General features: G+C 56.6%; 58 protein-coding genes and 1 pseudogene (2 of these 59 cut by a window edge). 45 read left to right on the forward strand and 14 right to left on the reverse strand.

From position 1 onward, the window contains the following. From pdxB to hisP, 14 genes are all read left to right on the forward strand, one after another. A protein-coding gene (gene pdxB / locus EBL_RS05880) for a 4-phosphoerythronate dehydrogenase PdxB (protein ID WP_002439703.1) crosses the window boundary here: on the forward strand, positions 1–658 show its 3' portion. The gene continues 479 nt to the left of window position 1, outside the view; only the last 658 of its 1,137 coding nucleotides appear in the window; the start codon falls outside the window, past its left edge; it ends in the stop codon at positions 656–658. 76 nt (positions 659–734) lie between these two features. Next, the gene (locus EBL_RS05885) at positions 735–1,748 is read left to right on the forward strand and encodes an aspartate-semialdehyde dehydrogenase (protein ID WP_002439705.1); all 1,014 of its coding nucleotides are present in this window, start codon (positions 735–737) and stop codon (positions 1,746–1,748) included. Then, entirely contained in the window at positions 1,748–2,557 is an 810-nt protein-coding gene (gene truA / locus EBL_RS05890) for a tRNA pseudouridine(38-40) synthase TruA (RefSeq protein WP_002439707.1), read from the forward strand. Before EBL_RS05885 ends, truA begins: the two co-directional genes overlap by 1 nt. A 16-nt stretch (positions 2,558–2,573) precedes the next feature. Beyond that, positions 2,574–3,233, forward strand: coding sequence for a DedA family protein (locus EBL_RS05895; protein ID WP_002439709.1), 660 nt, complete (start codon positions 2,574–2,576; stop codon positions 3,231–3,233). Positions 3,234–3,384: 151 nt separating this feature from the next. Next, a complete protein-coding gene (gene accD, locus EBL_RS05900; protein WP_002439710.1) occupies positions 3,385–4,308 on the forward strand; it encodes an acetyl-CoA carboxylase, carboxyltransferase subunit beta in 924 nt (307 codons plus the stop codon). A 93-nt stretch (positions 4,309–4,401) separates the two neighbouring features. Next, a complete protein-coding gene (folC, locus tag EBL_RS05905; RefSeq protein ID WP_002439712.1) occupies positions 4,402–5,670 on the forward strand; it encodes a bifunctional tetrahydrofolate synthase/dihydrofolate synthase in 1,269 nt (422 codons plus the stop codon). Continuing rightward, entirely contained in the window at positions 5,660–6,388 is a 729-nt protein-coding gene (dedD, locus tag EBL_RS05910) for a cell division protein DedD (protein WP_002439714.1), read from the forward strand. The genes folC and dedD overlap by 11 nt, the downstream gene beginning before the upstream one ends. A gap of 197 nt (positions 6,389–6,585) precedes the next feature. Beyond that, the gene (cvpA, locus tag EBL_RS05915; RefSeq protein WP_002439715.1) at positions 6,586–7,071 is read left to right on the forward strand and encodes a colicin V production protein; all 486 of its coding nucleotides are present in this window, start codon (positions 6,586–6,588) and stop codon (positions 7,069–7,071) included. Positions 7,072–7,104: 33 nt separating this feature from the next. After that, complete coding sequence (gene purF, locus EBL_RS05920) at positions 7,105–8,622, forward strand: amidophosphoribosyltransferase (RefSeq protein WP_002439717.1); 1,518 nt, start codon at positions 7,105–7,107, stop codon at positions 8,620–8,622. A gap of 345 nt (positions 8,623–8,967) precedes the next feature. Continuing rightward, positions 8,968–9,747 (forward strand): lysine/arginine/ornithine ABC transporter substrate-binding protein ArgT, encoded by a 780-nt coding sequence (gene argT / locus EBL_RS05925; protein WP_002439719.1) that lies wholly within the window; start codon positions 8,968–8,970, stop codon positions 9,745–9,747. A 315-nt stretch (positions 9,748–10,062) separates the two neighbouring features. After that, a complete protein-coding gene (gene hisJ, locus EBL_RS05930; protein ID WP_002439721.1) occupies positions 10,063–10,845 on the forward strand; it encodes a histidine ABC transporter substrate-binding protein HisJ in 783 nt (260 codons plus the stop codon). A gap of 67 nt (positions 10,846–10,912) precedes the next feature. Beyond that, a complete protein-coding gene (locus tag EBL_RS05935) occupies positions 10,913–11,599 on the forward strand; it encodes a histidine ABC transporter permease HisQ (RefSeq protein WP_002439723.1) in 687 nt (228 codons plus the stop codon). Further along, on the forward strand, positions 11,596–12,312 hold the full coding sequence (locus tag EBL_RS05940) for an ABC transporter permease (RefSeq protein ID WP_002439725.1): 717 nt from the start codon (positions 11,596–11,598) through the stop codon (positions 12,310–12,312). Before EBL_RS05935 ends, EBL_RS05940 begins: the two co-directional genes overlap by 4 nt. A gap of 10 nt (positions 12,313–12,322) precedes the next feature. Further along, positions 12,323–13,096, forward strand: a complete 774-nt coding sequence (gene hisP / locus EBL_RS05945; protein ID WP_002439726.1) for a histidine ABC transporter ATP-binding protein HisP — start codon at positions 12,323–12,325, stop codon at positions 13,094–13,096. 40 nt (positions 13,097–13,136) lie between these two features. Here hisP and EBL_RS05950 read toward each other — a convergent pair whose 3' ends face one another. From EBL_RS05950 to EBL_RS05960, 3 genes are all read right to left on the reverse strand, one after another. Continuing rightward, entirely contained in the window at positions 13,137–14,030 is an 894-nt protein-coding gene (locus tag EBL_RS05950; RefSeq protein WP_002439727.1) for a TIGR01777 family oxidoreductase, read from the reverse strand. A 20-nt stretch (positions 14,031–14,050) separates the two neighbouring features. Then, positions 14,051–14,416: a dihydroneopterin triphosphate 2'-epimerase gene (folX, locus tag EBL_RS05955; protein ID WP_002439730.1), complete on the reverse strand. Its 366-nt coding sequence runs from the start codon at positions 14,414–14,416 to the stop codon at positions 14,051–14,053. A gap of 77 nt (positions 14,417–14,493) precedes the next feature. Continuing rightward, positions 14,494–14,895, reverse strand: a complete 402-nt coding sequence (locus EBL_RS05960) for a lysozyme inhibitor LprI family protein (RefSeq protein WP_002439732.1) — start codon at positions 14,893–14,895, stop codon at positions 14,494–14,496. Between the two features lie 224 nt (positions 14,896–15,119). Here EBL_RS05960 and yfcE point away from each other — a divergent pair, with 224 nt between their 5' ends. Together yfcE and yfcD are read left to right on the forward strand one after the other, a co-directional pair. Further along, complete coding sequence (yfcE, locus tag EBL_RS05965) at positions 15,120–15,671, forward strand: phosphodiesterase (RefSeq protein WP_002439734.1); 552 nt, start codon at positions 15,120–15,122, stop codon at positions 15,669–15,671. Between the two features lie 51 nt (positions 15,672–15,722). Next, positions 15,723–16,283, forward strand: a complete 561-nt coding sequence (yfcD, locus tag EBL_RS05970) for an NUDIX hydrolase YfcD (protein WP_002439735.1) — start codon at positions 15,723–15,725, stop codon at positions 16,281–16,283. Here yfcD and EBL_RS05975 read toward each other — a convergent pair. Then, the gene (locus tag EBL_RS05975) at positions 16,280–17,299 is read right to left on the reverse strand and encodes a LacI family DNA-binding transcriptional regulator (protein ID WP_002439736.1); all 1,020 of its coding nucleotides are present in this window, start codon (positions 17,297–17,299) and stop codon (positions 16,280–16,282) included. The two genes, yfcD and EBL_RS05975, sit on opposite strands and share 4 nt — an antisense overlap. A 221-nt stretch (positions 17,300–17,520) precedes the next feature. On the opposite strand from EBL_RS05975, the gene EBL_RS05980 reads away from it, so the two are divergent. The 5 genes from EBL_RS05980 to EBL_RS06000 all read left to right on the forward strand — a co-directional run bounded on the left by EBL_RS05980 (position 17,521) and on the right by EBL_RS06000 (position 21,518). Further along, positions 17,521–17,964: a PTS sugar transporter subunit IIA gene (locus EBL_RS05980; RefSeq protein ID WP_002439738.1), complete on the forward strand. Its 444-nt coding sequence runs from the start codon at positions 17,521–17,523 to the stop codon at positions 17,962–17,964. 93 nt (positions 17,965–18,057) lie between these two features. Further along, positions 18,058–18,330, forward strand: a complete 273-nt coding sequence (locus EBL_RS05985) for a PTS sugar transporter subunit IIB (protein ID WP_002439739.1) — start codon at positions 18,058–18,060, stop codon at positions 18,328–18,330. Between the two features lie 44 nt (positions 18,331–18,374). After that, positions 18,375–19,745 carry a PTS ascorbate transporter subunit IIC gene (locus EBL_RS05990; protein ID WP_002439741.1) on the forward strand — a complete coding sequence of 457 codons (1,371 nt, stop codon included), beginning with the start codon at positions 18,375–18,377 and terminating at the stop codon, positions 19,743–19,745. After that, a complete protein-coding gene (locus EBL_RS05995) occupies positions 19,742–20,572 on the forward strand; it encodes a transketolase (protein ID WP_002439743.1) in 831 nt (276 codons plus the stop codon). The genes EBL_RS05990 and EBL_RS05995 overlap by 4 nt, the downstream gene beginning before the upstream one ends. Next, positions 20,565–21,518: a transketolase family protein gene (locus EBL_RS06000; protein ID WP_002439744.1), complete on the forward strand. Its 954-nt coding sequence runs from the start codon at positions 20,565–20,567 to the stop codon at positions 21,516–21,518. The genes EBL_RS05995 and EBL_RS06000 overlap by 8 nt, the downstream gene beginning before the upstream one ends. A 10-nt stretch (positions 21,519–21,528) precedes the next feature. Here the strand turns inward: EBL_RS06000 and EBL_RS06005 are convergent, their stop codons facing one another. Continuing rightward, on the reverse strand, positions 21,529–22,074 hold the full coding sequence (locus EBL_RS06005; protein WP_002439745.1) for a MarR family winged helix-turn-helix transcriptional regulator: 546 nt from the start codon (positions 22,072–22,074) through the stop codon (positions 21,529–21,531). A gap of 113 nt (positions 22,075–22,187) precedes the next feature. Here EBL_RS06005 and EBL_RS06010 point away from each other — a divergent pair, with 113 nt between their 5' ends. Beyond that, on the forward strand, positions 22,188–22,418 hold the full coding sequence (locus EBL_RS06010) for a thioredoxin domain-containing protein (RefSeq protein WP_002439746.1): 231 nt from the start codon (positions 22,188–22,190) through the stop codon (positions 22,416–22,418). An 83-nt stretch (positions 22,419–22,501) separates the two neighbouring features. On the opposite strand, the gene EBL_RS06015 is transcribed toward EBL_RS06010, so the two are convergent. From EBL_RS06015 to ackA, 5 genes are all read right to left on the reverse strand, one after another. Then, the gene (locus EBL_RS06015) at positions 22,502–23,614 is read right to left on the reverse strand and encodes a M20 family metallopeptidase (protein WP_002439747.1); all 1,113 of its coding nucleotides are present in this window, start codon (positions 23,612–23,614) and stop codon (positions 22,502–22,504) included. A 35-nt stretch (positions 23,615–23,649) separates the two neighbouring features. After that, positions 23,650–24,114 carry a YjiG family protein gene (locus EBL_RS06020; protein WP_002439750.1) on the reverse strand — a complete coding sequence of 155 codons (465 nt, stop codon included), beginning with the start codon at positions 24,112–24,114 and terminating at the stop codon, positions 23,650–23,652. Further along, positions 24,114–24,839 carry a nucleoside recognition domain-containing protein gene (locus EBL_RS06025; protein ID WP_002439751.1) on the reverse strand — a complete coding sequence of 242 codons (726 nt, stop codon included), beginning with the start codon at positions 24,837–24,839 and terminating at the stop codon, positions 24,114–24,116. Before EBL_RS06025 ends, EBL_RS06020 begins: the two co-directional genes overlap by 1 nt. Positions 24,840–25,097: 258 nt before the next feature. Next, positions 25,098–27,233, reverse strand: a complete 2,136-nt coding sequence (gene pta / locus EBL_RS06030; protein ID WP_002439752.1) for a phosphate acetyltransferase — start codon at positions 27,231–27,233, stop codon at positions 25,098–25,100. Positions 27,234–27,308: 75 nt separating this feature from the next. Further along, complete coding sequence (gene ackA, locus EBL_RS06035; RefSeq protein WP_002439755.1) at positions 27,309–28,511, reverse strand: acetate kinase; 1,203 nt, start codon at positions 28,509–28,511, stop codon at positions 27,309–27,311. Positions 28,512–28,846: 335 nt separating this feature from the next. On the opposite strand from ackA, the gene yfbV reads away from it, so the two are divergent. The 4 genes from yfbV to EBL_RS06055 all read left to right on the forward strand — a co-directional run bounded on the left by yfbV (position 28,847) and on the right by EBL_RS06055 (position 32,593). Further along, the gene (gene yfbV, locus EBL_RS06040; RefSeq protein WP_002439756.1) at positions 28,847–29,302 is read left to right on the forward strand and encodes a terminus macrodomain insulation protein YfbV; all 456 of its coding nucleotides are present in this window, start codon (positions 28,847–28,849) and stop codon (positions 29,300–29,302) included. Between the two features lie 134 nt (positions 29,303–29,436). Then, a complete protein-coding gene (locus EBL_RS06045) occupies positions 29,437–29,928 on the forward strand; it encodes a YfbU family protein (RefSeq protein WP_002439758.1) in 492 nt (163 codons plus the stop codon). Positions 29,929–29,941: 13 nt separating this feature from the next. Beyond that, complete coding sequence (locus EBL_RS06050; RefSeq protein ID WP_002439760.1) at positions 29,942–30,601, forward strand: sugar phosphatase; 660 nt, start codon at positions 29,942–29,944, stop codon at positions 30,599–30,601. A gap of 159 nt (positions 30,602–30,760) precedes the next feature. Beyond that, positions 30,761–32,593, forward strand: coding sequence for an SLC13 family permease (locus EBL_RS06055; protein ID WP_002439762.1), 1,833 nt, complete (start codon positions 30,761–30,763; stop codon positions 32,591–32,593). A gap of 39 nt (positions 32,594–32,632) precedes the next feature. On the opposite strand, the gene yfbR is transcribed toward EBL_RS06055, so the two are convergent. Both yfbR and EBL_RS06065 read right to left on the reverse strand, forming a co-directional pair. Next, entirely contained in the window at positions 32,633–33,232 is a 600-nt protein-coding gene (yfbR, locus tag EBL_RS06060) for a 5'-deoxynucleotidase (RefSeq protein ID WP_002439764.1), read from the reverse strand. Positions 33,233–33,319: 87 nt separating this feature from the next. Then, entirely contained in the window at positions 33,320–34,534 is a 1,215-nt protein-coding gene (locus EBL_RS06065; RefSeq protein ID WP_002439766.1) for a pyridoxal phosphate-dependent aminotransferase, read from the reverse strand. A 1,000-nt stretch (positions 34,535–35,534) separates the two neighbouring features. Here EBL_RS06065 and lrhA point away from each other — a divergent pair. From lrhA to EBL_RS06140, 16 genes are all read left to right on the forward strand, one after another. Continuing rightward, the gene (gene lrhA, locus EBL_RS06070; protein WP_002439768.1) at positions 35,535–36,467 is read left to right on the forward strand and encodes a transcriptional regulator LrhA; all 933 of its coding nucleotides are present in this window, start codon (positions 35,535–35,537) and stop codon (positions 36,465–36,467) included. Positions 36,468–37,084: 617 nt separating this feature from the next. After that, positions 37,085–37,531, forward strand: coding sequence for an NADH-quinone oxidoreductase subunit NuoA (gene nuoA, locus EBL_RS06075; RefSeq protein ID WP_002439770.1), 447 nt, complete (start codon positions 37,085–37,087; stop codon positions 37,529–37,531). Positions 37,532–37,552: 21 nt separating this feature from the next. Then, positions 37,553–38,227: a NuoB/complex I 20 kDa subunit family protein gene (locus EBL_RS06080; RefSeq protein ID WP_002439772.1), complete on the forward strand. Its 675-nt coding sequence runs from the start codon at positions 37,553–37,555 to the stop codon at positions 38,225–38,227. Positions 38,228–38,330: 103 nt separating this feature from the next. Next, positions 38,331–40,130, forward strand: a complete 1,800-nt coding sequence (gene nuoC, locus EBL_RS06085; protein WP_002439775.1) for an NADH-quinone oxidoreductase subunit C/D — start codon at positions 38,331–38,333, stop codon at positions 40,128–40,130. Positions 40,131–40,132: 2 nt separating this feature from the next. After that, complete coding sequence (nuoE, locus tag EBL_RS06090; protein WP_002439776.1) at positions 40,133–40,633, forward strand: NADH-quinone oxidoreductase subunit NuoE; 501 nt, start codon at positions 40,133–40,135, stop codon at positions 40,631–40,633. Further along, complete coding sequence (nuoF, locus tag EBL_RS06095) at positions 40,630–41,967, forward strand: NADH-quinone oxidoreductase subunit NuoF (protein ID WP_002439778.1); 1,338 nt, start codon at positions 40,630–40,632, stop codon at positions 41,965–41,967. The genes nuoE and nuoF overlap by 4 nt, the downstream gene beginning before the upstream one ends. 69 nt (positions 41,968–42,036) lie before the next feature. Beyond that, positions 42,037–44,763 carry an NADH-quinone oxidoreductase subunit NuoG gene (gene nuoG / locus EBL_RS06100; protein ID WP_002439781.1) on the forward strand — a complete coding sequence of 909 codons (2,727 nt, stop codon included), beginning with the start codon at positions 42,037–42,039 and terminating at the stop codon, positions 44,761–44,763. Next, the gene (nuoH, locus tag EBL_RS06105; RefSeq protein ID WP_002439782.1) at positions 44,760–45,737 is read left to right on the forward strand and encodes an NADH-quinone oxidoreductase subunit NuoH; all 978 of its coding nucleotides are present in this window, start codon (positions 44,760–44,762) and stop codon (positions 45,735–45,737) included. The genes nuoG and nuoH overlap by 4 nt, the downstream gene beginning before the upstream one ends. Before the next feature lie 12 nt (positions 45,738–45,749). Then, on the forward strand, positions 45,750–46,292 hold the full coding sequence (gene nuoI, locus EBL_RS06110) for an NADH-quinone oxidoreductase subunit NuoI (RefSeq protein WP_002439784.1): 543 nt from the start codon (positions 45,750–45,752) through the stop codon (positions 46,290–46,292). Positions 46,293–46,304: 12 nt separating this feature from the next. Further along, complete coding sequence (nuoJ, locus tag EBL_RS06115) at positions 46,305–46,856, forward strand: NADH-quinone oxidoreductase subunit J (RefSeq protein WP_002439785.1); 552 nt, start codon at positions 46,305–46,307, stop codon at positions 46,854–46,856. Beyond that, positions 46,853–47,155, forward strand: a complete 303-nt coding sequence (gene nuoK, locus EBL_RS06120) for an NADH-quinone oxidoreductase subunit NuoK (protein WP_002439786.1) — start codon at positions 46,853–46,855, stop codon at positions 47,153–47,155. The genes nuoJ and nuoK overlap by 4 nt, the downstream gene beginning before the upstream one ends. Beyond that, positions 47,152–48,996: an NADH-quinone oxidoreductase subunit L gene (gene nuoL / locus EBL_RS06125; protein ID WP_002439787.1), complete on the forward strand. Its 1,845-nt coding sequence runs from the start codon at positions 47,152–47,154 to the stop codon at positions 48,994–48,996. The genes nuoK and nuoL overlap by 4 nt, the downstream gene beginning before the upstream one ends. Positions 48,997–49,197: 201 nt before the next feature. Then, positions 49,198–50,727 carry an NADH-quinone oxidoreductase subunit M gene (gene nuoM, locus EBL_RS06130; protein ID WP_002439788.1) on the forward strand — a complete coding sequence of 510 codons (1,530 nt, stop codon included), beginning with the start codon at positions 49,198–49,200 and terminating at the stop codon, positions 50,725–50,727. Positions 50,728–50,734: 7 nt separating this feature from the next. After that, positions 50,735–52,192 (forward strand): NADH-quinone oxidoreductase subunit NuoN, encoded by a 1,458-nt coding sequence (gene nuoN / locus EBL_RS06135; protein WP_002439789.1) that lies wholly within the window; start codon positions 50,735–50,737, stop codon positions 52,190–52,192. 270 nt (positions 52,193–52,462) lie between these two features. Then, entirely contained in the window at positions 52,463–52,687 is a 225-nt protein-coding gene (locus tag EBL_RS20820; RefSeq protein ID WP_002439791.1) for a hypothetical protein, read from the forward strand. A 70-nt stretch (positions 52,688–52,757) separates the two neighbouring features. Continuing rightward, positions 52,758–53,315 carry a helix-turn-helix transcriptional regulator gene (locus EBL_RS06140; protein ID WP_002439792.1) on the forward strand — a complete coding sequence of 186 codons (558 nt, stop codon included), beginning with the start codon at positions 52,758–52,760 and terminating at the stop codon, positions 53,313–53,315. A gap of 66 nt (positions 53,316–53,381) precedes the next feature. Here EBL_RS06140 and EBL_RS19715 read toward each other — a convergent pair whose 3' ends face one another. After that, on the reverse strand, positions 53,382–53,930 hold the full coding sequence (locus EBL_RS19715) for an AAA family ATPase (RefSeq protein ID WP_002439794.1): 549 nt from the start codon (positions 53,928–53,930) through the stop codon (positions 53,382–53,384). 100 nt (positions 53,931–54,030) lie between these two features. On the opposite strand from EBL_RS19715, the pseudogene EBL_RS20825 reads away from it, so the two are divergent. Next, positions 54,031–54,180, forward strand: a pseudogene (locus tag EBL_RS20825) (GNAT family N-acetyltransferase); the annotation flags it as partial. A 66-nt stretch (positions 54,181–54,246) separates the two neighbouring features. On the opposite strand, the gene rnz reads toward EBL_RS20825, so the two are convergent. Further along, positions 54,247–55,161, reverse strand: coding sequence for a ribonuclease Z (gene rnz / locus EBL_RS06150; RefSeq protein WP_002439795.1), 915 nt, complete (start codon positions 55,159–55,161; stop codon positions 54,247–54,249). A gap of 75 nt (positions 55,162–55,236) precedes the next feature. Between rnz and EBL_RS06155 the strand changes: the two genes are divergently transcribed. Together EBL_RS06155 and menF are read left to right on the forward strand one after the other, a co-directional pair. Further along, on the forward strand, positions 55,237–55,686 hold the full coding sequence (locus tag EBL_RS06155) for a GNAT family N-acetyltransferase (RefSeq protein WP_002439797.1): 450 nt from the start codon (positions 55,237–55,239) through the stop codon (positions 55,684–55,686). Positions 55,687–55,838: 152 nt separating this feature from the next. Further along, positions 55,839–56,125: the beginning of an isochorismate synthase MenF gene (gene menF / locus EBL_RS06160; RefSeq protein ID WP_002439798.1), read on the forward strand. The gene runs 1,015 nt beyond the window's last position; 287 of the gene's 1,302 nt are visible here — the first part of the coding sequence; its start codon is at positions 55,839–55,841; its stop codon lies beyond the right edge, outside the window.

Raw genomic sequence — 56,125 nt, forward strand, 5'->3', positions numbered from 1 at the left:
CCTCCAGACCCTGGTGGAGCAGGCCGATATTCTGACATTCCACACCCCGTTATTTATGGACGGGCCCTACAAAACCTGGCACCTGGCAGACGAGACCCTGCTGCGCCAGTTAAAACCGGGCACCATTCTGATTAACGCCTGCCGTGGCCCGGTGGTGGACAATGCCGCCCTGCTGAGCTGCCTGAAGGCGGGCCAGGATCTGCATGTGATCCTTGATGTCTGGGAGCCGGAGCCGGCCCTGAATACCGATCTGCTGGATCGGGTGGAAATCGGCACGCCGCATATTGCCGGCTACACTCTGGAAGGGAAAGCACGCGGCACTACTCAGGTCTTTGAGGCATTCAGCCAGTTTACCGGCCAGCCGCAGCAGATTGCCCTGAGCAGCCTCCTGCCGGTGCCGGATATGGTGGCGGTGCGGGTACATGGCCCCGTCACTCAGCCGCTGCTAAAACGGCTCTCCCATCTGGTGTATGATGTGCGCCGCGATGATGCCCCCCTGCGCCGGGTCGCCGCCATTGCCGGTGAGTTCGACAAGCTGCGCAAGAACTATGTCGAACGCCGGGAGTGGTCCTCCCTGCGCGTTGAGTGTGATGATGCCGCCAGTGCCGAATTGCTGAATAAACTGGGTTTTACCGCCGTTTATCTGGCTGCACAGTAGTTTTGTTATCATCCCGCGTCCTGCCCGGCCACCGCCTGGCGGGACGTTTTCTGTTTTTATTCTGGAGTAAACCACCATGTCTGAAGGCTGGAATATTGCCGTACTGGGTGCCACGGGCGCCGTAGGTGAGGCCTTAATTGAACTGCTGGCTGAGCGCCAGTTCCCGGTGGGCGAATTATATCCGCTGGCCAGGGCAGACAGTGCCGGGGAGACTATCCGCTTTTCCGGGAAAACGCTGCGCGTAACCGATGCTGAGGAATTTGAATGGTCCCAGGCGCAGCTGGCATTTTTTGTTGCCGGTGCGCAAGCCAGCGCCCGCTACGTGGATGAAGCCACCAATGCCGGTTGCCTGGTGATTGATACCAGCGCGCTGTTTGCCCTGGAGCCGGATGTACCGCTGGTGGTGCCTGATGTTAACCCGTTTGTGCTGGCCGACTACCGCAACCGCAACCTGGTGGCGGTGGCCGACAGCCTGACCAGCCAGCTGCTGACGACCCTTAAACCGCTGGTCGATGCCGGTGGCCTGGCGCGTATTCAGGTCACCAGTCTGCTTTCTGCCTCGGCCCACGGTAAGGCGGCGGTAGATGCCCTGGCCGGGCAAAGTGCCCGCCTGCTGAACGGCATGCCTATCGAGGAGGACGATCACTTTGGCCGCCAGTTGGCTTTCAACATGCTGCCGTTACTTCCCGATCAGGAAGGCAGCGTGCGCGAAGAGCGCCAGATTGTTGATCAGGTGCGCAAAGTGCTGCAGGACGACGGGCTGCTGATCTCCGCCAGCTGTGTACAGTCGCCGGTGTTTTACGGCCATGCCCAGATGGTGAATTTTGAAGCCATGCGTCCGCTCTCCGCCCAGGAAGCACGCGACGCGCTGACGCGCTGTGAAGATATCAGCGTGTCTGAGGAGTCAGACTTCCCGACCCAGGTGGGGGATGCGTCCGGCAATGTGCAGCTGTCAGTGGGCTGTATCCATAACGACTACGGGATCCCGGAGCAGGTCCAGTTCTGGTCCGTGGCGGATAACGTGCGCTTTGGTGGCGCGCTGATGGCGGTGAAAACTGCGGAAAAACTGCTACAGGAGTACCTGTACTGATGTCTGCCAGGCCAGAGCCGCGCTATAAAATTGCCCTTGGCATTGAGTATGACGGCAGTAAATATTATGGCTGGCAGCGCCAGCAGGAAGTGCCCAGCGTGCAGGAGAAGCTGGAAAAAGCCCTGAGCCAGGTGGCGAACGAACCTGTTACCGTGTTTTGTGCCGGTCGCACCGATGCGGGGGTTCACGCCACCGGGCAGGTGGTGCACTTTGAAACCACGGCGCAGCGCAAAGATGCGGCCTGGACGATGGGGGTCAATGCGAATTTACCCGGTGATGTGGCGGTACGCTGGGTAAAACCGGTGGCGGAGGATTTCCACGCCCGTTTCAGCGCCACGGCGCGCCGCTATCGCTACATCATTTATAACCACCGGCTGCGCCCGGCGGTGCTCTGCCAGGGGGTCACCCATTTTCACCTGCCGCTGGATGCAGAACGCATGCAGCGTGCGGCCCAGTGCCTGCTGGGGGAGAATGATTTTACCTCGTTCCGGGCGGTCCAGTGCCAGTCGCGCACGCCCTGGCGCAATGTGCATCACATTCAGGTGACCCGCTACGGCAGCTACCTGGTGGTGGATATTAAAGCCAACGCGTTTGTGCACCATATGGTGCGCAATATTGTCGGCAGCCTGCTGGAAGTGGGCTGTGGCAACCAGCCGGAAGGCTGGATGGCAGAGCTGCTGGCGCTGAAAGATCGCACGCTGGCGGCGGCGACCGCCCGGGCAGAAGGGTTGTACCTGGTTGCGGTGGACTATCCTGAGCGGTTTGCGTTACCGCAGCTGCCGATGGGGCCGCTGTTTTTAGCCGATTAATCAAACGGACACACTGATGGATTTTATTCATTTTATTATCGATTTTGTCCTGCATATTGATGTGCATCTGGCTGAGCTGGTGGCTCAGTACGGTATCTGGGTCTACGGGATTTTGTTTCTGATCCTGTTTTGTGAAACCGGCCTGGTGGTCACCCCGTTTTTACCGGGGGATTCGCTGCTGTTCGTGGCCGGGGCGCTCTCTGCGCTGCCGTCTAATGATCTGCATGTGCATACCATGGTCACGCTGATGGTTATCGCGGCGGTACTGGGGGATGCGGTGAACTACACGATAGGGCGGTTATTCGGCCAGAAGCTGTTCAGCAACCCGAATTCGAAGATCTTCCGCCAGAGTTATCTTGACAAGACTCACGAGTTTTACGCAAAACATGGCGGCAAAACGATTATTCTGGCACGATTCGTTCCGATAGTGCGGACCTTCGCACCGTTTGTTGCGGGTATGGGCCATATGTCATATCGCCATTTTGCTGTGTATAACATTACCGGTGGCCTGTTATGGGTGCTACTGTTCACCTATGCAGGGTATTTCTTCGGTAACTTCCCGGCGGTACAGGAAAATCTGAAATTGCTGATTGTGGCAATTATTGTGTTGTCGGTATTACCCGGAGTGGTGGAGATTATTCGCCATAAACGTAGGGCTGCTCGCCAGATAAAATAAAACAATTCCGGGGTTGGACCACTTTTTTATCCAAAGTGGGGCCCCGTTATGTTTTAATGGACAGCATTTGTGGTCTGTGGGGGGCAAAAATGGCATTATGCGCCCCCACAGAAAAACTGGCATCGACCAGGTTCAGGCAGAAAGGTCATCAATGAGCTGGATTGAACGAATTCTCAATAAAAGCAATATAACCCCTACCCGCCGGGCGAACATTCCGGAAGGTGTGTGGACTAAGTGCGATAGCTGTGGTCAGGTTCTGTACCGCGCTGAGCTGGAGCGCAACCTTGAAGTGTGCCCTAAGTGCGATCACCATATGCGTATGTCGGCCAGAGAGCGGCTGAATTCGCTGCTGGACGAAGGATCCATGGTAGAGCTGGGTAGCGAGCTCGAACCGAAAGATGTGCTGAAGTTTAAAGACTCCAAGAAATACAAAGATCGTCTGGCGACAGCACAGAAAGAGACCGGTGAAAAAGACGCACTGGTGGTCATGAAAGGGACACTGTACGGGATGCCGGTAGTGGCGGCAGCCTTCGAATTTGCCTTTATGGGCGGCTCTATGGGGTCTGTTGTCGGTGCGCGTTTTGTCCGCGCCGTTGAGCAGGCGCTGGAAGCAAACTGCCCGCTTATCTGTTTTTCCGCCTCTGGCGGTGCCCGTATGCAGGAAGCGCTGATGTCGCTGATGCAGATGGCGAAAACCAGCGCCGCGCTGGCGAAAATGCAGGAGCGCGGCTTGCCGTATATCTCCGTGCTGACTGACCCGACCATGGGCGGCGTGTCTGCAAGTTTTGCTATGCTTGGCGATCTGAACATTGCCGAGCCGAAGGCGCTCATCGGCTTTGCCGGCCCGCGCGTGATCGAACAGACCGTGCGCGAGAAGCTGCCGCCGGGATTCCAGCGCAGTGAGTTCCTGATTGAGAAAGGCGCCATCGACATGATTATCCGTCGTCCGGAAATGCGCTTTAAGCTCGCCAGTATTCTGGCGCGGCTGATGAACCTTCCGGCCCCGGATCCTGATGAAGTACGCGACGATGTCCCGGCAGAATCTGCTGAGCCGGAACAGGATAACGACGCCTGACAGTAAGAGCAGGGCAGGTCACCGACCTGCCCTTTTTTATACCCGAACCGCCGCCCCCTGGCGGCGGGTTCAACAGTAGTGTGAACGGCCATCATGGATAAAATTACGCCTCCACAGGCCACGTCGCCGCTGGCCACGTGGCTTTCTTATCTGGAAAATCTGCACAGCAAAACTATCGATCTCGGGCTGGAGCGTGTGCGCAAGGTAGCCCAGGAGATGGGGCTGCTGAAACCGGCACCTTTTGTGTTTACGGTTGCCGGTACTAACGGCAAAGGGACCACCTGCCGCACCCTGGAGACTATCCTCACGGCGGCGGGCATGCGCGTGGGGGTCTACAGTTCGCCACACCTTTTGCGCTACACCGAGCGGGTGCGAATAGCCGGTGATGAGCTGCCGGAGTCGGCCCATACGGCCTCCTTCGCGGATATCGAAGCCCGGCGCGGTGACACCTCGCTGACCTATTTCGAGTACGGCACCCTGTCGGCCCTGTGGCTGTTTAAACAGGCGCAACTGGATGTGGTTATCCTCGAAGTGGGGCTGGGCGGGCGGCTGGACGCCACCAATATTGTCGACAGCGATGTGGCGGTGATAACCAGCATTGCCCTTGACCATACGGACTGGCTGGGGCCGGACCGGGAAAGCATTGGCCGGGAAAAAGCCGGTATTTTCCGGCCCGGTAAGCCTGCGGTGGTCGGGGAGCCGCAAATGCCCGGCACGATTGCCGAGGTTGCCCGGCAAAAAGGCGCCTGGCTACTGCGCCGCGGGGTGGACTGGGATTATGACGTTAATGCACACAGCTGGACATTCCGTGACGGGGCCGGGGAGCTGAAGAATCTTCCCCTGCCGCTGGTTCCCCAGCCCAATGCGGCCACCGCGCTGGCGGCTCTGCGCGCCAGCGGGCTGGCCGTTACTGAGCAGGACATCCACACCGGGATCCGCAACGCCACCCTGCCGGGCCGTTTTCAGATTGTTTCTGAGCACCCGCGGGTGATCCTTGATGTGGCCCATAACCCCCATGCGGCCCGGTATCTGGCAGGCCGCCTGCAGGCTGAGCCCTCAGAGGGGCGCTTACTGGCGGTGATTGGTATGCTGCACGATAAAGACATCGCCGGTACGCTGGCGCATCTGTCTGAGCTGGTGGATATTTGGTATTGTGCTCCCCTGGAAGGGCCACGGGGGGCGAGTGCTGAGCAACTGGCTGAGCATCTGGGGGGCGGTCATCTTTATCCGCGCGTCGCGGATGCCTGGTTTGCCGCACTGGCAGAGGCCCGCCCGGAAGATACGCTGCTCGTGTGTGGTTCATTCCATACCGTGGCACATGTGATGGAAGTGATGGAGTCGGGGAGAGAAGGTGGCGAGTAAATTTCAAAACCGCTTAGTGGGGACCATTGTGCTGGTGGCGCTGGGGGTGATTATTCTGCCCGGGCTGCTGGACGGGCAAAAGAAACATTATCAGGATGAGTTTGCCGCCATTCCCCTGGTGCCGAGACCGGGCGACACAGACGAGCCGGACATGCTGCCGGTGGCGACCCAGGCATTACCGGCCCAACCGCCGGAAGGGGCCGCAGAGGAGGTCCGCGCCAGCACTGCGGGCAACCCGGCGCTGAGAGCCTCTGCGCTGCCTGTGGACAGCGGGGCCGGGCTGGATGAGGTATCACCCGTTGCGCGTGAAATGGCAAAACCTCAGCCGCCACAGCCTAAACCGCAGCCCAAACCGAAGCCGCAACCGCAACCGGTAAAAACCCCGGATCAGGCGGCGGAACGTCTGGCGGTAGCCAGTGAGCAGGCGGCGCCACCGGCGGCGAAAGCACCGCAGGAGCAGAGCAGCGCGCCGGTGGGTAAAGCCTATGTGGTGCAGTTGGGGGCGCTGAAAAACGCCGACAAGGTCAACGAGATAGTCGCTAAGCTGCGGGCCGCGGGCTTTAAGGCGTACACATCGCCTTCCACGCCGGTTCAGGGTAAAATTACCCGCATCCTGGTCGGGCCGGAGGCGAACAAAGATAAGCTGAAAGGTTCCCTGGGGCAGTTACAGCAACTGTCCGGGCTTAGCGGCGTGGTTATGAGCTACAGCGTGCGTTAAATCCGGCAGTACAATCTGGCGAGCGGGGCGCGGGGCGCGGTGAGCGCTCTGCCCGTGGCAGTAACCGATGGCGTTGATGCTTTTTTCAGCGCCATTTTTATTTGAGCGGGGGAAGGAAATCCCTACGCAAACGTTTTCTTTTTCTGTTAGAATTCGCCCCGACCGGATGTCAGGGCGGTTTATCGTAGGATGAGTTCATGGTCTGGATTGATTACGCGATTATTGCGGTTATCGGTTTTTCCTGTCTGGTTAGCCTGATCCGCGGGTTTGTTCGGGAAGCGCTCTCGCTTGTTACCTGGGGTTGTGCTTTCTTTGTCGCCAGCCATTACTATTCGTACCTTGCCGTCTGGTTTACGGGTTTTCAGGATCAACTGGTTCGCAATGGCATTGCTATCGGGGCGCTGTTTATTGTTACGCTGATTGTCGGGGCTATCGTTAACTCGATTATCAGTGCCCTGGTTGAGAAGACCGGGCTGTCAGGAACAGACCGGGTTCTGGGCGTCTGTTTTGGTGCCCTGCGGGGTGTGCTGATCGTCGCCGCAATGCTGTTTTTTCTGGACACATTTACCGACCTGTCGAAGAGTGAGGACTGGCGCAATTCTCAGCTTGTTCCTAACTTCAGCTTTATCATCAGGTGGTTTTTTGATTTTCTGAAAGACTCGTCGAGTTTTATACCCCGGTAATGTGGCCTGGGGTGGCTTACTGAGGAAAACGAGATGTGCGGTATTGTCGGTATCGCCGGTGTTATGCCGGTCAACCAGTCTATCTATGACGCGTTATCGGTGCTACAGCACCGCGGGCAGGATGCCGCTGGCATCATTACCATCGATGCGAACAATTGCTTCCGGTTGCGTAAGGCCAATGGTCTGGTCAATGACGTATTCGAAGCCCGCCATATGCAGCGTCTGCAGGGCAATATGGGGATAGGCCATGTGCGCTATCCCACTGCCGGTAGCTCCAGCGCCTCTGAAGCGCAGCCGTTCTATGTTAACTCGCCCTATGGCATCACCCTGGCACACAACGGTAACCTGACCAACGCGCACGAACTGCGCCGGATGCTGTTTGAAGAAAAGCGGCGCCATGTTAACACCACCTCTGACTCTGAAGTGCTGCTGAATATCTTCGCCAGTGAGCTGGATAACTTCCGCCACTACCCGCTGGAGGCAGACAACATCTTCGCCGCTGTGGCGGCAACCAACCGCCAGATCCGTGGCGCTTACGCCTGCGTGGCGATGATTATCGGCCACGGTATGGTGGCGTTTCGCGATCCGCACGGCATTCGCCCGCTGGTGCTGGGCAAGCGCGATGCCGGAGACGGCCGGACCGAATACATGGTCGCCTCTGAGAGCGTGGCGCTGGATACGCTGGGCTTTGAGTTCCTGCGCGACGTGGCCCCGGGCGAGGCGATTTACATCACCGAGAACGGGCAGCTGTTTACCCGCCAGTGCGCCGACAACCCGACCAGTAATCCGTGCCTGTTTGAGTTTGTCTATTTTGCCCGCCCGGATTCGTTTATCGACAAAATCTCCGTTTACAGCGCCCGGGTCGGGATGGGGAAAAAGCTGGGCGAGAAAATTGCCCGCGAATGGGACGATCTTGATATCGATGTGGTTATCCCTATCCCGGAGACCTCCTGCGATATCGCGCTGGAAATTGCCCATATTCTGGGGAAACCGTACCGCCAGGGGTTTGTAAAAAACCGCTATGTGGGGCGTACGTTTATCATGCCGGGCCAGCAGATGCGCCGTAAATCGGTGCGCCGCAAGCTGAACGCTAACCGGGCTGAATTCCGGGATAAAAACGTTCTGCTGGTGGATGACTCCATTGTGCGTGGCACCACCTCTGAACAGATTATCGAAATGGCCCGGGAAGCGGGGGCGAAGAAGGTGTATCTGGCTTCGGCCGCGCCGGAAATTCGCTTCCCCAATGTGTACGGTATCGACATGCCCAGCGCCACGGAGCTGATTGCCCATGGTCGTGAGGTGGATGAGATCCGCCAGATAATCGGCGCCGATGGGCTGATCTTCCAGGATCTCGATGACCTTATCGAGGCGGTCCGCGCGGAGAACCCGGATATCCAGCAGTTTGAGTGCTCGGTATTTAACGGGGTCTATGTGACGAAAGACGTGGATCTGCCGTATCTGGAGTATCTGGACTCGTTACGTAACGATGACAGCAAAGCGCTGCAGCGCCAGAACGATCTGGAAAGCCTCGAAATGCATAACGAGGGCTGATCGCCTGTAACTCCCACAATGCCCTGTCCTGTGACGGGGCATTTTTTTATCCGCTGTGAGCAATTTGCTTTATTACAGTGCGTTTCTGCAACATTGATCAAATCCTGATAATTTTCCTCGCGCTTTTCGTAATACCACTACAGCCAGACCGGGAAAGCTGGTATCTTCGCCTCCGGACGATATGTAACGTTTTTATAACAATAAATATGACATTTACGGAAAACCCGCCGGGCTGGCACAACTTGTGCTTAGTCAGAAGGGCCACAACACAATAACCGACATCACCACGCGTTGTAATCTTCCGGCACCAGAACCAGAAGGGGCAACGTAAGCTGAGGAATACGTATGAAAAAGCACACCCTGGCGTTATCTCTGCTGGCCGGTCTGTTCTGCACCAGCGCGATAGCCGCTATCCCGTCGACGATCCGCATTGGTACGGACACCACCTATGCGCCGTTTTCTTCGAAAGATGCCAAAGGAAACTTTGTCGGTTTTGATATCGATCTCGGTAACGAGATGTGCAAACGGATGCAGGTGAAATGCGTCTGGGTCGGCAGTGATTTCGATTCGCTGATCCCGTCATTAAAAGCCCGCAAAATTGACGCGGTGATCTCGTCGCTGTCCATTACCGAAAAGCGCCAGCAGGAGATTGCCTTCTCCGGGAAACTGTACGCGGCCGACTCGCGCCTGATCGCGGTAAAAGGGGCGGACATTCAGCCAACCCTCGCGTCGCTTAAGGGTAAACACGTCGGGGTGCTCCAGGGCTCCACCCAGGAAGCCTACGCGAATGAAAAATGGCGTGCTGAGGGTGTGGATGTGGTGGCGTATCAGAACCAGGATCTTATCTACTCCGATCTGAGCGCCGGGCGTCTGGATGCAGCACTCCAGGATGAGGTTGCCGCCAGCGAAGGGTTCCTGAAGCAACCGGCCGGTAAAGATTTCGCCTTTGCGGGCCCTTCGGTGAAGGATAAAAAATACTTCGGCGATGGCACCGGTGTGGGGCTGCGTAAAGAGGACGCCGAACTGGTGAGCGCGTTTAATAACGCCCTCGATACGCTGCGTAAAGACGGAACATACGACAAGATGGCGCAGAAGTACTTTAACTTTAATGTTTACGGCGATTGATAGTTTCCCGTAGTCTGTACCCCGGTCCGTAATAAGACCGGGGCCACAGGGAAAATAAAACCCGTGGTGCCCTGATACGGTGCAGTATTACGTATGTTGAACCTTTGTGGTGCATTAGTTGCGCTATTATCAGGCATTCTGCTGCGTAACCTTCACTTTATGGTTACTGTATTACCAGGCATGAAATCTGCAGTTTTCCCCTCGTTCAGGGAGAATTTATAAGCGGTAATGCCTTTGGGCTGGTACTCAGCACTGGTTATGGCCCGGACGGCCACGGTGCGGTAATCACGACAGATAGGGTTTTTGAGGAAGAATATGAAAAAGCAGATACTTGCTGTTACGCTGGCGCTGGCGTTTTCCAGTGTTACCACTGCCTTTGCGGCCATTCCGGAAACACTGCGTATTGGTACTGATCCCACATACGCCCCGTTCGAATCCAAAAATGCCAAAGGGGAACTCATCGGGTTTGATATCGATCTGGCTAAAGAATTATGCCAGCGTATTAATACCAAATGTACGTTTGTGGAAAACCCCCTTGATGCGTTAATTCCCTCTCTGAAGGCGAAAAAAATTGACGCCATTATGTCGTCACTGTCAATAACGGAAAAACGCCAGCAGGAGATTGCCTTTACCGACAAGCTCTATGCGGCCGACTCCCGTCTGGTGGTGAAAAAGGGCTCCCCGGTTCAGCCGACCATTGCCGCCCTGAAGGGTAAGCGGGTTGGGGTGCTCCAGGGTACAACCCAGGAAACTTACGGCAATGAGCACTGGGCTCCCCGGGGGGTTGAGATTGTCTCTTACCAGGGGCAGGAAAATATCTACTCCGACCTGGTTGCCGGGCGTATTGATGCCGCTTTCCAGGATGAGGTGGCCGCCAGTGAAGGCTTCCTGAAGCAGCCTGTAGGCAAAGATTACCAGTTTGGCGGACCGTCGATTAAAGACGAAAAACTGTTTGGCGTTGGCACCGGTATGGGGGTGCGTAAAGACGACACCGAACTGCGGGCGGCGCTGAATCACGCATTTGCTGAAATGCGTAAAGACGGCACTTACGACAAGCTGGCGAAAAAGTATTTCGATTTTAATGTCTACGGTGAGTGATCACCTGTGTCCCGCAGCCTGCCCGGGGGCGGGCCTGCGGGTGCAAAACTGATGGCGGATATGTTTCATGCTGTATGGTTTTTCCCAGGTTATATTTCAGGGGGCGCTGGTCACACTGGAGCTGGCAATCAGCTCCGTTATTCTGGCGGTGGTGATTGGTTTAGCCGGGGCGGGCGCAAAACTTTCCCGTAACCGCCCGCTGGCGCTTATTTTTGAAGGTTACACCACGCTTATCCGCGGGGTGCCGGATCTGGTGCTGATGCTGTTAATTTTCTATGGCCTGCAAATGGCCCTTAACAGTATTACCGATGCCTTTGGCGCCGGGCAGATCGATATTGATCCGATGGTGGCCGGTATTATTACGCTCGGGTTTATTTACGGGGCCTATTTTACGGAGACGTTTCGCGGCGCCTATATGGCGGTGCCCAGAGGGCATATTGAAGCGGCCACCGCATTTGGTTTTACCAGCGCGAAAATATTCCGGCGCATTATGTTCCCGGCGATGATGCGCTTTGCGTTACCCGGTATTGGCAACAACTGGCAGGTTATTCTGAAGTCCACGGCGCTGGTGTCGTTACTCGGGCTGGAAGATGTGGTGAAAGCCACCCAACTGGCCGGGAAAAGCACCTGGGAGCCGTTCTATTTTGCCATTGTCTGCGGGGTGATTTACCTGGTGTTTACAACGGTGTCAAACGGGGTTCTGCTGCTGCTTGAACGGCGCTACATGGTCGGTGTGAAGAGGGCAGATCTGTGACGGAGATTATTCAGGAATACTGGAAGTCGCTACTGTGGACCGACGGCTACCGTTTTACCGGGGTCGCCATTACCCTGTGGCTGCTGATTTCCTCCGTGGTGATGGGGGGCATTCTGGCGCTGTTTTTGGCCATAGGCCGGGTATCGCGCAATAAGTTTATCCAGTTCCCCATCTGGCTGTTTACCTATATTTTTCGCGGCACCCCGCTGTATGTGCAGCTGCTGGTGTTCTATTCCGGGATGTATACCCTGGAAATCGTAAAGGGCACAGAACTGCTGAATGCCTTTTTCCGCAGTGGCCTGAACTGTACCGTACTGGCGCTGACCCTGAACACCTGTGCCTATACCACGGAGATTTTTGCCGGGGCTATTCGCGCGGTTCCCCACGGGGAGATCGAAGCGGGCAGGGCGTATGGTTTCTCTGCGGTGAAGATGTACCGCTGTATTATTTTGCCCTCGGCCCTGCGCACGGCACTGCCGGCTTACAGCAACGAAGTGATTCTGATGCTGCACTCCACGGCCCTTGCCTTTACGGCAACGGTGCCCGATTTGCTGAAAATTGCCAGGGACATTAACTCTGCCACCTACCAGCCGTTTACGGCGTTCGGTATTGCGGCAGTGCTTTACCTGATTATCTCTTATGTGCTGATAAGCCTGTTCCGCAAGGCGGAAAGACGCTGGTTGCAGCATGTGAAGCCGTCTTCATCGCACTGAGTGGTTTACGATGCCAGAAAATAAATTAAATGTTGTCGATCTGCACAAATGCTATGGCGAGTTAGAAGTGCTGAAGGGGGTCTCCCTGAAAGCGGACGCCGGGGATGTTATCAGCATCATTGGCTCTTCCGGCTCCGGGAAAAGCACCTTTTTGCGCTGTATTAACTTCCTGGAGCAGCCCAGTGAAGGTTCGATTAGTGTCAGCAACCAGAATATCCACCTGGTGCGTGATAAAAGCGGGCAACTGAAAGTTGCTGATAAAAACCAGTTGCGCTTATTGCGTACCAGGTTGACTATGGTGTTTCAGCATTTCAATTTGTGGAGCCATATGACGGTGCTGGAAAACGTCATGGAGGCACCGATCCAGGTGCTGGGGCTTAGCAAAACCGACGCGCGCGAGCGGGCGATCAAATACCTTGAAAAGGTGGGTATTGATGAGCGCGCCCGTGCGAAATACCCGGTGCATTTGTCCGGCGGCCAGCAGCAGCGCGTTTCCATTGCCCGTGCGCTGGCGATGGAGCCGGAAGTCTTACTGTTTGATGAGCCAACCTCGGCGCTGGATCCTGAGCTGGTGGGTGAAGTGCTGAGGATCATGCAGAAACTGGCGGAAGAGGGGAAAACCATGGTGGTGGTGACCCACGAAATGGAGTTTGCCCGCCATGTGTCGAGCCATGTGATTTTTCTGCACCAGGGGAAGATTGAAGAGCAGGGCGCACCAGAAGCGCTGTTCGGTAATCCTCAGAGCCCGCGGCTTCAGCAGTTCTTAAAAGGGTCCCTCAAGTAGCAAGGAACGGCAGGGATGCCGAATCCCTGCCTGCTGGCGGTTACCTGACCAGGTCCGCCAGCGCCTCCTGCAGATCGCGCCAGCGAAAGGTAAAACCCGCCTGCTCAAGCCGGGCAGGCTGGCCACGCTGCCCTTCCAGCACCAGTACCGCCGCCTCTCCCATGATAAGACGTATTACCGCCCCTGGCGTGCGCAGCAGTGCCGGGCGGTTAAGCACCTGCCCCAGGATACTGGCGAACCGGGCATTATGAACCGGCCATGGGGCCACCATATTAAAGGGGCCCTGCAGGTTGTTATCCAGCAGCCAGATAATACCGCTTACCATATCATCCAGGTGGATCCAGGGAATGTACTGGCGCCCGTCTCCCGTGGGGCCGCCAAGGCCCAGCCGGAAGAGCGGCAGCAGTTTTGCCAGCATGCCGCCGTTGCGGGCCAGCACAACGCCGGTGCGCAGCAGGCACACCCGGGTGGCATCGCTCTGCGCCTCGCAGGCGATGTGTTCCCAGCGGGCGCATAACTGGTGGGTAAATTCGTTTCGCGGGGGCTCATCTTCGGTGACGACCGTCTCCCCCATATCGCCGTAGTACCCCATGGCAGAGCCGGAAATCAGCACCCCTGGTGGCCGCTGGCTGGCTTTAATACGCTGCACCACCTGGTGGGTCATCTGCCAGCGGCTGTCGCACAGGATGTGCTTCCGGGCCCGGGTCCAGCGCTTGTCGGCAATGGGCTCTCCTGCCAGGTTTATGACCGCGTCAATACCATCAAAAGTGGGATGTTCGTTCAGCCCTTCCCACAGAGTGACCTGGGCCGGGAGGTGGCGGCGCGCACTGGCGGAGGAGCGGGTAACCACGGTTATCTGGTGCCCGGTAATCAGTAAGCGCCGGATCAGCGCCCGGCCAATCAGCCCGGTGCCGCCGGTTATCAGAATGTGCATCCTCCACCTCCTGCCTGTTGCTATTTTTGCCAGCGCATCGTCATGGATACCGAATCCGCATAGCGCAGGGCATGTAGTTTGTCGATTTCTACTTCAGCGTAGGTGACCCAGGGGTGAGCACATGCGATATCGAGCACATCCTGGGTTAATTTTTCCAGCAGTGCGAAGCGGTTATTTTCAACCAGCTGAATAACCGCTTTGGTCACCGTGCGGTAATTGAGGGCATCGGCGATATTTTCACTGGTTCTGGCATGCTCTGCCGGGTAGTGAATTTGCAGGTTAATCACCACATCCTGACGGTTGGCGATCTCTTCGTCTTTAATGCCGATAAACGTGCGCAGGCGCAGATTTTTAACCCGGATAATGGCGTCAGGTTGCGATGACATAGCTCTTGCTCCTTGTTATGTTTTCACCATCATACACAAGGGCGTGTCTGGTGCCAAAACCACGCGCATTCAGCCTGTTAGCTGGCGGGCCAGTTGTTGTCTTCCAGCTGTAGCGTGCGTTCAATGGTCATATTCAGCAGGCAGATCTCGCTCAGGGTTTTATCCCCGGAGCCGTTACCGGCAAAATTGTAGATGCTGCACTGCCGGTCGCGAAAGGTGATCCAGGTGCGCTGAGCCTGGCGCCAGGCGGGGGCGTTCTGGCGCGTTTTCAGCGCCGCCTGCCAGGCTTTATTCAGCCGGGCGTCCCATTTTTCATGCTCATCGCTTACACACATCAGGCTTGTCATTTCATTGGCGGCGTTCGCCACACATTTCTGGTATTGCGCAGAATAAGGATAGGCCGGGCGGGCCGGGCTCCCGGCCAGGGCGGGTAACGCATACAGGCCCAGCAGGCAGGAAAATAACCAGTAATGGCGCATAGTAGACCCTCTCTTTATGACTAAAATTAATAACGTAGTGGCATGATTAACAAGTATAACAGTGCCGGTGGCGGTGCCATACTTAGCCTGATTGCGAAATTAACGCCCTGTGCGCAGCGGTTTATAAATCCGTTTCCTGGCCGTTAGCCGCCCTTTCAGGGGCGTGAAATACGGCCATAAATTGGTTAAAATTCTGCGGTATGTTTTCAGCAAAGGTGCGGTCTATGAAACTGATGTTTGCGGCGGATATTCACGGTTCGCTGCCGGCCACTGAGCAGGTGCTGGATATTTTTTCCCGCAGCCAGGCTCACTGGCTTATCGTGCTGGGCGATGTTCTGAACCACGGGCCGCGTAATGCGCTGCCTCCGGGATATGCCCCGGCACAGGTGGCAGAGCGTCTTAACCAGGTGGCCGGGAAGATTATTGCCGTGCGGGGCAACTGCGACAGCGAGGTTGACCAGATGCTGCTGCATTTCCCGCTGATGGCCCCCTGGCAGCAGGTATTACTGGATACCCGGCGGCTGTTTCTGACCCACGGGCACCTGTATGGACCGGATAATTTACCGCCGCTGAACCCCGGAGATGTGCTGGTCTCGGGCCACACACATATTCCGCTGGCAGAGCGGCGCGGTGAGGTCATTGTTTTTAACCCGGGCTCAGTCAGTATCCCTAAAGGTGGCTTTGCGGCCAGCTACGGCATGCTGGATGACGATGTTCTGACCGTTTATGGCCTGGCGGATGGCAAGGTTATTGCAGATATCGCTATTACCCCGTAACGTATAGCGGTTAACGCGCCGTAAGAGCGCTCACAAAATAAGGTTTTCCCGATGGTGGAACAGCGTGAATTATCTGGCACGGAATGGGTTGATATTGTCAATGAAGACAATGAAGTAATTGCACAGGCAAGCCGGGAGCAGATGCGCGCCCAGCGGCTGCGTCATCGCGCCACATATATCGTTGTCCATGACGGTATGGGCAATATCCTGGTTCAGCGCCGCACTGAAACCAAAGATTTTCTACCCGGCATGCTGGATGCCACCGCGGGTGGCGTAGTGCAGGCAGAAGAGGTGATGCTGGAGTCTGCCCGCCGCGAAGCGGAAGAGGAGCTGGGAATAGCAGGGGTGCCGTTTGCTGAACACGGCGCTTTTTACTTTGAAGACGCCAACTGCCGGGTGTGGGGTGGGCTGTTTAGCTGCGTATCCCACGGGCCTTTTGCCCTTCAGGAAGAAGAGATCAGCGATGTTTGCTGGATGACCCCGGAAGAGATAACCGCCCGCTGTGACGAATTCACGCCAGATTCACTCAAGGCGCTCTCTTTGTGGCTGAAGCGCAATACCGGCGCAGATGCCCCCTCTGCACCGGAAGCCACCGCAAAAGCCAAAAGCTAGCAACTGCTCCGCAAGCGCAGCACAGGGGAGATAGCCCCTGTGCTCTGCCACGGCCTGCCGCTGAGCCGGGCCAGCAATGCTCTGGCCGCATCGATACCGATTTGCCGGTGAGGCACGGCGATTGTGGTGAGCGGTGGCTGACAAACCCGGCTGACATCACTGTCGCCAAAGCCGACAATAGCCAGATCGTCCGGCACTTTGATATACCGGCGCTGGCATTCATACAGAGCGCCGCAGGCCAGCTCATCAGAAACACACACCAGCGCGTCCATTTCAGGCCAGGCCAGTAACAGCTCCGGCAACTGGGCTGCTCCGGTAGAAAACAGCGGCGGGGCGGCCGCATTAACGACCCGGTGCGGAGACATATGGTGGCGCAGCATGGCTTTATGCCAGCCCTGCAAATGTTGCTGAAAGAGCCACTGCTCCTGGCTGGCACACAGCAGACCAATATTCTGATAGCCCCGGGACACCAGCAGGGTAGTCAGCTCAGACATCGCCGCGACATTGTCGATGCCAATATTCATATCAATGGGCTGATCCCGAATGGCGCCAATCTCCATCACCGGGATGGCGGCATTTTCCAGCCAGTGACGCACCGTTGCGCTGTGATCCACACTCAGCATCACGGCAGCAGCAATATTGGAGGCCAGCAGAGTTTCCAGCAGCGCCTCTTCCTGATCCAGCCGGTGGCAGGATTCTGCCAGCATTATCTGGTACCCGGCGGGCTGAAGGATGTGCTGGAGCCCGGCAAACATTTCGGCACAGCCTGCTTCTGCCAGATTTGGCACCACCATGGCGATGGTCCAGGATGAGGCTGATGCCAGAGCGCTGGCGGCCAGATTCGGCATATAACCCAGGGCGGCAACAGCGGCGTTAATTTTCTCCCGCAGTTTACCGGAGACCTGCTCCGGGGTACGCAGCGCCCGGGATACCGTCATGGTGCCGACCCCGGCCATTCTGGCAACATCTGCCAGAGTCACCTTACCTGTGCTGCGTCGCTTGCGGGTTACGGGCATAACAGTTCCTGTGTTCTCATAGACTTAGTTGTTAACTTATCGCGTAATAACCAGTATACCCCCTAACGGTGCATTTGGCTGCGGCTTGTCTGAGGATGTATTTGATAGCGCTATCACACTTTCTGATTATGCGTTTTGATAGCGCTATCTTTGGGAGGTTAATCACGGTTTGAACTATCTGCCTTGCCTACAGTTTGAGCATCTTACTGAGGAGGTAAACGGTGCTGAATCACTGGCTGAACGAGCAGACTATCTGTATCCGGGACCGGGTTGCTGACTGGCAACAGGCTCTGGTTATTGCGGCCAAACCGCTGCTGGCACAGGGGATTATTCACGCAGATTATGTCCCGGCGATTATTCACCAGCATCATAAATTAGGGCCGTATTATGTTCTGGCGCCTGGTCTGGCTATGCCCCATGCACGCCCGGAGGAGGGTGCTCACGGGCAGGGACTCGCGCTACTGAAGCTACATCAGGGGGTTGCTTTTGGTGCCGGGGAGTTTGATCCGGTCAGCCTGATTATTATGCTGGCCGCGCCGGATGCCGACAGCCATATTGTCATGATTTCTTCCCTGGCTGAGTTATTTTCCTGCCCGGAGGATCTGGCAGCGTTGCATCAGGCGCAGACTCTTGCACAGATTAATAATATTATTTCTCGCTACTAATCGTATTATTTCAGGGTAAATAACGTTCACACCGGATATCTGTAATTTGTGAGGTAGTAAATTTATTAACTGACTGTCTTAAAGGTGGCAATAATGAAAATTATGGCAATTTGTGGATCGGGTCTTGGCAGTAGTTTTTTAGTTGAAATGAATATTAAAAAAGTGCTTAAAAAAATGGGCGTTGAAGCCGAAGTGGAACATGCGGATCTTTCCTGTGCCATGCCGGGGGCGGCAGACTTGTTTGTGATGGCAAAAGATATTGCCACCAGCGCAAGTGTGGCGTCAGAACAGCTACTTGTTATTGATAATATTATTGATATCAATGAGCTTGAAGAGAAGCTGCGCGGCTATTTTTCTGCCCGCTAACCCTGAAAATCACCTGCCTGAGCAGGATCAGTAGCGAGGTAGATATGCTTATCCTTGATACACTTAATTTCGTGGTTGATATTCTTAAGGTGCCATCCGTACTGGTCGGGCTTATTGCGTTGATTGGCCTTGTTGCCCAGAAAAAGCCCTTTTCTGATGTAGTAAAAGGCACTATTAAAACTATTCTCGGGTTTATTGTTCTCGGTGGCGGGGCAAGTGTTCTTGTCGGATCACTGAACCCGCTTGGCGGTATGTTTGAACATGCATTTACTATTCAGGGAATTATTCCTAATAATGAAGCGATCGTTTCTATTGCGCTGGAGAAATATGGCGCGTCAACGGCGCTGATTATGGCATTCGGTATGGTGGCGAATATTATTGTCGCGCGCTTTACCCGGCTTAAATATATCTTTCTTACCGGGCACCATACGTTCTATATGGCCTGTATGATCGGGGTGATTCTGACCGTTGCTGGCTTTGACGGTGCCGGGCTGGTCTTTACCGGTTCGTTGATTCTCGGGCTGGTGATGGCTGCATTTCCGGCGCTGGCCCAGCGCTATATGAAAAAAATTACCGGCAGTGACGATATTGCCTTCGGCCACTTCGGAACACTAGGCTATATCCTGGCGGGCTGGCTTGGCAGCCTGTGTGGTAAAAACTCCCGCTCTACCGAGGAGATGAACCTGCCGAAAAATCTCAGCTTTCTGCGCGACAGCGCCATTTCGATTTCGCTGACCATGATGGTGATTTACCTGATTATGGCCGTTAGCGCGGGGCGCGAATATGTGGAAACTCAGCTAAGCGGGGAGCAGAACTTCCTGGTCTACGCCATTATTCAGGCCATCACATTTGCAGCCGGTGTTTTTATTATCCTCCAGGGGGTGCGCCTGATCCTTGCCGAGATTGTGCCTGCGTTTACCGGGTTTTCTGAAAAGCTGGTGCCCAGTGCCCGTCCGGCGCTGGACTGTCCGGTGGTCTACCCCTATGCGCCGAATGCGGTGTTGATCGGTTTTTTGTTCAGCTTCCTGGGCGGGATTGTGGGTCTGTTCCTGCTTGGTCAGATGAAGCTGGTGCTGATCCTCCCCGGGGTGGTGCCGCACTTTTTCACCGGTGCGACTGCGGGGGTCTTTGGTAATGCGACCGGCGGGCGACGCGGGGCGATGATCGGCGCTTTTGCTAACGGGTTATTGATAACCTTCCTGCCGGTGTTGCTGTTGCCAGTGCTCGGGGCGCTGGGGTTTGCTAACACCACTTTCTCTGATGCGGATTTTGGGGTTATCGGCATTCTTCTGGGGAACCTGGCCCGTTACCTTTCGCCCTGGGCTATCACGGCGCTGGTGGTGGGGGTTTTTGCTCTGCTGGTTGTGCGCAACGCGGCGGCTGCATCTAAAGCGACCACAGGAGCTAAACCATGAGCCTTGCACAGTTAACCGGCTTTGCCCGGGAGATCCGGATATCTACGCTGAAATCGCTGCTTCACCTCGGGTTCGGTCATTTCGGCGGCTGTATGTCGGTAGTGGAGACCCTGGCCGTCCTGTATGGTCAGGTGATGCGCATCGATCCCCGGGATCCACAGTGGCCCGGGCGCGATTATTTTGTCTTGTCTAAAGGCCATGCCGGGCCTGCGCTGTACAGCGCTCTGGCACTGAAGGGGTATTTCCCGCCCGCCATGCTAAATACGCTCAACCAGAACGGAACCCGGTTGCCCAGCCACCCGGACCGGTTGCTGACCCCCGGGGTGGATGCGACAACGGGCTCACTGGGCCAGGGTGTTTCCATTGCCGGAGGGCTGGCGCTGGCCCATAAGCTGGCCGGGCGGGCGAACCGGGTATTCTGTATTACCGGTGACGGCGAGCTTAATGAAGGCCAGTGCTGGGAGGCATTTCAGTTTATTGCCCACCACCGGCTGAATAATTTGCTGCTTTTTGTGGACTGGAACAAACAGCAACTGGACGGGGCGACTGAGCAGATTATCCGTCCGTTCTCTCTTGCTGAGAAATTCGCAGCGTTTGGTTTTGAGGCCACTACCGTAAAAGGTGACGATATCGCCGGGATCCTGGCGCTGGCATCACCACGCCAGGAAGGGGAGGACCGGCCGCGGGTGGTCATTCTCGATACGGTAAAAGGCCAGGGGGTGCCGTGGCTGGAACAACTGAGCAATTCCCACCATTTGCGGCTTGACGGGCAGATGAAGCAATGCCTCATGGCAAGCATCGAACAACTGGAGGCCCACCATGATTAAGACAGTCGCCCCCGGGGGCACCGATGCCATAGAGATGCGTAACGTGTATGCCGGGTTTATTGCCCGGCAAATTGAGGACGACCACCGTATTATCGCCCTTGAAGTGGATCTGATGAGTTCAATGGCCATGGATAGCGTGCAGCAGCGCTATCCGGAGCAGGTGATCAACTGTGGCATTATGGAGGCCAGTGTTATCGGTACTGCGGCAGGGCTGGCGCTGGCCGGTTACCGGCCATTTGTCCATACCTTCAGTGCGTTTGCCAGCCGGCGATGTTTTGATCAGTTGTTTATGTCGCTGGATTATCAGCGTAATAACGTCAAAGTTATCGCCTCTGATGCAGGAGTAACCGCCTGCCATAACGGCGGCACGCATATGTCATTTGAGGATATGGGCATTGTGCGCGGGCTGGCCCATGCGGTGGTGATGGAGATGACCGACGCGGTGATGTTTCGCGCCATCCTGCACCAGCTTGTGTCTCTTGAGGGGTTTTACTGGGTACGCACCATCCGCAAACAGGCGGCGTCTGTCTATGCCCCCGGTAGCGACTTTACCATCGGCAAGGGCAACGTGGTGCGGGATGGCGATAACATCACTCTGATTGCCTGCGGGATCATGGTAAAAGAGGCGCTGGAGGCCGCAGAGCAACTGGCCCGCGAGGGGATTAGTGCGGCAGTTATCGATATGTTTACCCTCAAGCCTGTCGACCAGGCGCTGATTGTGCAGTACGCACAAAAAACCGGCCGGATAGTCACCTGTGAAAACCACAGTATCTGTAACGGGCTGGGATCGGCGGTGGCTGAAGTGCTGGTGGAGCATTGCCCGGTACCGGTGCGCCGGGTTGGGGTGAAAGGTCGCTATGGTCAGGTGGGCACCCAGCCATTCCTGCAGGAGACGTATGGCCTCACCGCCCGGGATATTTACCAGGCTGCACGCAGCCTGCTTTAACCCCCACAGGTTAGCGGGCAAACTCCCGGCAGATCTGGCGGCTGTTTTCTGCTGTCAGCGGATCACCGGTAAGCCCGCAGTGGCGCTGACCATCCTGCTGCTGGTGAAACCGGCAGTAGCGACACTCACCGTAAATCCGCTCTCCCTGCTGTTGCTGAATGTCACGCAGCAGCAGCTGTAGCTGGTGCTCCAGCTCGGCACCGCCTGCGGGGAGCCGTGGCTGGGCCTGCGCCAGGGATGAGGCATCCAGCGCGCTGGCAAGCGCCTGACGCGCCTGCGGAGTTGGCACCAGGCGCACCAGGCGCTTGTCCCGGGGATCGCCATGTTTTTCCAGCCAGCCGTTACGCTCCAGGCGCCCCAGTGACTGGGATATAGTGCCTTTCGTCAGTCCCAGATACCCGGCAACAGCTCCCGGGGTGTTGGAATAGTCGTTGCAGCGGCTCAGATAGTAGAGGATCTGGATCTGAACGGCCGGTAATGCCTTAAGTTGCGGGTTGCGGTAGAAGGCCATCATTTGCAGATTTGCCAGCCGCTCCAGGGTATCAAACAGGGTCATATGCCACCTCCAGCACCAGATAGTATCGACTCGAAACAATATTGCCAAGTGGCGAAAGATCCTTTACGGTGATTTCGGTATCGATTCGATACCTTTTTCATGGAGAAAATATAATGAGTAAAGTGACTTTCTATCATGCAGGTTGTCCGGTTTGTGTCGGGGCGGAGCAGGCGCTGCTCGGGCTGATTGATCCCCGCCACCCGGTTGAGGTTGTCCACCTGGGGGAAAAACCGGACCAGGTCGCACAGGCGGCCGCTGCCGGTGTGAAAAGTGTTCCGGCGCTGGTGGTGGATGGCGAAGTGCTGCACGTTAACTTCGGGGCGAGCCTGGCGGATTTACAGTAAGGCGTTCTGGCTGTAGAGAGCCCTCGCTGAAAACAAAGGCCACCGCATGCGGTGGCCTTTTCTGTTTCTGTGGGGCAGGGCAATTACAGGGAGGCAATCACCCGGCGCAGCAGGCGGATACGCGGCTCAATGGAGGCAATCTCCAGGTATTCCGCCGGGCTGTGGAACCCGGCACCTACCGGGCCAAACCCGTCGAGGGTCGGGATCCCGAGTGCGGCGGTGTGGTTGGCGTCGCTGCCGCCACCCACGGCCTGCCAGGTGACCGGCACGCCTTCCTGCTGGCCCGCCTGCTCAACCAGTGCCATCAGCCCCTGAGTATCGGCGCTGGCCGCCATAGCCGGTTTGTGGTTAACGGGTTTCAGGGTAGTGGTGACCTCGTCAAGGAACCCCTGCTGGCACAGGGCGCTGAGCTGGCTATTGACGCGCTGGTATTCGTTATTATCCCAGAAGCGCACATCCAGCTCCGCCGTGGCGCTGTCCGGAACCACGTTCGCCGCACTGCCGCCGCTGACAACGCCAATATTCAGCGTGGTGCCCAGCTCCGGGTTGCCCAGCGCATTAATGGCGAGCACCGCCTGCGCCAGAGCGGTAATGGCCGAGCGGCCTTTTTCCGGCTCGTTGCCCGCGTGGGCCGCCACGCCGGAAAAGTGCAGATGGTAACCGGCCATTCCCTTACGGGCCTTGACCAGGGAGCCGTCTGCCCGGGCCGCTTCACACACCAGGACCACCCGGGAGCGCTTTGCCAGCTCGCCGATCCACTGGTGGGAGTGTACGGAGCCGGTCTCTTCATCAGGGTTCATGGCCACCGCAATGGACAACCGCTGCTGGTGCTCCGGGGCAAGGCCGCGAATGGCCCACAGAATATTCAGCAGGCCGCTTTTCATATCGGAAACGCCGGGCCCGTATGCCCGGGTGTCATCCTGGCTGAAAGGGCGCTGAGCCACGGTGCCTTCCGGGAACACCGTATCCAGGTGGCCGACGAGCAGCACATCATACTGGCTGGCCCCGGGTTTATTGGTGACCAGCAGCCCCGGGCCTGCCTGGGGGCCCAGATCGACCTTATCAACCTGCCAGCCCTGCTCGCGCCACAGCCCGGCCATGATCCCGGCAACTTCCGCGACCCCGGCAAGCGTATGGGTGCCACAGTCTACATTGACCAGCTGGCGCAGTTCGGCGAAATAGTGGTTCAGATCCATGAGTTGTTCCTTGTAATGTTCAGTGAGTCCGCGGTTCAGAGAATGATGCGCATCAGCAGCATGGCGAGAAATGCGTTAATAATCGAAATGACTATCATCAGCGGGATGCGTTTAGCTGGCGTGCCGACAACCCCCAGGATGCGCCCCAGGTACTGAACCTGAGAGCCCATCAGGTAGATGGCCGGGGCGAGGATGGCCAGATGTTCACCGGTAAGAATGCCCTTATCAAACAGGCCGATGGCAACGCCAATCGCCCCGCCCATGGACATCCATCCCCCCATCAGCACGGCGGCTGCCTCCCCGGGCAGGCCAAACAGCCCCATCACAGGGGCAAAAATCATCCCCATGATTTTCAGGGTGCCGGTAATTTCCAGCGCCTTGATAATAATAAAAGCCATGACCACGTTAGGCAGGGTGCTGGTGGTGGCAATATTCCACCCTTTGCGGGCACCGGCGACAAAGATATCGGTAACGACCGGGTTACTGGCAGGCTGGCTCATCAGGCTTCTCCTTCGGCAGATTCAGGGGCAGGGCTACGGCGGCGTTGCAGTTTCAGGACCAGGCGCAGGATATTGGCACCGACAATTTTCATCAGAAACATGACGCAAATACAGGCGCCGATGGAGGTGGGCACTGCGCTGGAGCCGTCTGCCAGCATCAGGGTGAACAGAATGGCCCCGGAGGAGAAAAAGTTGGTGATCATCGCCCCGGCGGAAAACTGGAACATGGCGAAAACGTCGCGCTCATCGGCGGTGATTTGCCCTTCATCCGCAAGGTTACGGGTGAGTGATGCGCCCACATCGGTACTTTGCAGGCTGCCTATCAGCGCAAGACCCGCAGTGCCGGAAATGCCCAGCAGCGGGCGCAGCAGTGGGGTAAGCAGGCGGCGGGCGGCGCGCAGTGCACCATAGTGCTCAAGCACGTTAATGGTGCCCAGCGCGAACATCACCCCGGGAATAAGCCCCAGCGCAAACAGAAAACCATCCATTGCGCCATTACCGCCCGCGCCGCGGAAGGTGCTGGTGGTGGTTGCCAGGGTATCACCGTTCAGTGAGGCGCTCCCCACCACCCGGCCAAAGGCGCCGTTCAGGGTGGTAAAGTCAAACACGCCGTACCAGTTGTTGCCACTGAGCAGGCCGGAAAAAAAGACCGCCGCAAAAATCAGCGTAAAGTAGGCTCCCGGCCCTGGCCGGTCTTCCTGTGGTAGTTTGTACTGATTATCCATAACATCTCCTTGTACGTGCCCCCGATGATTGAGGTGTTGCTATTGTGGCGTGGTGTTCAGATAAAATACTGATAAATGTCACTATTTACGGGTAGTAACCTATTGGGATAATTATATTTGTGATGCGATGCAACAATCGGGGAAAAGTTTTACCGGGAGGGGATAGGCCGAAAAAAGCCCGCGTGGTGTTTTTACGATGGTTGTGGCAGGCGAAAAAAAAGGGCCCCTCAGGGCCCTTAGCAGGATCAGCGCAACAAATTACATGGTTGCCTGAATCGCTGTCAGCGCGATGGTGTAGACGATATCGTCTACCAGTGCCCCGCGGGACAGGTCGTTAACCGGCTTACGCATACCCTGCAGCATCGGCCCGATGGAGATCAGGTCCGCAGAACGCTGTACGGCTTTGTAAGTGGTGTTACCGGTGTTCAGATCCGGGAAGATGAACACGGTAGCGCGACCGGCAACCGGTGAGTTCGGCGCTTTGGATTTTGCTACGTCAGCCATTACAGCCGCGTCGTACTGCAGCGGGCCGTCGATCATCAGGTCAGGACGTTTTTCCTGAGCCAGACGGGTCGCTTCGCGTACTTTTTCGACATCGCTACCGGCACCGGAATTACCGGTAGAGTAGGACATCATTGCCACGCGCGGCTCAATGCCGAAGGCTTTGGCAGAATCGGCAGACTGAATAGCGATCTCAGCCAGCTGTTCAGCAGTCGGATCCGGGTTGATGGCGCAGTCACCGTACACATAAACCTGTTCCGGCAGCAGCATAAAGAACACGGAAGAGACCAGGGAGCTGCCCGGCGCAGTTTTGATAAGCTGCAGCGGCGGGCGGATGGTATTCGCGGTGGTGTGAACCGCACCAGATACCAGACCGTCTACTTCGTCCTGCTCCAGCATCAGGGTGCCCAGAACCACGTTGTCTTCCAGCTGTTCGCGGGCAACGGCTTCGGTCATCCCTTTGTTTTTACGCAGTTCTACCAGGCGCGGTACATAGCTTTCGCGTACCACATCCGGATCAACGATTTCGATACCGGCACCCAGCTCTACGCCCTGAGACGCAGCTACGCGGTTAACTTCATCCGGGTTACCCAGCAGTACGCAGGTCGCGATACCGCGTTCGGCACAAATCGCAGCCGCTTTGATGGTGCGCGGCTCGTCGCCTTCCGGCAGTACAACGCGTTTACCGGCTTTACGGGCCAGTTCGGTCAGCTGGTAGCGGAACGCAGGCGGAGACAGACGGCGGCTGCCTTCAGAGTGAGCGCTCAGGGTGTTGATCCACTCGCTGCTGACGAAGCTGGCCACATATTCCTGTACTTTTTCGATACGGGCGTGGTCATCAACCGGTACTTCGAGGTTGAAGCTCTGCAGGCTCAGAGAGGTCTGCCAGGTGTTGGTGTTAACCATAAATACCGGCAGGCCGGTGGCGAACGCGCGTTCACACAGTTTGTTGATGCGCTCGTCCATTTCGTAGCCGCCGGTCAGCAGCAGGGCGCCAATTTCCACGCCGTTCATGGCGGCAAGGCAGGCGGCAACCAGCACGTCCGGACGGTCTGCGGAAGTTACCAGCAGGGAACCCGGGCGGAAATGCTCCAGCATGTGCGGGATGCTGCGGGCGCAGAAGGTCACGGATTTCACGCGACGGGTTTTGATGTCACCTTCGTTGATGATGGTGGCATTCAGGTGATGCGCCATATCGATAGCGCGGGTCGCGATCAGATCAAAGCTCCACGGAATGCAGCCGAGGATCGGCAGCGGGCTGGAGTCTTTCAGCTGCTGAGCGTCAATGTGGACCACTTTCGCTTTGCTGGAATCGTCGAAGATTTCAGACAGGTCAGGGCGGGTACGGCCCTGCTCGTCAACCGGGGCATTCAGCTTGTTGACGATAACACCGGTAATGCTGGTGTTTTTGCTGCCGCCAAAACTGTTGCGGGTCAGCTCGATACGCTCTTTCAGCTGTTCCTGAGTATCGGTGCCCTGGGACATCACGAATACGATTTCGGCGTTCAGGGTTTTGGCGATTTCATAGTTCAGAGACTGGGCGAACTGATGTTTACGGGTCGGCACCAGGCCTTCAACCAGTACCACTTCCGCGTCTTTGGTGTTCGCGTGGTAGTTGGCGATGATCTCTTCCATCAGCACATCTTTCTGGTTGCCGGACAGCAGAGATTCAACGTGGGACATCTGCAGCGGCTCAGCGGTCGGCAGTTTAGATGTCGCACGGATAATGGCAGTGGTCTGATCCAGACCTTCACTACCGCTACGTGGCTGAGCGATAGGTTTGAAAACGCTCAGACGAACGCCTTTGTGTTCCATAGCGCGGATCACGCCCAGGCTGACACTGGTCAGGCCTACGCTGGTTCCGGTAGGAATAAGCATAATAGTACGGGACACGATAAATCCTCTTGAAAACGTCAGACTGACTCTGGCGTGAAAAACAACACCGCCAGCAGGGCTGGCGGTGGGGAATCAGGCAGTCAGGCGGGAAGCATCCTGAGCGATAACCAGTTCTTCGTTGGTCGGGATAACCATCGCGAGGGTGGTGCCTTCTTTGTTGATGAAACCGGATTTGCCGAAACGGGCAGCCAGGTTACGTTCGTGATCAACTTCAAAGCCCAGCACGCCCAGGCGGCCCAGGGACAGTTCGCGAACCATGGCTGCGTTTTCACCGATACCACCGGTGAAGACCACGCCATCCAGGCGGCCATCCATCAGCGCGGTGTAAGCGCCGATGTATTTAGCCAGACGGTGGCAGTACACGTCCATGGCGCGTTTGGCGTCTTCTTTTTCGCGGTAGTTGTCTTCAACATAGCGGCAGTCGCTGGTGACTTCGGTCAGACCCAGCAGGCCAGACTCTTTGGTCAGCATTTTGTTGATCTGATCAACGCTCATGCCCAGAGTGTCGTGCAGGTGGAAGACGATAGCCGGATCGATATCACCAGAACGGGTACCCATCACCAGGCCTTCCAGCGGGGTCAGACCCATAGAGGTGTCAACGCACTTACCGTTGCGGATAGCGGAAACAGAACCACCGTTGCCCAGGTGGCAGGTGATGATGTTCAGCTCTTCAACCGGTTTGTTCAGCATTTTGGCCGCTTCCTGAGTCACGAAGAAGTGGCTGGTGCCGTGTGCGCCATAGCGACGGATGCTGTGCTCTTTGTACAGGCTGTACGGCAGCGCATACAGGTAAGATTCTTCCGGCATGGTCTGGTGGAACGCGGTATCGAATACAGCCACGTTTTTGTCTTTCAGATTCGGGAAAGATTTCATCGCTTCTGCGATACCGATCAGGTGAGCCGGGTTGTGCAGCGGTGCAAAAGAGGCTGCATCTTTGATACCCTGGATAACAGACTCGTCAATCACCACAGAGCTGGTGTATTTCTCACCACCGTGAACGATGCGGTGACCGATAGCGGTCAGCTGCGCAGACAGTTCAGGTTTCTGAGCCAGAATGGTGTTAACGATAAAGTTCAGTGCTTCACTGTGAGCGGCACCGCCACCCAGGGCAGCTTCGTGTTTGTTACCGTCTAATTTCCACTTGATGCGGGCTTCAGGAAGATGGAAACATTCAGCTAAACCAGACAGGTATTCGTCACCGTTTACAGCATCGATAATTGCGAATTTCAGTGAGGAGCTACCGCAGTTGAGAACCAGTACTAACTTACTCGACATGGAAGTACCTATTTTTGATACGTGGCTAAAAAAACATCAGACAGCTTACAGCGTAGCGTAAGTTAAGACTGACATTTATGATTAACGTCATGTCTGAAGCGTATTCTGACAGGACGAAAGAAACTATCTTGAGTTTATGCCATTTTGCGCGAATTTCCGGCGCTGGCATAATGTGCGATAATTGATCAGCACCTGACGCGATCAGGAGCCATTCAGAATGGCGCACAGGATACCTGATTGCACAAGGTCATGACAAAATATTTTGAACGTTGTAAACACGAGTTGTTATTTTGCATAAAAATTTTATTTTTTATCTGTGGAGTTGAGGTAACGCCATGTCGACACCCGAAAATGGCTCAGTGAGCTGGTTCAGCCTGTTTCGTCGGGGGCAGCACTATGCCGCGACCTGGCCGCTGGAGAAGCAGTTAGCACCGGTATTCGTTGAGAACCGACTGATTCGCGCTACCCGCTACGCGATCCGCTTTATGCCGCCGGTGGCGGTTTTTACGCTATGCTGGCAAATCGCCCTTGGCGGCCAGCTGGGCCCGGCAGTGGCCACGGCGCTGTTTGCCCTGAGCCTGCCCATGCAGGGGCTGTGGTGGCTGGGGAAACGCTCGGTTACCCCGCTGCCGCCGGCGATTCTGAACTGGTTTTATGATGTGCGTAGTAAACTGGAGCAGGCAGGGCAGGCGCTGGCGCCGCTGGAGCGCAAGCCAGACTACCAGGCCCTTGCTGATACCCTTAAGCGCGCATTTCGCCAGCTGGATAAAACGTTCCTGGACGATTTATAATTTTTTGATTTGGATAAGGAAACAGCGCACTTTTTCGCATTCTGTGTACCGGTTCCGGTAGCTGTAACGATTCAGTGGCTAAACTATTGCGGTTATCTTTTTCAGCAGGCACCGCCTGCCTACAGGAGTTAGAAATGGAAATGACCAATGCCCAGCGTCTGATTTTGTCGAATCAGTACAAAATGATGACCATGCTTGACCCCGATAACGCGGAGCGTTATCGCCGGCTGCAAACGATTATTGAGCGTGGATACGGGCTGCAAATGCGCGAACTGGATCGGGAATTTGGCGAGCTGAAAGAGGGCGTGTGCCGCCAGATCATCGACATTATGGAGATGTACCACGCGCTTCATGTCTCCTGGACCAATCTCAACTGCCAGTCTATCGACGAGCGCCGGGTCACCTTTATGGGGTTTGACGCGGCCACCGAAGCCCGCTACCTGAGCTATGTGCGTTTTATGGTCAATACCGAAGGGCGCTACACCCACTTTGATGCGGGCACCCACGGGTTTAACTCCCAGACGCCAATGTGGGACAAATACCTGCGGATGCTCAGCGCCTGGCACGCCTGCCCGCGTCAGTATCACCTGAGCGAAAACGAAATCAGCCAGATTCTTAATGCCTGACGGGGTGATTATGTTGAAGTGTAACGGGTTTTTGTTTGATCTCGACGGTACACTGGTGGATTCGCTGGCGGTGGTAGAGCGCTCCTGGTGCCAGTGGGGGGATCGTTTCGGTATCCCTCATCAGGAGATTTTGCAGTTTATCCACGGGAAACAGGCGATAACCTCCCTGCGCCATTTTATGCCCGGCCAGCCGGAGTCGGCGATTCAGGCCGAGTTTCTGGCGCTGGAAAAGCTCGAAGCCAGCGATACTGACGGCATTCACGCCCTGCCCGGGGCTCGCGAGCTGCTGGCGCGCCTGGACGATAACCAGATCCCCTGGGCGATAGTCACGTCGGGCTCGATTCCGGTGGCCTCTGCCCGGCGAGAAGCCAGCCAGTTACCGGCACCAAAAGTGCTGGTGACCGCAGAGCAGGTTCAGCACGGTAAACCCCGGCCGGATGCCTACCTGCTGGGGGCCGAGCGCCTGGGGCTGGAGCCTGCCGATTGCGTCGTCGTTGAAGACGCCCCGGCGGGGATTGCCGCAGGCCTTGCGGCCGGGTGTAAAGTTATCGCAGTTAACGCACCGGCCAGCACCCCGGATCTTGACCGGGTTGATATGGTGCTCGATAGCCTTGAGCAACTGATTGTTGAAGTGCTGCCCGGCGGGGAGATAGCCCTGAAAAAGCGCACCTGATTGCCGCCAGACACGCCAGCGCCCCGCATTCTGCGGGGCGTTTTTTAATGTTTATTGCGCAATGCGGTCTGGCGCTTTATCCCTTTGATATACACCAATATGCGCAGGGGCCATTTTATGGCATGCTGCGGTTACCTTTAGTTCAGACAAGGACCCGTCGTGACAAGTGAACTGTTGTGGGTAATCTCCTTACTGGCCGTTGCGGTCATTTTCTTTGCCACCGGCAAGCTGCGCATGGATGTAGTGGCGCTGCTGGTGATTGTAGCCTTCGTGCTGAGCGGCACGCTGACCATAAGCGAAGCCTTTGCCGGGTTCAGCGATCCCAATGTGATTCTTATTGCGGCGCTGTTTATTATCGGTGACGGGCTGGTGCGCACCGGTGTGGCAACCAATATGGGGGCCTGGCTTATCCAGGTGGCGGGCAGCAGCGAAACAAAAATGCTGGTGCTGCTGATGCTCACCGTGGCGGGGCTGGGGGCGTTTATGAGCTCAACCGGCGTGGTGGCGATATTTATCCCCGTGGTGCTGAGTGTCTGCGCGCGCATGAAAACCTCCCCCTCGCGCCTGATGATGCCCCTGAGCTTCGCCGGGCTGATAAGCGGCATGATGACCCTGGTCGCCACCCCCCCGAACCTGGTGGTAAACAGTGAGCTGATCCGCGAAGGGCTGCACGGCTTTTCATTTTTCAGCGTCACCCCCATAGGCCTGGTGGTGCTGGTGCTGGGCATTCTCTATATGCTGGTGATGCGCTTTACGCTGAATGACAAAAACAGCGATGACAATAAAGATGGCTGGAAGCGCAGCACGTTTCGCGACCTGATTAAAACCTATCGTCTGAGTGGCCGGGCGCGGCGTTTGTCTGTCCGGATTGGCTCACCCATGGTTGGGCATACGATTGATGAGCTGAAACTGCGCGAGCGCTATGGCGCTTATGTGATTGGCCTGGAGCGCTGGCGGCGTTTTCGCCGGGTGATGGTGAATGTTAACGGCCAGACCGAATTCCGCGCCCGCGACGTGCTGCTTATTGATATGTCCGCCTCTGAGGTGGATCTGCGTGAATTTTGCAGTGAAAACCTTCTGGAGCCGATGGTGCTGCGCGGGGAGTATTTCTCCGACCAGGCCATGGACGTGGGGATGGCGGAAATCTCGCTGATCCCGGATTCAGAAATGATCGGTAAAACCCTGCGCCAGATGGGCTTTCGCAGCCGCTACGGCCTTAACGTGGTGGGGCTGAAGCGCAATGGCGAGGCCATGGACGGGGTGCTGGTGGATGAGCCCCTGCAACTGGGCGACATTCTGCTGGTGGTGGGGGGCTGGAAGCTCATCAGCCTGCTGGGCACCCAGAACCGGGACTTTCTGGTGCTGAACCTGCCGGTCGAAGAGCTGGATGCCTCCCCGGCTCACAGCCAGGCGCCCCACGCCATTTTTTGCCTGGCGCTGATGGTCGCCCTGATGCTGACCGACGAGATCCCAAACCCCATTGCGGCCATTATCGCCTGCCTGTTGATGGGCAAATTTCGCTGTATCAGCGTGGAGAGCGCCTACAAGGCTATCCACTGGCCGAGCATTATTCTGATTGTCGGGATGATGCCCTTTGCCATGGCAATGCAAAAAACCGGCGGGGTGGACTTAATCGTTAAAGGGCTGATGGGGGTGGGCGGCGGTTACGGGCCGTACGTGATGCTTATCTGCCTGTTTGTGCTGACCGCCGGGATAGGGCTTTTTATCTCCAACACCGCAACGGCCGTGCTGATGGCGCCCATCGCACTGGCCACGGCGAAATCCATGGGCCTGTCGCCATACCCGTTTGCCATGATAGTGGCAATGGCGGCCTCTGCGGCGTTTATGACGCCGGTCTCCTCACCGGTCAATACCCTGGTGCTGGGGCCGGGTAACTATAAATTCGGGGATTTTGTTAAGCTCGGGGTGCCGTTCACGCTGCTGGTGATGGTGGTGTGTGTGCTGCTGGTGCCGGTGCTGTTCCCGTTCTGATGCACAACCGGGGCGGCGTGCCCCGGTTTTTTCACCGCCTTACAGGGGGGAGTTATCGTTCATTTCGTCCAGCGATAGCTCAAACCCCGGCACGAAGACCTGCATAAAGTAGTCCATTTCATCGCTGCGCCGCGCTTCAAGGGTTTTCTCCAGCCGGTTTTTCGCCAGCCGGAACTCGTTATTACCGGCGGCCAGCTCTTCAAGGCACTTCAGATAGGCGCACAGGGCATCGGCCTGTTTGACGATGGCTTTTTCTTCCTCACTGAACTGCTGCTCGTCAATCAGTGGCGCAAAGGCATCGCGCAGCGCTTCCGGCACCATGGTTATCAGCTTCTGGCGGGCTATCTCTTCGATGGCTTTATATTCGTGGGCAATCTGGCGGTTGAAGTATTTTACCGGGGTGGGCAGGTCGCCGGTCAGCACTTCACCGGCATCGTGGTACATGGCCAGCAGGGCGATACGCTCGGCATTGACATTTCCCTGGCAGATGCGGTTTTTGATGATAGCCAGCGCATGGGCCACCATGGCTACCTGCAGGCTGTGTTCAGCAACGTTTTCGGTGCGCACATTGCGCATCAGCGGCCAGCGGCCAATCAGTTTTAAACGGGATAAATAGGCGAAAAAGTGGCTCTGGTTCATAGACGGTCTCTGTTACAGCGAGGTAGAACCATTGTGCGGGCAGCGTGGGGAAGATGCAATTGCAATCCTCCCCACGGGGAGTGGCGTTTACTGATGGTAGCCGGAGAGGAAACGGCCAAATTTATGGATAGCCATATCCAGATCGTCAATACGCGGCAGGGTGACAATACGGACATGGTCCGGCCACGGCCAGTTAAAGGCGGTGCCCTGAACCAGCAGGACCTTCTCCTGGAGCAGGAAATCCAGCACCATTTTCTGGTCGTCGTGGATATTGAACTTTTTGGCATCAATACGCGGGAACATATACAGCGCCCCCTGGGGTTTGACACAGCTTACCCCGGGGATCTCATTGATAAGCTCCCAGGCCCGGTTGCGCTGCTCATAGAGCCGCCCGCCAGGGACAATAAATTCACTGATGCTCTGATACCCGCCCAGCGCCGTCTGGATAGCGTGCTGGGTGGGAACGTTGGCACACAGCCGCATTGACGAGAGCATATCCAGGCCCTCGATATAGCCTCTGGCGTGCTTCTTCGGCCCGCTGAGCACCATCCAGCCCTGGCGGAACCCGGCCACCCGGTAGGTTTTGGACAGGCCGTTAAAGGTCACGGTCAGCAGATCCGGCGCCAGTGCCGCAATGGACTGATGCTGCGCCGCATCGTAGAGGATCTTGTCGTAGATCTCGTCGGCAAAAATGATCAGGTTGTGCTGGCGGGCGATCTCAACAATCTCCTGCAGCAGCTCTTTTGAGTAGACCGCCCCGGTTGGGTTGTTCGGGTTAATTATCACGATCCCCCGGGTGCGCGGGGTGATTTTGGCGCGAATATCGTCCAGATCCGGGAACCAGCCGGCGGACTCATCGCACAGGTAGTGCACCGCTTTACCGCCAGAAAGGGAGACCGCCGCGGTCCACAGCGGGTAGTCCGGGGCGGGCACCAGCATTTCGTCACCGCTGTTAAGCAGCGCCTGCATGGCCTGAACAATCAGCTCAGAAACCCCGTTGCCGATGTAGATATCCTCGACGGTAACGTCGCGAATGCCCCGGGCCTGATAGTGCTGCATAATGGCTTTACGGGCAGAGTAGAGCCCTTTGGAATCACAATATCCCTGGGCTGTGGGCAGATTGCGCAGCACATCAACCACTATCTCATCCGGGGCTTCGAACCCGAAAGGGGCAGGGTTGCCGATGTTCAGTTTCAGAACTTTGTTGCCTTCTTCTTCAAGACGCTTTGCTTCTTTAAGAACCGGGCCGCGAATGTCGTAACAGACGTTGTCTAGTTTGCTGGATTTTTCGATAGGGGACATCAACCTTAACCTTTATTGTTGTTGCTCGCTTCCCGCCGTGGAAGGACGCCGCAAACAATGTACTACTGTGGTTCATGGTTTGAAAGGGCAAAGTCGTGCGGCACGGTGCAGTTAATGGCGGGTTTTTTATGTACGAACAGGTCAGGGGCGCTTATGAGTATTATGTAATAATTAATAGGCTATATTTAAATGCTCTTATTAATTATCGAAATAATGTTTCATTTTTTGCTGCGCATCGCATTTATTAATAATATTGTTAGCAATAGTTGCTTAGCGGTAATATTTTTTCATTAGTAAATCTTAAATATCCCGCAAAAAATGGTCGCGCGCAGTTTGCGAACATTGTTTTTATATGGCGTAAAATGTTAATGACTCTGAACTAATGGGCTGTTGTGTATTGTTATATGGCATGATATGTAAGCATTTTGGCTTAACCGGATGTCCGTTGTGTAAAAAATATCGTTTTAAAACAGGCACAATACAGAATTACACATATAAAAAGAGAAAGAGATCAGATTATTCGCAATAAAACTTAAACGAACAGTAAATTTGATATAAGATACTTTCATTAGCAGGGTAGCGATTTTGCCGCAGAGTGTGGGAAATCGCGCAATAACGCGCAAAAAGGAGCATTGTCTCACCGCGCTAATATGTGATCTGTATCACGCAGTGCCATTTTTTGTTGAGTGTTTTTGAACGTTATTCCCGCTAATTAATCCTTTCGTATAACCAGACTTAATTCACAAAGCGAAAGGGCAAAAATTAATTTCGCTATTGATTATCGCAGCGTAATTAATAACTCACTCTGGTGAAAATATTATTCTGAAGGCATGCCATAGCCATATTACATCTCACTGGGTTTTAGGGATCAGGCTAATTATATATGCCAGGAAGGCAGGCATAACCAGGGTAGATGACTGCTTCAAATGGAATTGCTTAACTTTTTTCAGCAATAAAACCGAAGGCCGCTCCGCAGAGCAACCGACGAGAACAGAACATTATGATCAACACAACTCGCCCGATTCTGAACCTGGATCTTGACCTGCTGCGCACGTTTGTTGCGGTCGCTGATCTGAATACCTTTGCCGCAGCGGCTGCTGCCGTTTGTCGCACCCAGTCTGCTGTCAGCCAGCAGATGCAGCGCCTGGAACAGTTAGTGGGAAAAGAACTGTTTGCCCGCCATGGTCGCAACAAGCTGCTGACCGAGCACGGGATCCAGCTGCTGGGTTATGCCCGTAAAATTCTGCGTTTCAATGATGAAGCCTGCGCATCCCTGATGTTTAACAACCTCCAGGGGGTCTTAAATATTGGTGCATCCGACGAGTCTGCAGACACCATCTTGCCGTTTGTGTTAAATCGGGTCAGCTCGGTATACCCCAAGCTGGCGCTGGATGTGCGGGTAAAGCGCAATCAGTATCTGGCGGAAATGCTCACCAGCCAGGAGGTGAACCTGGTGGTCTGCACCACGCAACCGCAAGGGGCGGAGTCCATTGTGCTGCGTACCTCACCAACCCTGTGGTATTGCGCTGCTGATTTTAACTACCAGAAAGGTGACGTAGTGCCGCTGGTGGTGATGGAAGAGCCCAGCGCGTATCGCAATATGATTATCGAGCATCTTAATGCCCGCAATATTCCGTGGCGTATTGCCTATGTGGCCTCCACTCTGGCAGCGGTGCGTGCGGCCGTGAAAGCGGGCCTTGGGATCACCGCCCGCCCGGCAGAGATGATGAGCCCGGATCTACGGGTGTTAAGCAAGAGCGACGATCTGCCCGTATTACCGGATACCCAGTATCTGCTGTGCCGCCTGCCGGAAGCGAACAACGAACTGGCAGACGCCATCTTCTACGCCATGCAAAACAGCGATGCACCGTACCCGGACGTTACGGCACTCTCCCGCAGTGATAACCAGGTGCTGGCCGACGAGTTCAAGTAAGGGATTTCCCTTTTCAATAGTTAACACATCTTAAACAAGAACGGGCGTCAGATGAAAAAACAACCATCTGATGCCCGTTTTTATGGTCTGAATCACATTACAGCGCCTGCGTTTCCAGCGTCAGGTTAAAACTGAGTATGCTAATCGTGCGTATTTTGTATGGTTATCTCGTCATTCCGCAATAAGCGCTCTCGTTGTTAAGAAGTGATATTTTTTGTTGATTATTTTTTATGTTAATTAACAAAGGCGTGTCACAAATCATGAAAATACCTCCTGTGGGGGGGAGGCTCGGAAGAGTTTTCCTGCCAGAATAAGCAGGCAGTTAACATTTGCGATGTTACGGACTCGATTCATCACCAGCAGATTGTCCTGATTGCTACCCTGTTAACTGTGCTTCGGCACGAGGTGTTAATAAATTCATCTCCATTGTAAGCTAACGTTAAGAAACTTTTGTTTAAGTTGACAAAAGGTTATAGAAAGGAGTAAAAACGCCAGCACTTTGCCATCCAGTCGGGATTTGGATGGTGCATCAGGTGTGTTATTCCTTCCCATAAATCGATGTGGCGTATATCTGCCGTGAAGAGCAGCGCTGTTGGGCCACTTTTGATGAGTAAGCAATGCGTATGTCAACAACTACTGAAGTCGTCGCCCACCACTGGGCATTTGCTGTCTTCCTGATTGTCGCCATTGGCCTGTGCTGCCTGATGCTGGCCGGTGCCTGGTTCCTGGGGGGCCGCGCCAGAGCCCGCCATAAAAACACCCCTTTCGAATCGGGCATTGATTCTGTTGGATCTGCCCGTCTGCGCTTGTCTGCCAAGTTCTACCTGGTGGCGATGTTTTTCGTCATCTTCGATGTGGAAGCGCTCTTTCTCTACGCCTGGGCAACCTCTATCCGCGAAAGCGGCTGGGTGGGCTTTGCCGAGGCCGCCATTTTTATTTTTGTGCTGCTGGCCGGTCTGGTTTATCTGGTGCGCATTGGTGCCCTTGACTGGACGCCGGTTCGTTCGCGCCGCGAACTGATGAACCCGGAAACCGACAGCCACATGAATCGTGATACGCACTAAAAAAATCAGTGAGGCAATAAGATGGACTATACGCTAACCCGCATAGATCCCGACGGTGAGAATGACCGTTATCCCCTGCAAAAACAGGAGATTGTAACCGATCCTCTTGAGCAGCAGGTTAACCGCAGCGTGTATATGGGCAAGCTCGAACACGCCCTGCATGACATAGTGAACTGGGGGCGTAAAAACTCGATCTGGCCTTATAACTTTGGTCTGTCCTGCTGTTACGTTGAGATGGTGACCTCGTTTACCGCGGTACACGATGTGGCGCGCTTTGGTGCCGAGGTACTGCGTGCTTCCCCGCGTCAGGCGGATCTGATGGTGGTGGCAGGAACCTGCTTTACCAAAATGGCCCCGGTTATTCAGCGCCTGTATGACCAGATGCTGGAGCCGAAATGGGTGATTTCGATGGGGGCCTGCGCCAATTCCGGCGGGATGTATGACATCTACTCCGTCGTGCAGGGTGTGGATAAATTCCTGCCGGTGGATGTGTATATCCCCGGTTGCCCGCCGCGCCCGGAAGCCTACATGCAGGCGCTGATGCTGCTGCAGGAATCGATTGGTAAAGAGCGCCGCCCGCTCTCCTGGGTGGTGGGTGATCAGGGCGTTTACCGGGCCAATATGCAGTCGGAAAAGGACCGGAAACGGGGCGAGCGTATTGCGGTGAAAAACCTGCGCACCCCTGACGAAATTTAATTTGCGCCTGACAGACGTGAGCCGACACTTCGCACCCTAATAACGATTAACGCGAAGTCACAGTCTGCAGTCACCACGGAATTTATTTGCAACGGTGAACACTATGACCGACTTAACTGCGCAAGACGCTGCACAACCCGCATGGCAGAACCGCGATCATCTTGATGACCCGGTGATAGGCGAACTGCGCAATCGCTTCGGGCCGGAGGCTTTCACTATCCAGTCTACCCGTACCGGTTTTCCGGTGGTCTGGGTAAAACGCGAGCAGCTGCTGGAAGTGGGCGATTTTCTGCGCAAGTTGCCAAAACCCTACTCAATGCTGTTTGACCTGCACGGCATGGACGAGCGCCTGCGCTCCCACCGTGAAGGGCTGCCCGCGGCAGATTTCTCGGTGTTCTATCACCTGATTTCTATTGAACGCAATCGCGACATTATGCTCAAGGTGGCATTGTCCGAAAACGACCTCCACGTGGCGACCTTCACCGGTCTCTACCCGAACGCCAACTGGTATGAGCGTGAAACCTGGGAGATGTTCGGTATCACCTTTACCGGGCACCCGCATCTGACCCGCATCATGATGCCGAAAACCTGGGAAGGGCACCCGCTGCGCAAAGATTACCCGGCGCGGGCCACCGAATTCGACCCCTTCGAGCTGACAAAGCAGAAAGAAGATCTCGAAATGGAAGCGCTGACCTTCAAACCCGAAGAGTGGGGCATGAAGCGCAGCAGCGACAACGAAGACTTCATGTTCCTCAACCTCGGCCCGAACCACCCGTCTGCCCACGGTGCGTTCCGTATTATCCTGCAACTGGATGGCGAAGAGATAGTCAACTGCGTGCCGGATATCGGTTACCACCACCGCGGCGCGGAAAAAATGGGCGAGCGCCAGTCCTGGCACAGCTACATTCCGTATACGGACCGTATCGAGTACCTCGGCGGCTGCGTAAACGAAATGCCCTACGTACTGGCGGTTGAAAAACTGGCCGGGATTGTGGTGCCGGAGCGGGTTGAGGTGATCCGCGTGATGCTCTCTGAGCTGTTCCGTATCAACAGCCACCTGCTGTACATCTCCACCTTTATTCAGGACGTCGGGGCCATGACGCCGGTGTTCTTCGCCTTTACCGATCGTCAGAAAATTTACGATCTGGTGGAAGCCATCACCGGTTTTCGTATGCACCCGGCCTGGTTCCGGATTGGCGGTGTGGCCCATGACCTGCCAAAAGGCTGGGAGCGCCTGCTGCGCGAATTCCTCGACTGGATGCCAAAACGGCTGGACTCCTACGAAAAAGCGGCCCTGCGTAACACCATCCTCAAGGGGCGTTCCCAGGGGGTTGCTGCCTATACCGCCCAGGACGCGCTGGCCTGGGGCACCACCGGTGCCGGTCTGCGTGCCGCCGGTATCGACTTCGATGTGCGCAAAGCGCGCCCGTACTCCGGTTACCAGAACTTCGATTTTGAAATCCCGGTGGGGGGTGGCGTCAGCGACTGCTACACCCGCGTGATGCTTAAAGTGGAAGAGCTGCGCCAGAGCCTGCGCATCCTTGAGCAGTGCTACAAAAATATGCCTGCCGGGCCGTTTAAGGCGGATCACCCGCTGACTACGCCGCCGCCCAAAGAGCGCACCCTGCAGCACATTGAAACCCTGATAACCCACTTCCTCCAGGTCTCCTGGGGGCCGGTGATGCCCGCCAACGAATCGTTCCAGATGGTTGAGGCCACCAAAGGGATCAACAGTTACTACCTGACCAGTGATGGCAGCACCATGAGCTACCGCACCCGTATCCGCACCCCGAGTTTTGCGCACCTGCAGCAAATCCCTTCGGCTATTCGCGGCAGCCTGGTGTCGGACCTGATTGTCTACCTGGGCAGTATCGATTTTGTTATGTCAGACGTGGACCGCTAACTATGCACGAAAACCAACAACCACAAACCGAGGCGTTTGAGCTGAGTGCGGCAGAGCGTGAGGCCATTGAGCACGAAAAACACCACTACGAGGATCCGCGCGCGGCATCCATCGAGGCGCTGAAAATTGTCCAGAAACAGCGCGGGTGGGTGCCTGATGGTGCCATCTATGCTATCGCAGAGGTGCTGGGGATCCCGGCAAGCGATGTGGAAGGGGTGGCCACGTTCTACAGCCAGATTTACCGCCAGCCGGTAGGGCGCCACGTGATCCGCTACTGCGACAGCGTGGTGTGCCATATCACCGGCTATCAGGGCATTGAATCTGCCCTGGAAAGCCAGCTGAAGATCAAACCCGGCCAGACCACAACAGACGGGCGCTTCACTCTGCTGCCCACCTGCTGCCTTGGCAACTGCGACAAAGGACCGGTAATGATGGTGGATGACGACACCCACTGCCATCTGACCCCGGAGGGGATCACTCAATTGCTGGAGCAGTACAAATGAAAACCATTATTCGTACTGCCGAAACCCATCCGCTGACCTGGCGTCTGCGTGACGATAAGCAACCGGTCTGGCTGGAAGAGTATCGCAGTAAAAACGGCTACGAAGGGGCGCGTAAAGCCCTGACCAGTATGACCCCGGACGAAATCGTCACCCAGGTCAAAGACGCCGGGCTCAAAGGCCGCGGCGGCGCGGGCTTTTCCACCGGTCTGAAGTGGAGCCTGATGCCTAAAGACGAGTCCATGAACATCCGCTACCTGCTGTGCAATGCGGATGAAATGGAACCCGGGACCTATAAAGACCGCCTGCTGATGGAGCAACTGCCCCACCTGCTGATTGAAGGCATGCTGATTGGCAGCGTGGCCCTGAAAGCCTGGCGCGGCTACATCTTCCTGCGCGGCGAATATGTTGAAGCGGCCGAAAACCTGCGGCGCGCCATTGCCGAGGCCACCGAAGCGGGGCTGCTGGGCAACAACATTCTTGGCACCGGGCACAATTTTGAGCTGTTTGTTCACACCGGCGCCGGGCGCTATATCTGCGGCGAAGAGACGGCGCTGATCAACTCCCTGGAAGGGCGCCGGGCTAACCCGCGCTCCAAACCACCGTTCCCGGCCACCTCCGGGGTATGGGGGAAACCGACCTGCGTCAATAACGTGGAAACCCTGTGCAACGTGCCGGCAATTATTGCCGACGGTGTGGCCTGGTATCAGGGCATTTCCGCCAGCAAAGATACCGGCACCAAGCTGATGGGCTTCTCCGGGCGGGTTAAGAACCCCGGCCTGTGGGAGCTGCCGTTCGGCATTACTGCCCGGGAGATCCTTGAGGATTACGCAGGCGGCATGCGCGACGGCCTTAAATTTAAAGCCTGGCAACCCGGCGGAGCAGGGACCGATTTCCTGACCGAGGCCCACCTCGATTTGCCGATGGATTTTGAAAATATCGGCAAGGCGGGCAGCCGCCTGGGCACCGCCCTGGCGATGGCGGTGGATCACGAGATCAATATGGTGTCGCTGGTGCGCAACCTGGAAGAGTTCTTCGCCCGTGAGTCCTGCGGCTGGTGTACTCCGTGTCGCGATGGCCTGCCCTGGAGCGTGAAAATCCTGCGCGCCCTGGAGCGCGGGGAAGGGCAGCCGGGTGACATTGAAACCCTGGAGCAGTTGTGCCGCTTCCTCGGGCCGGGGAAAACCTTCTGCGCCCACGCGCCGGGGGCCGTAGAGCCGCTGCAAAGTGCGATTAAGTATTTCCGTGAAGAGTTTGAAGCCGGCATAAAGCAGGACATTAATAACCTGCACATGATCAACGGTATTCAGCCTAACTTACTGAAATCGCGCTGGTAAAATACTGCCTCTGCCGTCGGGTTTCCTGTGGGGGAGGCAAAAAACTTATAATAAGGAAGCATGCTGACTATGGCTACAATACATGTAGACGGCAAAGAATATGAGGTCAACGGGGCGGACAACCTGCTACAGGCGTGTCTCTCCCTCGGCCTGGATATTCCTTACTTTTGCTGGCACCCGGCGCTGGGTAGCGTGGGGGCCTGCCGCCAGTGTGCGGTAAAGCAATATCAGAACGCGGAAGATACCCGTGGTCGCCTGGTGATGTCCTGCATGACCCCCGCGTCTGACGGCACCTTCATCTCCATTGACGACGGCGAAGCGAAGCAGTTCCGGGAAAGTGTGGTGGAGTGGCTGATGACCAACCACCCCCACGACTGCCCGGTCTGTGAAGAGGGGGGCAACTGCCACCTCCAGGATATGACCGTCATGACCGGCCATAACTTCCGCCGCTACCGCTTTACCAAGCGTACCCACCGTAACCAGGATCTCGGGCCGTTTATTTCCCATGAAATGAACCGCTGTATCGCCTGCTACCGCTGTGTCCGTTATTACAAAGACTATGCGGACGGCACCGATCTTGGCGTCTACGGTGCCCACGATAACGTCTACTTCGGGCGTACCGAAGACGGCACCCTGGAGAGTGAATTCTCCGGTAACCTGGTGGAAATTTGCCCCACCGGCGTATTTACCGATAAAACCCACTCCGAGCGCTACAACCGCAAATGGGACATGCAGTTTGCCCCCAGTATCTGCCAGCAGTGCTCCGTGGGCTGCAACACCAGCCCGGGGGAGCGCTACGGGGAACTGCGGCGCATTGAAAACCGCTACAACGGCAGCGTAAACCACTACTTCCTGTGTGACCGGGGGCGCTTTGGCTACGGTTATGTGAACCGTAAAGATCGTCCGCGCCAGCCTGTTCAGCGCCGGGGCGATGATCTGATAAGCCTCAATGCGGATCAGGCCATGCGCGGGGCGGCAGATATTCTGCGCCAGTCGAAAAAAATCATCGGGATTGGCTCCCCCCGGGCCAGCGTGGAGAGCAACTTCGCGTTGCGCGAACTGGTAGGGGCGGCAAACTTTTATACCGGTATCGCCGCCGGTGAGCAGCAGCGCCTGCAACTGATGCTCAGCGTGCTGCAAAATAGCGGGATCCACACGCCGACACTGCGGGATATCGAATCCTGTGACGCAGTGCTGGTACTGGGGGAAGATATCACCCAGACCGGTGCCCGGGTGGCGCTGGCTGTTCGCCAGGCCGCCAAAGGTAAGGCCCGGGAAATGGCCGCCGCCCAGAAAGTGGCGGACTGGCAGATTGCCGCCATTCTCAATATCGGCCAGCATGCGAAGCACCCGCTGTTTGTCACCAACGTGGACGATACCCGGCTGGACGATATCGCCGCCTGGACCTACCGGGCACCGGTAGAAGATCAGGCGCGGCTCGGTTTTGCCATAGCCCACGCCCTGGATAACAACGCCCCGGCGGTCGGGGACATTGACAGCGAGCTGCAGGGCAAGATCGATGTGATCGTTCAGGCCCTCAGCGGAGCGAAAAAACCGCTGATTATCTCCGGCACCAACGCCGGTAGCGAGGCGCTGATCCAGGCCGCCGCCAACGTGGCGAAAGCCCTGAAAGGGCGCGGCAGTGAGGTGGGGATCACCCTGGTTGCCCGCTCGGTGAACAGTGTCGGGCTCGGGATGATGGGCGGCGGATCGCTGGATGAGGCCCTGGGCGAGCTGGAAAGCGGCCAGGCTGATGGGGTTATCGTGCTGGAAAACGATCTTCACCGCCATGCCTCAGCGGCACGCGTGGATGCAGCCCTGTCTAAAGCACCGCTGGTCATGGTGATTGACCACCAGCGTACCGAAATTATGAATCATGCTCACCTGGTGCTTCCGGCGGCGAGTTTTGCCGAAAGCGACGGCACGGTTATCAATAACGAAGGCCGCGCCCAGCGCTTCTTCCAGGTGTACGATCCGGCCTACTACGACAGCAGCACCCTGATGCTGGAGAGCTGGCGCTGGCTGAATTCCCTGCGCAGCACCGTAGAAAGCCGCCAGCCAGACTGGACCACACTTGACCATGTGATTGACGCCTGTGTGGCGACGCTGCCGCAACTGGCCGGTATTAAAGATGCCGCGCCGGATGCCAGCTTCCGCATTCGTGGCCAGAAACTGGCCCGCGAACCGCACCGCTACAGCGGGCGTACCGCCATGCGCGCCAATATCAGCGTGCATGAACCGCGCCAGCCCCAGGACAAAGACACCATGTTTGCCTTCTCCATGGAGGGTAACAACCAGCCGGGCGCACCGCGCTCGCAGATCCCCTTTGCCTGGGCGCCGGGCTGGAACTCCCCGCAGGCGTGGAACAAATTCCAGGCGGAAGTGGGCGGGAGCCTGCGCTTTGGCGATCCGGGCGTGCGGCTGATTGAGGCCACAGAGGGCGCGCTGGACTACTTCACCGCCATCCCGGCTGCATTCCGGGCCGGGGAAGGGCAGTGGCGCGTTGCGCCCTATTACCACCTGTTCGGCAGTGATGAGCTCTCCCAGCGTTCACCGGTCTTCCAGAGCCGTATGCCTGCGCCGTATCTGAAGCTCAACCCGGCGGATGCCGCCCGGCTGGGTATCAATGCCGGGGCACCGGTGTCGTTCAGTTATGAAGGGCAGACCATTACCCTGCCGCTGGTGCTCTCCGAAGGGCTGACGCCAGGCCAGGTCGGGTTGCCGATGGGGATGCCGGGGATCGCCCCGGTGCTGGCCGGTGCCCGCCTTGACAACCTGAAGGAGGCTGCCCAATGAGCTGGTTAACCCCGGATGTTATCGACATTCTGATTGCCGTTCTCAAGGCGGTGGTGATCCTGCTGGTGGTGGTCACCTGCGGGGCGTTCATGAGTTTTGGTGAGCGCCGTCTGCTGGGGCTGTTCCAGAACCGCTACGGGCCGAACCGCGTAGGCTGGGGGGGATCCCTTCAGCTGGTGGCGGACATGATCAAAATGTTCTTTAAAGAGGACTGGATCCCGCGCTTTTCGGACAGGGTGATTTTCACCCTGGCGCCGATGATAGCCTTTACCTCGCTGCTGCTGGCGTTTGCCATTGTGCCGGTCAGCCCAGGCTGGGTGGTGGCGGATCTCAATATCGGGATTTTGTTTTTCCTGATGCTGGCGGGCCTGGCCGTCTATGCGGTGCTGTTTGCCGGCTGGTCCAGTAACAACAAATACTCCCTGCTGGGGGCGATGCGTGCCTCGGCCCAGACCCTGAGTTATGAGGTGTTCCTCGGCCTCTCCCTGATGGGGGTTGTGGCCCAGGCGGGCTCCTTCAATATGGGGGATATTGTCGATAATCAGGCCCACCTGTGGAACGTTATCCCGCAGTTCTTTGGCTTCCTGACTTTTGCCATTGCCGGTGTGGCCGTGTGTCACCGCCACCCCTTTGACCAGCCGGAAGCAGAGCAGGAGCTGGCAGACGGCTACCACATTGAATATTCCGGCATGAAGTTCGGCCTGTTCTTTGTGGGGGAATATATCGGCATTGTGACCATCTCCGCCATGATGGTGACCCTGTTCTTCGGTGGCTGGCACGGGCCTTTCCTGCCGCCGTTCATCTGGTTCGCGCTGAAAACCGCATTCTTCATGATGATGTTTATTCTGATTCGTGCGTCATTACCCCGTCCCCGTTACGACCAGGTGATGTCCTTCGGCTGGAAAGTGTGTCTGCCGTTGACGCTTATCAACTTACTGGTGACGGCTGCCGTGATCCTCTGGCAGGCGCAATAAGGTGAAAAAACCATGACATTAAAAGAGTTGGTTGTTGGTTTTGGCACCCAGGTACGCAGTATCTGGATGATAGGCTTGCACGCCTTCGCCAAACGCGAAACCCAGATGTACCCGGAAGAGCCGGTTTACCTGCCGCCCCGTTACCGCGGGCGTATTGTCCTGACCCGCGACCCGGACGGCGAAGAGCGCTGCGTGGCCTGTAACCTGTGCGCCGTTGCCTGCCCGGTGGGCTGTATCTCATTACAGAAAGCCGAAATGCAGGATGGCCGCTGGTATCCGGAGTTTTTCCGCATCAACTTTTCGCGCTGCATTTTCTGTGGTCTGTGTGAGGAAGCCTGCCCGACCACGGCAATTCAGCTGACCCCGGATTTTGAGCTGGGCGAATACAAGCGCCAGGACCTGGTGTATGAGAAAGAAGATCTGCTGATCTCCGGCCCGGGTAAATACCCGGAATATAACTTCTACCGGATGGCCGGTATGGCAATTGACGGCAAGGACAAAGGCGAGGCGGAAAACGAAGCCAAACCTGTCGACGTCAAAGGCCTGTTACCGTAAAGGAGAGGGGCAATGGAATTCGCATTTTATATTTGCGGCCTGGTGGCAGTCCTGGCAACGCTCAGGGTTATCACCCATACCAATCCGGTACATGCGCTGCTGTACCTGATTGTGTCGCTGCTGGCGATAGCCGGGGTGTTTTTCTCCCTCGGGGCTTATTTCGCCGGGGCGCTGGAGATAATCGTCTACGCCGGGGCCATTATGGTGCTGTTCGTGTTTGTGGTGATGATGCTTAACCTCGGGAATTCGGTGGTTGAACAGGAGCGCCAGTGGCTGAAACCGCAACTGTGGATAGGCCCGGGCGTGCTCTCGGCGCTGCTGCTGGTGGTGATGGTGTATGCCATCCTCGGCATTAACGACCAGGGGATCGACGGGGCCGCCATTGACGCAAAACAGGTGGGTATTGCCCTGTTCGGGCCCTATGTGCTGGCGGTGGAGCTGGCCTCTATGCTGCTGCTGGCGGGGCTGGTGGTGGCCTTTCACCTCGGGCGGGAAGAACGCCAGGGGGAGCTGCTCAGCAATCGTCCGAATGACAGTAAAAGAAAAACGGAGGAGCGCACATGATCCCGTTACAGCATGGATTGATCCTCGCTGCTATTTTGTTTGTCCTTGGGCTGACCGGGCTGGTGATTCGCCGCAACCTGCTGTTTATGCTGATAGGGCTGGAAATTATGATTAACGCTGCGGCGCTGGCCTTTGTGGTGGCGGGCAGTTACTGGGGGCAAACGGATGGCCAGGTGATGTATATCCTCGCCATTACGCTCGCGGCGGCGGAGGCCAGTATTGGCCTGGCGCTGCTGCTGCAGCTCCATCGTCGTCGTCAGAACCTGAATATCGATTCAGTAAGTGAGATGCGCGGATGAATTTTCTCTGGTTAACCGTAGCCTTCCCGCTGCTGGGATATCTGCTGCTGGCGTTCTCACGCGGGCGCTGGTCTGAAAACCTGTCGGCCACTATCGGTATCGGTGCCGTTGGCCTGGCGGCGCTGGTGACTGCCGTGGCCGGGGTGGAATACCTCGGCCAGGACGCCCGTGCGCCCTTCACCCAGCCCCTGTGGACCTGGATGTCGGTGGGGGATTTTAATATCGGTTTTAATCTGGTGCTGGACGGCCTCTCCCTGACTATGCTGTCTGTGGTGACCGGGGTGGGCTTCCTGATCCATATGTATGCCTCCTGGTATATGCGCGGGGAGGAGGGCTACTCCCGCTTCTTCGCCTATACCAACCTGTTTATTGCCAGCATGGTGATACTGGTCCTGGCCGACAACCTGCTGCTGATGTACCTCGGCTGGGAAGGGGTGGGGCTGTGCTCCTACCTGCTGATTGGCTTTTATTATACGGATCCGAAAAACGGCGCCGCAGCCATGAAGGCGTTTGTGGTGACCCGGGTGGGCGACGTGTTCCTCGCCTTCGGGTTGTTCATCCTCTATAACGAGCTGGGCACCCTGAACTTCCGTGAAATGGCCGAGCTGGCGCCGCAGCACTTTGCCGCAGGCAGCACCACGTTGCAGTGGGCTACCCTGATGTTGCTGGGTGGTGCGGTGGGTAAATCTGCCCAGTTGCCGTTACAAACCTGGCTTGCGGATGCCATGGCGGGCCCGACCCCGGTTTCTGCCCTGATCCACGCGGCGACCATGGTCACCGCCGGGGTGTACCTGATTGCCCGTACTCACGGCCTGTTCCTGCTGACCCCGGAGGTGCTGCATCTGGTGGCGATTGTCGGGGCGGTAACCCTGGTGCTGGCAGGCTTTGCCGCCCTGGTACAGACCGACATCAAACGGGTGCTGGCCTATTCCACCATGAGCCAGATTGGCTATATGTTCCTCGCCCTCGGGGTGCAGGCCTGGGATGCGGCTATCTTCCACCTGATGACCCACGCTTTCTTTAAGGCGCTGCTGTTCCTGGCCTCCGGCTCGGTTATCCTGGCCTGCCACCATGAGCAGAACATCTTCAAAATGGGCGGGCTGCGCAAGTCAATTCCGCTGGTGTATGCCTGCTTCCTGGTGGGGGGGGCGGCACTCTCTGCGCTGCCGCTGGTCACGGCGGGCTTCTTCAGTAAGGATGAGATCCTCGCCGGGGCAATGGCAAACGGCCACATCAACCTGATGATTGCCGGGCTGGTGGGGGCGTTTATGACTTCCCTGTATACCTTCCGGATGATTTTCATCGTCTTCCACGGTAAAGAACAGACTCACGCACACCCGGTAAAAGGGATAACCCACACGCTGCCGCTGGTGGTGTTGCTGGTGCTCTCGACCTTTGTGGGGGCGCTGATTGTGCCGCCGCTGCATGGGGTACTGCCGGCCAGCGCGGAACTGGCTCATGGCCAGGTGCTGACCCTGGAGATAACCTCCGGGATTGTGGCTATCGCCGGGATCCTGATTGCCGCCTGGCTGTGGCTCGGGAAACGCACGCTGGTGACCGCGGTAGCAAACAGCGGCCCGGGGCGCTTCTTCGCCACCTGGTGGTTCAACGCATGGGGCTTCGACTGGCTGTATGACAAGGTGTTTGTGAAGCCGTTCCTTGCGGTTGCCTGGCTGCTGAAACGCGATCCGCTCAACGGGCTGATGACGCTACCGGCGTATATTGCCCGCTTTGCCGGGCGCGGGCTGCTGCTCAGTGAAAACGGCTACCTGCGCTGGTATGTGGCCTCTATGAGTATCGGCGCTGTGGTGGTGCTGGCGCTGCTGATGGTGTTTCGTTGATCGGATATGAGGGAGTGCGCTTCTCCCTCAACGGTTTGTATTGCGTTACCTGTTCCCGTGGCGTTATCGGTGCAGGCATACGGAAGACGGCCAGCGCACAATAACCGGAGCGTACTGGAGTACGTGAGGATTGCGCACTGGCCGGACGCCGTGTGGCAAATAAGATAGCCACCGAATAGATTAATAAGGAATATAATTGCCATGCTACTACCCTGGCTAATACTCATACCCTTCATTGGCGGCTTCCTGTGCTGGCAATCGGAGCGCTTCGGCACCCGTACGCCGCGCTGGATTGCGCTGATCACCATGGGGCTGACCCTGGCGCTGTCTTTGCAGCTCTGGTTGCAGGGCGGCTACTCCCTGACCCAGTCCGCCGGGTTACCTCAGTGGCAGTCTGAATTTCTGCTGCCCTGGATCCCGCGCTTTGGCATTTCAGTGCATCTGGCGCTGGACGGTCTGTCCCTTTTGATGGTGGTGCTGACCGGGCTGCTCGGTGTGCTGGCGGTGCTCTGCTCCTGGAATGAGATCCAGAAGTATCAGGGCTTTTTCCACCTCAACCTGATGTGGATCCTCGGCGGTGTTATCGGGGTGTTCCTCGCCATCGACATGTTCCTGTTCTTCTTCTTCTGGGAAATGATGCTGGTGCCGATGTACTTCCTGATAGCGCTGTGGGGCCATAAAGCCTCCGACGGGAAGACCCGCATCAGTGCCGCGACCAAGTTCTTTATCTACACCCAGGCCAGTGGTCTGGTGATGCTGATTGCGATACTGGCGCTGGTCTTTGTGCACCACAGCGCCACCGGGGTGTGGACCTTCAGCTATGAAGCGCTGCTGAAAACCCCGATGGGCAGTAACGTTGAATATTTGCTGATGCTGGGCTTCTTTATCGCCTTCGCGGTGAAGATGCCGGTCGTGCCGCTGCACGGCTGGCTGCCGGATGCCCACTCCCAGGCGCCGACGGCGGGTTCCGTTGACCTGGCGGGGATTTTGCTGAAAACCGCAGCCTACGGGTTACTGCGCTTCTCGCTGCCCCTGTTCCCGAACGCATCTGCCCAGTTTGCGCCCGTTGCCATGTGGCTTGGGGTGATTGGGATTTTCTACGGCGCCTGGATGGCCTTCTCCCAGACGGATATCAAGCGCCTGATTGCCTATACCTCCGTTTCCCACATGGGGTTTGTGCTGATCGCCATCTACACCGGTAGCCAGCTGGCCTACCAGGGGGCGGTGATCCAGATGATCGCCCATGGCCTTTCTGCGGCGGGGCTGTTCATTCTGTGCGGCCAGCTCTATGAGCGCCTGCATACCCGTGATATGACGAAGATGGGGGGACTGTGGGGCAAGATTAAATGGCTCCCGGCCCTGTCGATGTTCTTTGCGGTGGCGACCCTGGGGATGCCGGGCACCGGGAACTTCGTTGGCGAGTTTATGATTCTGTTTGGCAGCTACCATGTGGTGCCGGTTATCACGGTCATCTCCACCTTCGGGCTGGTGTTTGCATCGGTGTACTCTCTGGCGATGCTGCATCGCGCTTACTTTGGTAAGGCAAAAACTGAGGCCGCGGCGCAACCGCTGCCCGGACTGTCAGCACGCGAATTGTTCATTATTCTGTTGCTGGTTGTACTGCTGGTGCTGCTGGGCTTTTACCCGCAGCCGATTCTGGATACCTCGCACGCGGCGATGGGTAATATCCAGCAGTGGTATACCGGTTCAATTTTAACTACAAGGCCGTAATTCGCTCATGACTCTAACAACTCAGCATTTGATCGCGTTACTGCCGCTGTTGATCGTCGGATTGACGGTGGTGGTGGTGATGTTGTCCATTGCGTGGCGACGCGACCATTTTGTTAATGCCACGCTCTCGGTTGTCGGGCTTAACCTGGCGCTGCTCTCTTTGTGGTTTGTGGGCCAGGCCGGGCCGATGGATGTGACCCCGCTGCTGCGGGTAGACGGCTACGCCATGCTGTATACCGGGCTGGTATTACTGGCAAGCCTTGCGACCTGTACCTTTGCTTACCCGTGGCTGCAAAACTACCCGGACAATAAAGAAGAGTTCTACCTGCTGGTGCTGATTGCCGCCCTCGGCGGGCTGCTTCTGGCCAGTGCTAACCACTTTGCGGCGCTGTTCCTCGGCATTGAGCTGATTTCCCTGCCGCTGTTTGGCCTGGTGGGCTATGCCTTCCGCCAGAAGCGCTCGCTGGAAGCCAGCATCAAATACACGCTGCTTTCTGCGGCCGCGTCCTCCTTCCTGCTGTTCGGTATTGCGCTGGTGTATGCCCAGACCGGGGATCTTTCCTTCGGGGCCCTGGGCCGCAGCCTGGCGGACAATATGCTGCACGAGCCTCTGCTGCTGGCGGGTGTGGGCATGATGATTGTCGGCCTCGGGTTTAAACTGTCCCTGGTGCCGTTTCATCTGTGGACGCCGGATGTCTACCAGGGGGCACCGGCACCGGTATCAACCTTCCTTGCCACCGCCAGTAAGATTGCCATCTTTGCGGTAGTGATGCGCCTGTTCCTGTATGCGCCCATTGGCCAGAGCGAGGCGGTGCGGATCGTACTGGGGATTATCGCCTTTGCGTCTATCCTGTTTGGTAACCTGATGGCCATCAGCCAGAGCAATATTAAGCGCCTGCTGGGTTACTCCTCCATTGCCCACCTCGGTTACCTGCTGGTGGCGCTGATTGCCCTGCAGCACGGGGATATGGCGATGGAGACGGTCGGGGTGTATCTGGCCGGTTATCTGTTCAGCAGCCTGGGGGCGTTTGGCGTAGTGAGCCTGATGTCCAGCCCCTACCGGGGGCCGGATGCGGATTCGCTGTTCTCTTATCGCGGCCTGTTCTGGCACCGCCCGCTGCTGTCTGCGGTGATGACGGTGATGATGCTCTCCCTTGCGGGGATCCCGATGACGCTGGGCTTTATCGGGAAATTCTACGTGCTGGCGGTGGGTGTGGATGCGCACCTGTGGTGGCTGACCGGTGCCGTGGTGGTGGGCTCGGCCATTGGTCTGTACTATTACCTGCGCGTTACCGTGAGCCTGTATCTCTCCGCGCCTCAGCAACTGAACCGCGATACGCCGTCTAACTGGGCGTTTACCGCCGGTGGGGTGGTGGTGCTGATAGCCGCGCTGCTGGTGCTGGTGCTGGGGGTGTACCCGCAGCCGTTAATCAGCATTGTGCAGCTGGCGGCCCCGCTGATGTAAGGCGGACGCCATTATCACGAAACCCGGCTGCGGCCGGGTTTTTTGTGCCTGTCGCCCGTGAATGACCTGAGTAACCTGCCCCTACGCTTCTGAATAAATGGAAGCCATCTTCTGAATCCGCCATAAAACCCCAGAAATCGAAAATCACCGGGTTGAAAAAACACCCCCAAACGGGAGATGAATACCATCCCGCGCTGCAGGGGGGGAGTAAGTGGTATTGCGTGTTGACAAGTGTCAACGAAAATAATAAGGTCATATACCCGGAGGCAAATGAAAAAACATCCGAACAAGCATATCCAGGCCGCCATTGAATATGCCCTGAGTCAGGGCTGGGTTTGGGTTCCACCAGGTGATTCCGCCCACTGTTTTTGCAAGTTACGTTGTGGTCATCCGGAAGGTGAGCATCGGGATCACCAGATGAGTATATGGTCGACGCCGAAAAGTGCTGAGAACCATGCCAGGCAAATCAGGCGCAAAACAAACCGCTGCTCTTGATTGTGTCTGGTCGGGGGGCGTTGACAATCTCCGTTTACTGAACGACCAAAGGCTAACCGAAGGGGGAACGATGGCGCTTTACCACTTTATACTGACGCTCTCAGGCGTAACCTATGACCGCGAAGGGCTGGAAGACGCGCTGTACGAAAGCGGCTGTGACGATGCACTGATTTGTGCATATGGAAACTCGGTCTATGTTGAGTTCGATCGTGAGGCTGACTCACTCGATGAGGCTATCGCATCTGCGGTTGAAAATATCGAATCCGCCGGGATTGGCGCTGTGGTTGAGTCTGTCGACTCTGCCCTTGTGGGGCTGAGCGATATTGCGGAAATGACAAATATGTCCCGTCAGGCGATTGCCATGCTGAAAGACGGCACCCGTGGCAGCGGCGATTTTCCTTGCCCCGTTCAGCGCATTAAAGGCCAGTCGCCGCTCTGGGACTGGGCGAATGTTGCACAATGGTTGTTAAAAAATGGCCGGTTGAAAGCGAACAGCGAGCTGGTCGTGAACGCGGGTGTATTAAGTAAATGGAATCTGGTGCTCAGAGCCAGCGCCTCACAAGATTTTAAAGAAGTGGAATCACTTGCGGCGTCACTGATCGAACGACGCCGCAAAACAGTCGCATAACGGGTCAGAGCCAGATCAAGTCGCGACTAATACAACTAATGCAGATTGCGCGTCGTTGCCATTTTATCAACGGGCTATCCTGGAAAAGATAAAATCGACACGCTCTTCTACAGAAGCACATGGTAATTCAATTAACTGATAGTCATACATACGGTATGTTTTTACCATTGCGTGATATGTCTCGACGGCAACATCGAAAGATTGCCTGCGCTCTGTATCCTGTACATAGATGTCACGCCAGGGTGGGGCAATGAATACGGTGCGATTATAGCGAAATTTCTCTATGGCATTTTCCAGATGCGCCGGAATAGTAAGTGCTGAAAGACGTAAATAGCCTGCAACATCAGGAACACCACGGTCGAAGAAGCATAGTTGTGTTTGCCCTTCCGCGTCGTGCCACGAACGCATTTCCCAGGATAGCATAAGCTCTGCAAATGCAGCCTGGTTGGCCCACGGTAACGCATTACCACCGATGCTAACCTGGTCTTGTATAACACCTCTTCCTGCTTCTTCAGAACACCAATACCCTCGTTTTGTAAGCGCATCAATTATCGTGCTTTTGCCCGACCCCGGGCCACCTGTAAGAATGAATCGATGTTGAAACGTGGATGACACTGAACCCCCCTGAACCTTTTTAGACGCGATGACGCGGCAATAGTGCTGGCGTCCTTTTTGCCCATCGCCATGTTACCTGTGGATGGCATGACTATCATAAGAAACCGGGATACAGCCGGGGTTTGCCGCCTGCCATCAACTTTATAGTAAGCACGGTTTTGTTGACTGTGGGCCATTTGCTGATTATCGGCCCGATCCAAATAGCCGCTTTATGACGCTGGTATTACGTGAGAATGATGAATTGCCATGAGACATTCCGTGGGAACACAACGCTATTTTCATCCAGCCCCTGTCACTCAGGAGCTGAGCGATGCGGCTACACCTCAAGCTGCATAAAATCCTCTGCCATCAGCGTGTCGGGGAAAATAGCCCGGCACTCGGCCAGCAGGCGCGGGAAGTCTGCCCGCCGGTAGCGGGAGCTGAAGTGGGTGATAACCAGCGTTTTCACCCCGGCCTCCCGGGCAAGGGTGGCGGCCTGCACCGTGGTGGCGTGGCCGCGGCTGTTGGCTTTCTGCGCAAGGCTTGCTTCCAGTGTGGCCTCGTGAACGAGCATATCGGCTTCGGCGGCCAGCAACCGGGCGCTGTCCAGCGGGGCCGTATCGCCAAAAATCGCCACCGATTTTCCCTTCACCGGCTGGCCGATATACTGGCGGCCATCTATCCAGCGGCCATCTTCCAGTTGCACCGTCTCGCCCCGTTTCAGCCGCTGGAACAGCGGGCCCGGGGGCACGCCACTGGCGGACAACGCCGCAGCATCCAGCGCCCCGGGCTTATCGTGGGCACTCACCCGGTAGCCGAAACAGACCACCGGGTGGTTAAGCGCCACGCAGCGTACTTCAAACTCCCCGTCATCGAAGATAACCCCCTCGCTGACCTCCACAATATCCAGCGGATAATCGGTCCAGGAGCCGCTCATGGTCAGCGACAGCTGAACATACTCCCGCAGTCCCGGCGGCCCGTAGAGGGTGAGGGGGCCACTACCGCCCGCCATGGAGCGGCTGCATAATAGCCCCGGAAGGCCAAAAATATGGTCCCCGTGCAGGTGGGTGATAAAAATTTTATCCAGCTTTCCGGGGTTAATCTGCGTGCGCAGCATCTGGTGCTGGGTGCCTTCACCGCAGTCAAACAGCCACCAGGTGGCGTGTTGCGCCCCCGGGTGCAGCGCCAGGGCACTGACATTGCGGCCCGGGGCCGGCACCCCGGCAGACGTGCCGAGAAACAATAATTCCATGGGTTATTCCCTGCCTGGTTACACTGAACTGGCAGTAGTATAACCATTTAACAATCAGCAGGCAGGAGCGTAACGATGATCAACTGGCAGGATTTACACCACAGCCAGATTTCCCCGGTACAACTGTATGCCGCACTGGCGTTACGCAGTGCGGTATTTGTGGTTGAGCAGCAGTGTGTCTATCAGGATGTGGACGGTCAGGATCTGTGTGGTGAGAATCGCCACCTGTTTGGCTGGCGCAACGGGGCGCTGATCGCTTACGCGCGCATTTTGCAGCCGGAAAGCGCCACCGGGCCGGTAGTGATCGGCCGGGTGATTGTCGCCCCCGGGGCCCGGGGCGAAAAACTGGGCTATGCTCTGATGGAGCACGCTTTGCGAAGCTGTCGCCAGAACTGGCCCGGCCGGGCCATCTACCTGGGGGCGCAGGCGCATCTGGCGGATTTTTACCGTCGCCTGGGGTTTACACCGGTCACAGATGTTTACGACGAAGACGGCATTCCCCATGTGGGCATGGTGCAGGCGTAACCGGGCTGCTGGTTTATTCGCCATTGCGGTAACTTTTATGCCGATTCGTGAGGGATAAACCACCTTTCTGAGATCTTACCTCCAGGGTGGGATTTTTTTTTGCCCGGGTGACCACGTATAATCAGGGGGTTTCCCTGAGAACTGAGGTGGATGTGAATTCTGTTGTTACTGCATTGTCCGAACTGCAACAAAAGTTAATCGCACCGCTTCCCGACAGCTCAGGCACCCTGGTATTCACCGTCCCGTTAACGCTCAGTGATGACAGCGACGCGTTGCAGTGGCTGGCGGCACAGTCTGTGTGGCCCCAGTTTTACTGGCAGCAGCGTAATGGCGAGCAGGAGCTCGCGGCCCTGGGGGCGGTGGCGCATTTCCCTTCGTTATCCGCAGGCGAGGCGTTCCTGGCGCAGTTTCCGGCCAGCGAGCGGCTGCTGATTTGCGG

Origin of the sequence: Shimwellia blattae DSM 4481 = NBRC 105725 (assembly GCF_000262305.1) — a bacterium.
Classification (GTDB): Bacteria; Pseudomonadota; Gammaproteobacteria; order Enterobacterales; family Enterobacteriaceae; genus Shimwellia; species Shimwellia blattae.

Excerpts from the sequence above, each read along its gene's own strand:
- EBL_RS05885 (WP_002439705.1), top strand. The coding sequence starts at position 735 with ATGTCTGAAGGCTGGAATATTGCCGTACTGGGTGCCACGGGCGCCGTA.
- truA (WP_002439707.1), top strand. The coding sequence starts at position 1,748 with ATGTCTGCCAGGCCAGAGCCGCGCTATAAAATTGCCCTTGGCATTGAG.
- EBL_RS05895 (WP_002439709.1), top strand. The coding sequence starts at position 2,574 with ATGGATTTTATTCATTTTATTATCGATTTTGTCCTGCATATTGATGTG.
- accD (WP_002439710.1), top strand. The coding sequence starts at position 3,385 with ATGAGCTGGATTGAACGAATTCTCAATAAAAGCAATATAACCCCTACC.
- folC (WP_002439712.1), top strand. The coding sequence starts at position 4,402 with ATGGATAAAATTACGCCTCCACAGGCCACGTCGCCGCTGGCCACGTGG.
- cvpA (WP_002439715.1), top strand. The coding sequence starts at position 6,586 with ATGGTCTGGATTGATTACGCGATTATTGCGGTTATCGGTTTTTCCTGT.
- purF (WP_002439717.1), top strand. The coding sequence starts at position 7,105 with ATGTGCGGTATTGTCGGTATCGCCGGTGTTATGCCGGTCAACCAGTCT.
- argT (WP_002439719.1), top strand. The coding sequence starts at position 8,968 with ATGAAAAAGCACACCCTGGCGTTATCTCTGCTGGCCGGTCTGTTCTGC.
- hisJ (WP_002439721.1), top strand. The coding sequence starts at position 10,063 with ATGAAAAAGCAGATACTTGCTGTTACGCTGGCGCTGGCGTTTTCCAGT.
- EBL_RS05935 (WP_002439723.1), top strand. The coding sequence starts at position 10,913 with ATGCTGTATGGTTTTTCCCAGGTTATATTTCAGGGGGCGCTGGTCACA.
- hisP (WP_002439726.1), top strand. The coding sequence starts at position 12,323 with ATGCCAGAAAATAAATTAAATGTTGTCGATCTGCACAAATGCTATGGC.
- EBL_RS05950 (WP_002439727.1), bottom strand. The coding sequence starts at position 14,030 with ATGCACATTCTGATAACCGGCGGCACCGGGCTGATTGGCCGGGCGCTG.
- folX (WP_002439730.1), bottom strand. The coding sequence starts at position 14,416 with ATGTCATCGCAACCTGACGCCATTATCCGGGTTAAAAATCTGCGCCTG.
- EBL_RS05960 (WP_002439732.1), bottom strand. The coding sequence starts at position 14,895 with ATGCGCCATTACTGGTTATTTTCCTGCCTGCTGGGCCTGTATGCGTTA.
- yfcE (WP_002439734.1), top strand. The coding sequence starts at position 15,120 with ATGAAACTGATGTTTGCGGCGGATATTCACGGTTCGCTGCCGGCCACT.
- yfcD (WP_002439735.1), top strand. The coding sequence starts at position 15,723 with ATGGTGGAACAGCGTGAATTATCTGGCACGGAATGGGTTGATATTGTC.
- EBL_RS05975 (WP_002439736.1), bottom strand. The coding sequence starts at position 17,299 with ATGCCCGTAACCCGCAAGCGACGCAGCACAGGTAAGGTGACTCTGGCA.
- EBL_RS05985 (WP_002439739.1), top strand. The coding sequence starts at position 18,058 with ATGAAAATTATGGCAATTTGTGGATCGGGTCTTGGCAGTAGTTTTTTA.
- EBL_RS05990 (WP_002439741.1), top strand. The coding sequence starts at position 18,375 with ATGCTTATCCTTGATACACTTAATTTCGTGGTTGATATTCTTAAGGTG.
- EBL_RS05995 (WP_002439743.1), top strand. The coding sequence starts at position 19,742 with ATGAGCCTTGCACAGTTAACCGGCTTTGCCCGGGAGATCCGGATATCT.
- EBL_RS06000 (WP_002439744.1), top strand. The coding sequence starts at position 20,565 with ATGATTAAGACAGTCGCCCCCGGGGGCACCGATGCCATAGAGATGCGT.
- EBL_RS06005 (WP_002439745.1), bottom strand. The coding sequence starts at position 22,074 with ATGACCCTGTTTGATACCCTGGAGCGGCTGGCAAATCTGCAAATGATG.
- EBL_RS06010 (WP_002439746.1), top strand. The coding sequence starts at position 22,188 with ATGAGTAAAGTGACTTTCTATCATGCAGGTTGTCCGGTTTGTGTCGGG.
- EBL_RS06015 (WP_002439747.1), bottom strand. The coding sequence starts at position 23,614 with ATGGATCTGAACCACTATTTCGCCGAACTGCGCCAGCTGGTCAATGTA.
- EBL_RS06020 (WP_002439750.1), bottom strand. The coding sequence starts at position 24,114 with ATGAGCCAGCCTGCCAGTAACCCGGTCGTTACCGATATCTTTGTCGCC.
- EBL_RS06025 (WP_002439751.1), bottom strand. The coding sequence starts at position 24,839 with ATGGATAATCAGTACAAACTACCACAGGAAGACCGGCCAGGGCCGGGA.
- ackA (WP_002439755.1), bottom strand. The coding sequence starts at position 28,511 with ATGTCGAGTAAGTTAGTACTGGTTCTCAACTGCGGTAGCTCCTCACTG.
- yfbV (WP_002439756.1), top strand. The coding sequence starts at position 28,847 with ATGTCGACACCCGAAAATGGCTCAGTGAGCTGGTTCAGCCTGTTTCGT.
- EBL_RS06045 (WP_002439758.1), top strand. The coding sequence starts at position 29,437 with ATGGAAATGACCAATGCCCAGCGTCTGATTTTGTCGAATCAGTACAAA.
- yfbR (WP_002439764.1), bottom strand. The coding sequence starts at position 33,232 with ATGAACCAGAGCCACTTTTTCGCCTATTTATCCCGTTTAAAACTGATT.
- EBL_RS06065 (WP_002439766.1), bottom strand. The coding sequence starts at position 34,534 with ATGTCCCCTATCGAAAAATCCAGCAAACTAGACAACGTCTGTTACGAC.
- lrhA (WP_002439768.1), top strand. The coding sequence starts at position 35,535 with ATGATCAACACAACTCGCCCGATTCTGAACCTGGATCTTGACCTGCTG.
- nuoA (WP_002439770.1), top strand. The coding sequence starts at position 37,085 with ATGCGTATGTCAACAACTACTGAAGTCGTCGCCCACCACTGGGCATTT.
- EBL_RS06080 (WP_002439772.1), top strand. The coding sequence starts at position 37,553 with ATGGACTATACGCTAACCCGCATAGATCCCGACGGTGAGAATGACCGT.
- nuoC (WP_002439775.1), top strand. The coding sequence starts at position 38,331 with ATGACCGACTTAACTGCGCAAGACGCTGCACAACCCGCATGGCAGAAC.
- nuoE (WP_002439776.1), top strand. The coding sequence starts at position 40,133 with ATGCACGAAAACCAACAACCACAAACCGAGGCGTTTGAGCTGAGTGCG.
- nuoF (WP_002439778.1), top strand. The coding sequence starts at position 40,630 with ATGAAAACCATTATTCGTACTGCCGAAACCCATCCGCTGACCTGGCGT.
- nuoG (WP_002439781.1), top strand. The coding sequence starts at position 42,037 with ATGGCTACAATACATGTAGACGGCAAAGAATATGAGGTCAACGGGGCG.
- nuoH (WP_002439782.1), top strand. The coding sequence starts at position 44,760 with ATGAGCTGGTTAACCCCGGATGTTATCGACATTCTGATTGCCGTTCTC.
- nuoI (WP_002439784.1), top strand. The coding sequence starts at position 45,750 with ATGACATTAAAAGAGTTGGTTGTTGGTTTTGGCACCCAGGTACGCAGT.
- nuoJ (WP_002439785.1), top strand. The coding sequence starts at position 46,305 with ATGGAATTCGCATTTTATATTTGCGGCCTGGTGGCAGTCCTGGCAACG.
- nuoK (WP_002439786.1), top strand. The coding sequence starts at position 46,853 with ATGATCCCGTTACAGCATGGATTGATCCTCGCTGCTATTTTGTTTGTC.
- nuoL (WP_002439787.1), top strand. The coding sequence starts at position 47,152 with ATGAATTTTCTCTGGTTAACCGTAGCCTTCCCGCTGCTGGGATATCTG.
- nuoM (WP_002439788.1), top strand. The coding sequence starts at position 49,198 with ATGCTACTACCCTGGCTAATACTCATACCCTTCATTGGCGGCTTCCTG.
- nuoN (WP_002439789.1), top strand. The coding sequence starts at position 50,735 with ATGACTCTAACAACTCAGCATTTGATCGCGTTACTGCCGCTGTTGATC.
- EBL_RS20820 (WP_002439791.1), top strand. The coding sequence starts at position 52,463 with ATGAAAAAACATCCGAACAAGCATATCCAGGCCGCCATTGAATATGCC.
- EBL_RS06140 (WP_002439792.1), top strand. The coding sequence starts at position 52,758 with ATGGCGCTTTACCACTTTATACTGACGCTCTCAGGCGTAACCTATGAC.
- rnz (WP_002439795.1), bottom strand. The coding sequence starts at position 55,161 with ATGGAATTATTGTTTCTCGGCACGTCTGCCGGGGTGCCGGCCCCGGGC.
- EBL_RS06155 (WP_002439797.1), top strand. The coding sequence starts at position 55,237 with ATGATCAACTGGCAGGATTTACACCACAGCCAGATTTCCCCGGTACAA.